Annotated in this window: 53 protein-coding genes (1 of these 53 cut by a window edge); 34 read left to right on the top strand and 19 right to left on the bottom strand. The window is 73.2% G+C overall.

Annotation, left to right across the window (positions count from 1 at the left end):
• On the top strand, positions 1–308 hold the 3' portion of the coding sequence (locus tag ADL05_RS13935) for a bifunctional 2-polyprenyl-6-hydroxyphenol methylase/3-demethylubiquinol 3-O-methyltransferase UbiG (RefSeq protein WP_053617377.1). 334 nt of this gene lie to the left of the window's left edge; only the last 308 of its 642 coding nucleotides appear in the window; its start codon lies off the left edge, out of view; it ends in the stop codon at positions 306–308.
• 50 nt (positions 309–358) lie between these two features.
• On the opposite strand, the gene ADL05_RS13930 is transcribed toward ADL05_RS13935, so the two are convergent.
• Complete coding sequence (locus tag ADL05_RS13930) at positions 359–1,156, bottom strand: class I SAM-dependent methyltransferase (RefSeq protein ID WP_053617376.1); 798 nt, start codon at positions 1,154–1,156, stop codon at positions 359–361.
• A 227-nt stretch (positions 1,157–1,383) separates the two neighbouring features.
• Here ADL05_RS13930 and ADL05_RS13925 point away from each other — a divergent pair, with 227 nt between their 5' ends.
• Entirely contained in the window at positions 1,384–1,866 is a 483-nt protein-coding gene (locus ADL05_RS13925) for a VOC family protein (protein ID WP_053617375.1), read from the top strand.
• A gap of 40 nt (positions 1,867–1,906) precedes the next feature.
• On the opposite strand, the gene ADL05_RS13920 is transcribed toward ADL05_RS13925, so the two are convergent.
• Positions 1,907–2,632: a (2Fe-2S)-binding protein gene (locus ADL05_RS13920; RefSeq protein WP_053617374.1), complete on the bottom strand. Its 726-nt coding sequence runs from the start codon at positions 2,630–2,632 to the stop codon at positions 1,907–1,909.
• Positions 2,633–2,880: 248 nt separating this feature from the next.
• On the opposite strand from ADL05_RS13920, the gene ADL05_RS13915 reads away from it, so the two are divergent.
• Genes ADL05_RS13915 through ADL05_RS13905 form a run of 3 tightly spaced genes read left to right on the top strand, consistent with a single transcriptional unit; the run spans position 2,881 to position 5,854 of the window.
• Positions 2,881–4,143 carry a sensor histidine kinase gene (locus ADL05_RS13915; protein ID WP_053617446.1) on the top strand — a complete coding sequence of 421 codons (1,263 nt, stop codon included), beginning with the start codon at positions 2,881–2,883 and terminating at the stop codon, positions 4,141–4,143.
• Positions 4,131–4,841 (top strand): response regulator transcription factor, encoded by a 711-nt coding sequence (locus tag ADL05_RS13910; protein WP_053617373.1) that lies wholly within the window; start codon positions 4,131–4,133, stop codon positions 4,839–4,841. Before ADL05_RS13915 ends, ADL05_RS13910 begins: the two co-directional genes overlap by 13 nt.
• Positions 4,842–4,885: 44 nt before the next feature.
• The gene (locus ADL05_RS13905) at positions 4,886–5,854 is read left to right on the top strand and encodes a DUF4097 family beta strand repeat-containing protein (RefSeq protein ID WP_053617372.1); all 969 of its coding nucleotides are present in this window, start codon (positions 4,886–4,888) and stop codon (positions 5,852–5,854) included.
• Positions 5,855–5,997: 143 nt separating this feature from the next.
• Here the strand turns inward: ADL05_RS13905 and ADL05_RS13900 are convergent, their stop codons facing one another.
• Positions 5,998–6,381, bottom strand: coding sequence for a hypothetical protein (locus ADL05_RS13900; protein WP_053617371.1), 384 nt, complete (start codon positions 6,379–6,381; stop codon positions 5,998–6,000).
• 125 nt (positions 6,382–6,506) lie between these two features.
• Between ADL05_RS13900 and ADL05_RS13895 the strand changes: the two genes are divergently transcribed.
• Complete coding sequence (locus ADL05_RS13895) at positions 6,507–7,523, top strand: Gfo/Idh/MocA family protein (RefSeq protein ID WP_053617370.1); 1,017 nt, start codon at positions 6,507–6,509, stop codon at positions 7,521–7,523.
• Here the strand turns inward: ADL05_RS13895 and ADL05_RS13890 are convergent.
• Positions 7,501–8,415, bottom strand: coding sequence for a GNAT family N-acetyltransferase (locus ADL05_RS13890; protein WP_053617445.1), 915 nt, complete (start codon positions 8,413–8,415; stop codon positions 7,501–7,503). The genes ADL05_RS13895 and ADL05_RS13890 overlap by 23 nt on opposite strands.
• Positions 8,416–8,560: 145 nt before the next feature.
• Here ADL05_RS13890 and ADL05_RS13885 point away from each other — a divergent pair, with 145 nt between their 5' ends.
• On the top strand, positions 8,561–9,136 hold the full coding sequence (locus tag ADL05_RS13885; RefSeq protein ID WP_053617369.1) for a Uma2 family endonuclease: 576 nt from the start codon (positions 8,561–8,563) through the stop codon (positions 9,134–9,136).
• Here the strand turns inward: ADL05_RS13885 and ADL05_RS13880 are convergent.
• Positions 9,123–10,100, bottom strand: a complete 978-nt coding sequence (locus ADL05_RS13880; protein WP_053617368.1) for a YafY family protein — start codon at positions 10,098–10,100, stop codon at positions 9,123–9,125. The two genes, ADL05_RS13885 and ADL05_RS13880, sit on opposite strands and share 14 nt — an antisense overlap.
• Before the next feature lie 40 nt (positions 10,101–10,140).
• The gene (locus tag ADL05_RS13875) at positions 10,141–11,298 is read right to left on the bottom strand and encodes an MFS transporter (protein ID WP_053617367.1); all 1,158 of its coding nucleotides are present in this window, start codon (positions 11,296–11,298) and stop codon (positions 10,141–10,143) included.
• A 57-nt stretch (positions 11,299–11,355) separates the two neighbouring features.
• On the opposite strand from ADL05_RS13875, the gene ADL05_RS13870 reads away from it, so the two are divergent.
• Positions 11,356–11,901, top strand: coding sequence for a CGNR zinc finger domain-containing protein (locus ADL05_RS13870; protein WP_053617444.1), 546 nt, complete (start codon positions 11,356–11,358; stop codon positions 11,899–11,901).
• A gap of 9 nt (positions 11,902–11,910) precedes the next feature.
• Here the strand turns inward: ADL05_RS13870 and ADL05_RS13865 are convergent, their stop codons facing one another.
• Complete coding sequence (locus ADL05_RS13865) at positions 11,911–12,312, bottom strand: RidA family protein (RefSeq protein WP_053617366.1); 402 nt, start codon at positions 12,310–12,312, stop codon at positions 11,911–11,913.
• Between the two features lie 130 nt (positions 12,313–12,442).
• Here ADL05_RS13865 and ADL05_RS13860 point away from each other — a divergent pair, with 130 nt between their 5' ends.
• The gene (locus ADL05_RS13860) at positions 12,443–12,646 is read left to right on the top strand and encodes a hypothetical protein (RefSeq protein WP_053617365.1); all 204 of its coding nucleotides are present in this window, start codon (positions 12,443–12,445) and stop codon (positions 12,644–12,646) included.
• 8 nt (positions 12,647–12,654) lie between these two features.
• Positions 12,655–13,221 (top strand): Clp protease N-terminal domain-containing protein, encoded by a 567-nt coding sequence (locus ADL05_RS32440; RefSeq protein WP_053617364.1) that lies wholly within the window; start codon positions 12,655–12,657, stop codon positions 13,219–13,221.
• A 104-nt stretch (positions 13,222–13,325) separates the two neighbouring features.
• On the opposite strand, the gene ddaH is transcribed toward ADL05_RS32440, so the two are convergent.
• Positions 13,326–14,159, bottom strand: a complete 834-nt coding sequence (gene ddaH / locus ADL05_RS13850; protein WP_053617363.1) for a dimethylargininase — start codon at positions 14,157–14,159, stop codon at positions 13,326–13,328.
• Between the two features lie 122 nt (positions 14,160–14,281).
• Between ddaH and ADL05_RS13845 the strand changes: the two genes are divergently transcribed.
• Together ADL05_RS13845 and ADL05_RS13840 are read left to right on the top strand one after the other, a co-directional pair.
• On the top strand, positions 14,282–15,421 hold the full coding sequence (locus tag ADL05_RS13845; protein WP_053617362.1) for an FAD-binding oxidoreductase: 1,140 nt from the start codon (positions 14,282–14,284) through the stop codon (positions 15,419–15,421).
• A 116-nt stretch (positions 15,422–15,537) separates the two neighbouring features.
• Positions 15,538–16,410 carry a siderophore-interacting protein gene (locus ADL05_RS13840; RefSeq protein WP_231640742.1) on the top strand — a complete coding sequence of 291 codons (873 nt, stop codon included), beginning with the start codon at positions 15,538–15,540 and terminating at the stop codon, positions 16,408–16,410.
• Between the two features lie 81 nt (positions 16,411–16,491).
• Here the strand turns inward: ADL05_RS13840 and ADL05_RS13835 are convergent, their stop codons facing one another.
• Entirely contained in the window at positions 16,492–17,031 is a 540-nt protein-coding gene (locus ADL05_RS13835; protein WP_053617361.1) for a PadR family transcriptional regulator, read from the bottom strand.
• A gap of 76 nt (positions 17,032–17,107) precedes the next feature.
• Here ADL05_RS13835 and ADL05_RS13830 point away from each other — a divergent pair, with 76 nt between their 5' ends.
• From ADL05_RS13830 to ADL05_RS13820, 3 genes are read left to right on the top strand one after another with little or no spacing between them, the layout of a single operon-like run.
• Positions 17,108–18,286 (top strand): serine hydrolase, encoded by a 1,179-nt coding sequence (locus tag ADL05_RS13830; protein ID WP_053617360.1) that lies wholly within the window; start codon positions 17,108–17,110, stop codon positions 18,284–18,286.
• Between the two features lie 42 nt (positions 18,287–18,328).
• Positions 18,329–19,534: a cation:proton antiporter gene (locus ADL05_RS13825; protein ID WP_053617359.1), complete on the top strand. Its 1,206-nt coding sequence runs from the start codon at positions 18,329–18,331 to the stop codon at positions 19,532–19,534.
• Between the two features lie 47 nt (positions 19,535–19,581).
• Positions 19,582–19,875: a YiaA/YiaB family inner membrane protein gene (locus tag ADL05_RS13820; RefSeq protein WP_053617358.1), complete on the top strand. Its 294-nt coding sequence runs from the start codon at positions 19,582–19,584 to the stop codon at positions 19,873–19,875.
• Between the two features lie 62 nt (positions 19,876–19,937).
• Here the strand turns inward: ADL05_RS13820 and bioB are convergent, their stop codons facing one another.
• Positions 19,938–20,999: a biotin synthase BioB gene (bioB, locus tag ADL05_RS13815; protein WP_053617357.1), complete on the bottom strand. Its 1,062-nt coding sequence runs from the start codon at positions 20,997–20,999 to the stop codon at positions 19,938–19,940.
• A 340-nt stretch (positions 21,000–21,339) separates the two neighbouring features.
• Between bioB and ADL05_RS13810 the strand changes: the two genes are divergently transcribed.
• Complete coding sequence (locus ADL05_RS13810) at positions 21,340–22,767, top strand: sugar porter family MFS transporter (protein ID WP_053617356.1); 1,428 nt, start codon at positions 21,340–21,342, stop codon at positions 22,765–22,767.
• A 9-nt stretch (positions 22,768–22,776) separates the two neighbouring features.
• On the opposite strand, the gene ADL05_RS13805 is transcribed toward ADL05_RS13810, so the two are convergent.
• Positions 22,777–23,022 carry a hypothetical protein gene (locus tag ADL05_RS13805; RefSeq protein ID WP_053617355.1) on the bottom strand — a complete coding sequence of 82 codons (246 nt, stop codon included), beginning with the start codon at positions 23,020–23,022 and terminating at the stop codon, positions 22,777–22,779.
• A gap of 174 nt (positions 23,023–23,196) precedes the next feature.
• Between ADL05_RS13805 and pabB the strand changes: the two genes are divergently transcribed.
• Together pabB and ADL05_RS13795 are read left to right on the top strand one after the other, a co-directional pair.
• On the top strand, positions 23,197–25,398 hold the full coding sequence (gene pabB, locus ADL05_RS13800; protein WP_053617354.1) for an aminodeoxychorismate synthase component I: 2,202 nt from the start codon (positions 23,197–23,199) through the stop codon (positions 25,396–25,398).
• Positions 25,399–25,508: 110 nt separating this feature from the next.
• Positions 25,509–26,111 carry a DUF4291 domain-containing protein gene (locus ADL05_RS13795; protein ID WP_053617353.1) on the top strand — a complete coding sequence of 201 codons (603 nt, stop codon included), beginning with the start codon at positions 25,509–25,511 and terminating at the stop codon, positions 26,109–26,111.
• 412 nt (positions 26,112–26,523) lie between these two features.
• On the opposite strand, the gene ADL05_RS13790 is transcribed toward ADL05_RS13795, so the two are convergent.
• Together ADL05_RS13790 and ADL05_RS13785 are read right to left on the bottom strand one after the other, a co-directional pair.
• Positions 26,524–28,323, bottom strand: a complete 1,800-nt coding sequence (locus ADL05_RS13790) for a bifunctional UDP-sugar hydrolase/5'-nucleotidase (protein WP_053617352.1) — start codon at positions 28,321–28,323, stop codon at positions 26,524–26,526.
• A gap of 153 nt (positions 28,324–28,476) precedes the next feature.
• Positions 28,477–31,827 carry a DNA polymerase III subunit alpha gene (locus ADL05_RS13785; protein WP_053617351.1) on the bottom strand — a complete coding sequence of 1,117 codons (3,351 nt, stop codon included), beginning with the start codon at positions 31,825–31,827 and terminating at the stop codon, positions 28,477–28,479.
• 530 nt (positions 31,828–32,357) lie between these two features.
• On the opposite strand from ADL05_RS13785, the gene ADL05_RS13780 reads away from it, so the two are divergent.
• From ADL05_RS13780 to ADL05_RS13760, 5 genes are all read left to right on the top strand, one after another.
• Positions 32,358–33,314 (top strand): ABC transporter substrate-binding protein, encoded by a 957-nt coding sequence (locus tag ADL05_RS13780; RefSeq protein ID WP_053617350.1) that lies wholly within the window; start codon positions 32,358–32,360, stop codon positions 33,312–33,314.
• A 16-nt stretch (positions 33,315–33,330) separates the two neighbouring features.
• A complete protein-coding gene (locus ADL05_RS13775; RefSeq protein WP_053617349.1) occupies positions 33,331–34,974 on the top strand; it encodes a thiamine pyrophosphate-dependent enzyme in 1,644 nt (547 codons plus the stop codon).
• Positions 34,975–35,163: 189 nt separating this feature from the next.
• A complete protein-coding gene (locus ADL05_RS13770) occupies positions 35,164–36,366 on the top strand; it encodes an RNA-guided endonuclease TnpB family protein (protein ID WP_053617442.1) in 1,203 nt (400 codons plus the stop codon).
• Positions 36,367–36,488: 122 nt separating this feature from the next.
• Complete coding sequence (locus tag ADL05_RS13765; RefSeq protein ID WP_231640741.1) at positions 36,489–36,926, top strand: hypothetical protein; 438 nt, start codon at positions 36,489–36,491, stop codon at positions 36,924–36,926.
• A 144-nt stretch (positions 36,927–37,070) separates the two neighbouring features.
• Complete coding sequence (locus ADL05_RS13760) at positions 37,071–37,769, top strand: metal-dependent transcriptional regulator (protein WP_082376376.1); 699 nt, start codon at positions 37,071–37,073, stop codon at positions 37,767–37,769.
• A 38-nt stretch (positions 37,770–37,807) separates the two neighbouring features.
• Here the strand turns inward: ADL05_RS13760 and ADL05_RS13755 are convergent, their stop codons facing one another.
• Together ADL05_RS13755 and ADL05_RS13750 are read right to left on the bottom strand one after the other, a co-directional pair.
• Positions 37,808–39,436: an alkaline phosphatase gene (locus ADL05_RS13755; RefSeq protein WP_053617347.1), complete on the bottom strand. Its 1,629-nt coding sequence runs from the start codon at positions 39,434–39,436 to the stop codon at positions 37,808–37,810.
• 269 nt (positions 39,437–39,705) lie between these two features.
• Entirely contained in the window at positions 39,706–40,272 is a 567-nt protein-coding gene (locus tag ADL05_RS13750; RefSeq protein ID WP_053617346.1) for a pyridoxamine 5'-phosphate oxidase family protein, read from the bottom strand.
• A 337-nt stretch (positions 40,273–40,609) separates the two neighbouring features.
• On the opposite strand from ADL05_RS13750, the gene ADL05_RS13745 reads away from it, so the two are divergent.
• From ADL05_RS13745 to ADL05_RS13730, 4 genes are all read left to right on the top strand, one after another.
• Positions 40,610–41,095 (top strand): MarR family winged helix-turn-helix transcriptional regulator, encoded by a 486-nt coding sequence (locus ADL05_RS13745; RefSeq protein ID WP_053617345.1) that lies wholly within the window; start codon positions 40,610–40,612, stop codon positions 41,093–41,095.
• 175 nt (positions 41,096–41,270) lie between these two features.
• Positions 41,271–42,527 (top strand): MFS transporter, encoded by a 1,257-nt coding sequence (locus ADL05_RS13740; protein ID WP_053617344.1) that lies wholly within the window; start codon positions 41,271–41,273, stop codon positions 42,525–42,527.
• A gap of 161 nt (positions 42,528–42,688) precedes the next feature.
• Complete coding sequence (locus tag ADL05_RS13735) at positions 42,689–43,231, top strand: hypothetical protein (protein WP_231640740.1); 543 nt, start codon at positions 42,689–42,691, stop codon at positions 43,229–43,231.
• Positions 43,232–43,547: 316 nt separating this feature from the next.
• Complete coding sequence (locus ADL05_RS13730; protein ID WP_053617342.1) at positions 43,548–44,402, top strand: alpha/beta fold hydrolase; 855 nt, start codon at positions 43,548–43,550, stop codon at positions 44,400–44,402.
• 37 nt (positions 44,403–44,439) lie between these two features.
• Here the strand turns inward: ADL05_RS13730 and ADL05_RS13725 are convergent, their stop codons facing one another.
• Positions 44,440–45,828 carry a dicarboxylate/amino acid:cation symporter gene (locus ADL05_RS13725; protein WP_053617341.1) on the bottom strand — a complete coding sequence of 463 codons (1,389 nt, stop codon included), beginning with the start codon at positions 45,826–45,828 and terminating at the stop codon, positions 44,440–44,442.
• A gap of 212 nt (positions 45,829–46,040) precedes the next feature.
• Positions 46,041–46,913, bottom strand: a complete 873-nt coding sequence (locus ADL05_RS13720; protein ID WP_053617340.1) for an AraC family transcriptional regulator — start codon at positions 46,911–46,913, stop codon at positions 46,041–46,043.
• A 276-nt stretch (positions 46,914–47,189) separates the two neighbouring features.
• Between ADL05_RS13720 and ADL05_RS13715 the strand changes: the two genes are divergently transcribed.
• Positions 47,190–48,320 (top strand): hypothetical protein, encoded by a 1,131-nt coding sequence (locus ADL05_RS13715; protein WP_053617339.1) that lies wholly within the window; start codon positions 47,190–47,192, stop codon positions 48,318–48,320.
• Positions 48,321–48,395: 75 nt separating this feature from the next.
• On the opposite strand, the gene ADL05_RS13710 is transcribed toward ADL05_RS13715, so the two are convergent.
• Together ADL05_RS13710 and ADL05_RS13705 are read right to left on the bottom strand one after the other, a co-directional pair.
• Positions 48,396–49,373 (bottom strand): exonuclease domain-containing protein, encoded by a 978-nt coding sequence (locus ADL05_RS13710; protein WP_053617338.1) that lies wholly within the window; start codon positions 49,371–49,373, stop codon positions 48,396–48,398.
• Positions 49,374–49,580: 207 nt separating this feature from the next.
• On the bottom strand, positions 49,581–50,525 hold the full coding sequence (locus ADL05_RS13705) for a saccharopine dehydrogenase (RefSeq protein WP_053617337.1): 945 nt from the start codon (positions 50,523–50,525) through the stop codon (positions 49,581–49,583).
• Between the two features lie 69 nt (positions 50,526–50,594).
• On the opposite strand from ADL05_RS13705, the gene ADL05_RS13700 reads away from it, so the two are divergent.
• The 6 genes from ADL05_RS13700 to ADL05_RS13675 all read left to right on the top strand — a co-directional run bounded on the left by ADL05_RS13700 (position 50,595) and on the right by ADL05_RS13675 (position 55,576).
• Entirely contained in the window at positions 50,595–51,245 is a 651-nt protein-coding gene (locus tag ADL05_RS13700; RefSeq protein ID WP_053617336.1) for a TetR/AcrR family transcriptional regulator, read from the top strand.
• A 47-nt stretch (positions 51,246–51,292) separates the two neighbouring features.
• Positions 51,293–52,069: a tyrosine-protein phosphatase gene (locus ADL05_RS13695; RefSeq protein ID WP_053617335.1), complete on the top strand. Its 777-nt coding sequence runs from the start codon at positions 51,293–51,295 to the stop codon at positions 52,067–52,069.
• Between the two features lie 207 nt (positions 52,070–52,276).
• Complete coding sequence (locus ADL05_RS13690; RefSeq protein ID WP_053617334.1) at positions 52,277–53,227, top strand: metal ABC transporter substrate-binding protein; 951 nt, start codon at positions 52,277–52,279, stop codon at positions 53,225–53,227.
• Between the two features lies 1 nt (position 53,228).
• The gene (locus tag ADL05_RS13685) at positions 53,229–53,975 is read left to right on the top strand and encodes a metal ABC transporter ATP-binding protein (RefSeq protein ID WP_053617333.1); all 747 of its coding nucleotides are present in this window, start codon (positions 53,229–53,231) and stop codon (positions 53,973–53,975) included.
• Positions 53,963–54,850, top strand: a complete 888-nt coding sequence (locus ADL05_RS13680; protein WP_053617332.1) for a metal ABC transporter permease — start codon at positions 53,963–53,965, stop codon at positions 54,848–54,850. Before ADL05_RS13685 ends, ADL05_RS13680 begins: the two co-directional genes overlap by 13 nt.
• A gap of 123 nt (positions 54,851–54,973) precedes the next feature.
• Entirely contained in the window at positions 54,974–55,576 is a 603-nt protein-coding gene (locus ADL05_RS13675) for a bifunctional 2-polyprenyl-6-hydroxyphenol methylase/3-demethylubiquinol 3-O-methyltransferase UbiG (RefSeq protein ID WP_053617331.1), read from the top strand.
• The last annotated feature ends 60 nt before the right edge of the window (positions 55,577–55,636 follow it).

Raw genomic sequence — 55,636 nt, 5'->3', positions numbered from 1 at the left:
ACCTGGTGTGCAGCCACTACGCGCACCCGCAGGGCCCGCCCCAGGAGCTGTACCGCCGCCTGGGCGAGGCGGTCGCGCCGTGCGGCACGCTCCTGGTGGTCGGCCACCACCCGTCGGACCGGCACTCGCGGGCTCCGCACGCCGGGGTGGCAGGCGCCCACGTCACGGCGGAGGAGATCGCGCGGGCCCTGGACCCGCGCGAGTGGGAGGTGGTCACCGCCGAGACCAGGTCCCGCACGGTCACCGTCGCGGACGGGCGGGAGGTCGCCATGAGCGACGCCGTCCTGCGCGCCCGCAGGCACGGCTGACCCGTGGGGCCTCCCGGGGAGCGGTTCGGCCCAGGGAGGTCCCACGACTTTCAGACCCGGCACACGATGGCGCCGCGGGGCACCGCGAACACGCCGTCGGGGTCCTCGCTCCAGGCGGTCCACCCGGCCGAGATGCGCTCCAGGTCCTCGCGGGTGGCGAAACCCTCGGCGACCGCCTGGCGGCCCATGTCCGACTCCAGGATGCGCGTGGCCCACATCCGGCCCCACCAGGCGCGGCGCTCGGGAGCGGAGTGGTTCCACACCTCCGTCGTGTAGGTCACGTCGGTGAACCCGGCCCGGCGGGCCCAGGCGACCATGCGGCGGCCGGCGTCGGGCTCGCCGCCGTTGGCGCGGGCGACCCGCTGGTACAGGTCCATCCACTCCCGGATCTCGGGCAGCAGCGGGTACCAGTACATGGCCGAGTAGTCGCTGTCGCAGGCCGCGACGATCCCGCCGGGGGCCGCGACCCTGCGCATCTCGGCCAGCGCCCGCACCGGGTCGGCCACGTGCTGCAGCACCTGGTGGGCGTGCACGATGTCGAAGGAGCCGTCGGGCAGGTCCAGATCGTGCACGTCGGCGACCCGGAAGTCGATGGCGTCGTTGCCCGCCTCGCGTGCGGTATCGCGGGCCAGTTCGACGGCCTCGGGGGAGGAGTCGACCGCCGTGACGGGGCCGGGGGCCACGCGGGCCGCCAGGTCGGCGGTGATGCTGCCGGGTCCGCAGCCCACGTCGAGCAGGGAACGGCCGGGCACCATCTCGTCCAGCACGTAGGCGGCGGAGTTCTCCGCGTTGCGCCAGCGGTAGGAGTCGGTCACCGAGCGGTGCTGGCCGTGGGTGTAGCGGGACATGGGGTCCGTCCTCGTCGTTGGGGGTCACACGTTCCGACGCCTGCGACGATACACCTTCATCTCTATTATTGAGATCTGGTTCTCATCATATGAGACGCCAATCGAGTCGGGTCAAGATGCGGTGGGCCGTCGGGAAAATCCGGGTGGCCGATGAGTTCCGGGGGTCGCGCGAGTCAGTCCGGGCGAGGAACGTGGTGGGCAGACACCTACAACCCAAGGACGAGACCATGGCCGAGTTCAGCAGGATCACGCCCTGCCTGTGGTTCGACACGAGGGCCGAGGAGGCCGCGGAGTTCTACGTCGGGGTGTTCGAGAACTCCCGCGTCCTGGAGACGACCTACTTCGGCCCCGGCGGCATGCGCCCGGCCGACATGGTGCTGACCGTGGAGTTCGAGCTGGACGGCCAGGCGTTCACCGCGCTCAACGGCGGCCCGGAGTTCACCTTCGACGAGGCGGTGTCCTTCCAGATCGCCTGCGCCGACCAGAAGGAGGTCGACTACTACTGGGAGCGGCTCACCGAGGGCGGCCAGGAGAGCCAGTGCGGGTGGCTCAAGGACCGCTTCGGCGTCTCCTGGCAGGTGGTGCCCGCCGAGGTGATGGAGATGACACGGGACACCGACCCCGAGCGGCGGCGCCGGACGACCGAGGCGCTGCTGAAGATGGGCAGGATCGACATCGACACGCTCCGCCGCGCCGCCCAGGGAAGCTGACCGGCACCGGGGCGGGGCCGCCCGCCCCGCCCCGGATCCCTCAGTCGCGCAGGGCGCAGTCGCCGCACAGGCCGCCCCCGGGCAGCCGGTAGTACAGGCAGCAGGTGCTGCGCCGGAACACCGCGAGCCCTGCGGCGTCCACACCCCGGTAGCCGCCGGTGCCCGCCAGGGCCGGCCGGGCCAGCAGGTCCCGTGCCACGGACTCGGCGGCGGCGCGCACCCCGGGGCGGTCCGCCCCCAGGGCCCGGACGGCTCCGGCCAGCGCCGCGGCCGTGTTCCCCCGCAGCAGCCCCGGCGCCACCCGTCCGGCCGCCGTCAGCGACTCCGCCACGCGGGCCGCCGCCCCCGTGACCACGGTCGCGTGGACCCAGTCCGCGACACCCGCCGTACCCCCGCGTACGCGCGGCGCCCTCCGCTGGCGGGTGACCGGCTCGACCGGGGCGCCCGGACGCCAGCCGAAGGCCCGCGCGTCCAGCAGGACGCCGTGGCACAGCCCGGCGGCCAGCACCGGGGCCAGCAGCCGGGTGGCCAGCCCCTGGTGGAACAGCGAGGCGGCCACCCGCCACTCCACCGACGCGGGGCCGCCCCCCGACGCCGCTGCCAGGCGCTCGCGCACGTGCGCCACCTGCCTGGCGGCCTCCTCGGCCGTGCAGTCGGCCACCGGGCGCAGCCCCGGCTCCCCGGCCCGCACGCCCACGCGGAAGAACGGGTTGATCCGGCCCACGTCGTCCAGGACCGGCCCCACCGGCACACCCGCCGCATCCATGTCCGTCCCCTCCCTCGTCGCCGCCCCGGTGCCCGGTAGTGCTCACACCACCACGACCTCTCGTGGTGATGACCTCGTCCCGCGGGGCCGGGAAATCCTAGATTGGACAGGTGACCGAACAGAACACCGGCGGCGGCGTGCGGAGCACGGGAGGCAGGGCCCTCCCGCGGCTCTTCTCCGCCCTGCCCCGGGTGACCGTCGATCACGGCCCCACCTGGAAGGCGCGGTCGATCGAGGTCCTGCACCTCATGACCTCCCTGGCCCTGGCCCTGTTCTACCTCGTGCCGGGTTTCATCCTCGTGGTGTCGGCGACCTGGATCGGGCTCACGATCGCCACGCCCTGGCAGGAGGCCCTGCCCATCCGGGTCTGGCACGAGCTCGTGGTGGACGTGGTCGTCTTCGTCGTCCTCATGCCGCCGGCGGCCACCCTGACCGCCAGGCTGGGCTGCGCCGTGCAGCGCAGACGGCTGGGCACGGTGTTCGGGATCGTGGAGAGCGGTGCGCCCGACCCGCTGGCCGACGACACCCCGCTGCTGCGGACCTGGCGCTTCGTGTTCGGCCGCGATGCCTGGTCGATGGTCGCCTACACCACGATCGCCGGCCTCCACGGGCTGCTGGCCGGCGGCCTGGTCGTGGTCCTGGTGGTGTGCGGCGCGGCGTCCGCGGCCGCGGCGCTGCTCGGCCTCGCCTTCGTCCTCCTCCTGGGCAGCGCGGCCGACCTGGTCGGCCCGCTCCTGCTGGTCTTGGTCGGCGCGCTCGCCGCCCTGGTGGGACTGCGGCTGACGCCGTACCTGGTCGCCACCGAGGTCCTGCTGCACCGCGTGCTGCTCTTCGACGCGCCCGAGGTCCGCGTGCGCCGCCGGCTCATGCACCTGCAGAACAGTCGGCTGCGGATGGTCGACGCCGCCGAGGCCGAGCGCACCCGGATCGAGCGCGACCTCCACGACGGAGCGCAGCAGCGCCTGCTCGCGCTGACCATGACCCTGACCCGGGCCCGCGCGCGCGTGGCCTCTGACCCCGCACAGGCGCTGGAGCTGATCACCGAGGCGCAGCGGGAGTCCAAGGAGGTCATGGACGAGCTGCGCCAGGTCGCCCGCGGCCTGCACCCCCGGGTCCTGACCGACCACGGCCTGGCCTCGGCCCTGCCGGTGGCGGCCGGTCGCGCACCCGTCCCCGTCCGGGTCGACATCGACCTGGAGGAGCGCCCCTCCCCCCGCGCCGAGGCGGTCGCCTACTACGCGGCGTGCGAGGCGCTCAACAACGTCACCAAACACGCGCGGGCCCACGAGGTCACGATCGCCGCCGAGCGGGTGCGCGGTGCCGCTCGCGGGCGCCGCGACCTCCTGCGGCTCACCGTCACCGACGACGGCGTGGGCGGCGCCGACCCCGAGTCCGGAACCGGCCTGTACGGGCTGTGGGACCGCCTGGACGCCGTCGACGGCACCCTGAGCGTGCACAGCCCCGCGGGCGGCGGAACCGTCCTGACCGCAGACATCCCATGGGAGGCATGACCGTGCACAGCGTGTCGAGCACGCAGGAGCAAGCGGCCGGGCCGCGCGTCATCATCGCCGAGGACTCGGTCCTGCTGCGCAGCGGCATGGCGCGGCTGCTGGAGGACTCGGGGGTCCGGATCGTCGACCAGGTCGGCGACGCCGAGGCCCTTCTGGCGTCCGTGGAGGAGCACCCGGACGTCGACCTGTGCCTGGTCGACATCCGGATGCCGCCCACGTTCTCCGAGGAGGGCATCCAGGCGGGCGTGCGGATCCGCCGGGAGCACCCCGAGGTGGCCGTGCTGCTGCTGTCCCAGCACGTGGTGAGCCGCTACGCCGCCGACCTGCTGGGCGGGGGGTCCACGAAGGTCGGCTACCTGCTCAAGGACCGCGTCGCCGACATCGACGAGTTCCTGGCCGTGCTCAAGCGCGTGGCCGGAGGCGGCGCCGCGATCGACCCCGAGGTGGTCACGCAGCTGCTCAGCCGCCGCCGCGACAGCGCCCTGGAGCGCCTCTCGCCCCGGGAGGCCGAGGTCCTGGGGGTCATGGCCGAGGGGTTGAACAACGCGGGCATCGCGGCGCGGCTCACCGTCACCGAGCGGGCCGTGGAGAAGCACATCCGCTCCATCTTCACCAAGCTCGACCTGGGCCAGGACGACCACGACCACCGCAGGGTGCAGGCGGTCCTGCGCTACCTGCGCGGCTCCGACCAGCCGTGACCGACGACCAGTCAGGAGGCGCGAGCCTTCGGGAGAGGAACGAAGTGACTTTCAAGGCACGGGGCCTGTACGCCTCGTCGAGCAAGGAGCCCCGCCGGTCCCGCGTGGGACTGTGGCTGCTCCTGGGGCTGGTCCTCGTGGCCGCCGTGGGAGCCGTGACCGCCGTCGCGGTCCTGGGCCGGGTCGGGCTGGACCGGGGAAGCCAGGTCGAGACCTTCGACGCGCCCACCGAGGTGGTGATCGAGAACGGGACCGACGGCGCGGTGGAGGTCACCGGCGGCAGCGGTCCGGAGATGGTCCTGGAACGGCAGATGCACGGCTCACCGCTGAAGGAGCCCGTGGACGAGGTCGAGGAGGACGAGGGGCGGGTGGACGTGGAGGCGCACTGTGAGGGCGTCCCGTTCATCGGCCAGTGCGCGGTGGACTACACGGTCGCCGTCCCCGAGGGCACGGCCGTCTCCGTCGAGACCCGCAGCGGACCGATCACCGTCAGCAACGTGGACGGCGAGCTCGAACTGTCCACCACCAGCGGAAGCGTGGACGTGGACGGCAACGCCGGGGACGTGGAGGTGGAGTCGACCGCCGGCGCGGTGGAACTGGCCGGTGTGGAGGGCTCGGCGGACGTCGAGACCACCAGCGGATCGGTCACCGCCGCGGGCGCGGGCGCGAGCCTGGACGTGTCCACGGTCTCGGGCAGCCTCGACCTGTCGGAGTTCGAGGCCGACGCGGTGGAGGCCGAGTCCACCAGCGGCAGCGTGTCCGTGGGCGGGGGGTTCACCACGGCCGAGGTGTCCACCACCTCGGGCAACATCGAGGTCGCCACCGAGGACGCCTTCGACCTGCTCTCCCTGGACTCCGTCAGCGGCAACAGCAGCGTGGAGGTCCCCGACGGCACCTACCGGGTCACCGGCGAGTCCGTCTCCGGCAGCCGTTCCGTCGACGTGGACACCTCGCCCGACGCGGAGGCGCACATCGACGCCAACACCGTCAGCGGGACGCTCACGGTGGACTGACCGGAACCGGCGCGGGGGCGTGGGCGTCCGAACCGCTGTGGGGCCGTCCGTGACCGCGGACGGCCCCACAGCCCGAGTCACGTGGCGCGGGTGACGACTGGTCGCGGGAACGGCGCCTGCACCGGCAAGGACGAGGCAGGGACTCAGCCGCGCTCGAAGCGCAGTGCCGCCCAGTCCGAGTCGATCGGCACCTGGACGGTGCCGCGCCAGCCGGCGTCCACGAGCAGGTCCCACCCCTTGTCCGCGGCCAGGTCGGTGATGATGGTGCCCCCGCGCTGGGGGTAGCAGATCCACAGGCGGGTGCGCGGGCCCATGACCTCCCACACCCGGGGTGTCTCCCGGTCGACCGTCCCCCGGTCCAGGGCGAACAGGTGGACGTCGTCGTACTCGGCGCCCTCGATGGGGCCGAGGTCGATGTGGATGTCGGGCGGCGGTTCGAGCAGCCGCAGGTAGCGTTCGGGCGCGTTGAGGATGAGCAGCCGGTCGCCGGGCTGCACTCCCATTCTCTGGGCGAGCGTGTCCGACATTCCTCCTCCTTCGGTCCCGCGCGTGCGGCTTTCGCGTCTCCCCGACACCGTACGGTCCAAGGGACGGGAAACCGAGGACCAGGTCCGCCTCGACCCCGACATGACCGTCTTTTTAGGATGCCTCCATGACACATGACAACGGTGGACCGCGCTGGGGCGTAATCGGCACCGGCGGGATCGCCCACTCCTTCCTCGAGGGCCTGCGGGCCTCCTCCTCGTCCCGCGCCACGGCGGTGGGTTCACGGACCCTGGCGCGGGCCGAGGAGTTCGCCGACGCCTGGGACGTACCCGGCCGCTTCGGCAGCTACGAGGAACTGGCGCACAGCCCCGACGTGGACGTGGTCTACATCGCCACCCCCCACCCCTGGCACCACGAGGCCGCGCTGCTGTGCCTGGAGGCCGGCAAGCACGTGCTGGTCGAGAAGCCCATGGCGATGAACGCCCTCCAGGTGTCGCAGATGGTCGAGGCCGCCCAGGAGAACGACCGCTTCCTCATGGAGGCGATGTGGACGCGCTACCTGCCGCTGTACCGCCGGGTGCGGGGGCTGGTCGCCGACGGGGCGATCGGCGAGGTGGGATGGATCTCGGCCGAGTTCGGCTTCAACGCCCCCTACGACCCCGACCACCGGCTCTTCAACGCCGCCCTCGGCGGCGGCGCGCTGCTGGACCTGGGCGTGTACCCGCTGGCCCTGGCCTCGCACTTCCTGGGCGAGCTGACCGTGGTGGGCGCCACCCGCGAGCTCTCGCCCGACCGCATGGTCGACGTCACGACCACGGTGCTCGTGCGCGGGCAGGACGGCGGCACCGCGAGCGTGTCGTGCGCCTCACGCCGGACCCTGCCCAACCGGGCCGTGCTGGCCGGGTCGCGGGGCTGGGTGGAGATGCCGACGTTCTGGGCCGGCACCGAGGCCGTCCTGCACCGCGACGGCCACGAACCCGAAGCCCTGCACGAGCCGTTCCGCGCCAACGGCTACGAGTTCGAGGCCGACGAGGTCGCCCGGTGCCTGGCCGCCGGTGAACGGCAGAGCCCGGACATGCCCTGGTCGGAGAGCCTGCACCTGGCCCGGCTGATGGACCAGGTCCGCGACGTGGGCGGCCTCGTCTACAGCGCGCCCACCGTCAAGGCCGTGCCCCTGGGTTGAGCCCGCCCGCGCCCGCACCGGTGGGCACGCTGCGCCGGACGCCGTCGCGCGTGGTGCCGCGGTGCCGCACTCCGGCCGGGGGGCGGGCCGCGGACCGCCGCGCCAGCGCCCGCCCGGCGAGGATGCGGACCAGGGCGGGCGCGCTGACCCGGGCCACCACCAGCAGGGCGTCCTTGGGTCCGATCTCGCGGGCGAAGTAGGCGTCCAGGTGCTCGTCGCCGCTCTGCGGCCGCACGCCGTAGATGTCGCCGTCGAACATGCGGTAGGCGTCGCGTACGAGGAGGGTGTCGGGGTCCAGGCGCGGGCCGTCGCCCAGCCACGCGGCCGCGTCGCCCGCCAGGCGCCGGACCCGCACGGGGAGGGGCCGCTCGCGGTGCGGGTGCACGCGGTGCCGCCCCAGCCCGTCGCGCCAGGCGGAGTAGACGGCGGGGTGGCGGGTGCGCAGCACCACGTAGGTGGCCGACAGCGGGTGTGCGAGGACCTCGCGGGTCAGGAAGTGGGCCATGAGGGCCGCGGAGAGTCCGAAGCGGCGGTGGGCGGGGACGACGCCGGCGGCGTCCAGGTACAGGGCGCGGCGGGAGGCGAAGCGGCGCCGGTGGTAGCCGCCCCATCCCACGGGGGCGCCGTCGGGGCCCAGGACGAGGGCCAGGGTGGAGATCTGGTCGAAGAACCCGTTGCTGACACGGTTGCGCCAGTAGCCGGAGTGGTCGGCGGCGAAGGCGCGGGCGGCCAGGTCGCGCAGGATGTGGTGGAGGCGGTCGCGGCAGTCGGGGGCGAGGTCGGCGGGGGAGTCCCATCGGGCCAGGCGGTACCCGGGACAGAGGTCGCCGATGACCGGTGGCGCACTGAGACGGTGCAGGTCCGGGTACTGGAGTCGGGTCGGGCTGGGCACGTGCACACCAACTAACGTCACTCTTCGGAACTGAATGACTCCCCAAAGTAGCGCCTTGGGACGTCTACGGGGCGGACTTCGCCCGAACGCGGGTACTCGGCGGCTACCATGAGCGCACTGGTTCTCCCACGATCGGTAGGCAGACATGTGCGCACAGCCCGTCCCGGACTGGCTCATTCCTCCGCCCGAAGGATTCAGAGCCGAGGACCTGGACGCCCTGCCCGACCTGCCCCCACATACCGAACTGATCGACGGGAGCCTCGTCCTCGTGAGTCCGCGGAAGGGCTTTCACAGCACCGCGATCGATCTGCTCGTGATGGGCCTGCGGCGCACGGTCCCTGACCACTACCGCGTGCGGCGCGAGATGACGGTCACCCTCGGCAGCCAGCAGCGCCCGGAGCCGGACCTCATGGTGGTCGACACCTCGGCCGTCGACGAGGAACAGACCAGTTTCGCTCCTGAGTCGGTGACCCTGGCGGCCGAGGTGGTCTCCCCGGAGTCCGTCGCCAGGGACCGCGACCGCAAGCCGGTGCTCTACGCGCGCTCGGGCATCCCGCACTACTGGCGCGTCGAGCAGGGGGACGACGGCCCGGTGGTCTACGTCTACGAACTGGATTCGGCTGGTCCCTGCTACGGCCTTACGGGGATCCACCACAAACGCCTCGCACTCGACGCGCCCTACCCCATCGACATCGACCTCACCGAAATCAGTCGACTCTGAACGGCCCGGCGCCGGACGAGGCCCTCTGGAAGCGGGCGGACAGGCGGGCCATGTGCTCGCGCAGCTCGTCGGGCTCCTCCACCTCCATGTCCAGGTCGAGCATGCCCAGGTAGCAGGCCATGTAGAACAGCGAGTCCCCGGCGCACAACAGCACGCACGAGTGCTCGTCCACCGGCTCGACGCGTCCGTAGTCCGAACCGATCCTGCGCTGCGCCTCCTCCGCGGACACCAGCAGCCGCACCCGCGCCTTGTGCGGCCACATGTGCACGTTCATCCGCTCGGCCAGGTAGGTCGCCACGCCCTGTTCGGGCGGGTCGCGGGGCGGCACGCGCGGACCGGTCAGGGCGAGGGGTTCCATCCGGTCCACGCGGAAGGTCCGCCAGTCGTCGCGGGCGGTGTCCCACGCCACCAGGTACCAGCGCCGGCCCCGCGCGACCAGCCGGTGCGGTTCCACGATCCGGCGCGAGGCGGTGCCGTCGGAGCTCTCGTAGTCGAAGCGCAGGATCTCGCTGTCCCGGCAGGCCGAGGCGACCAGGGTCAGTGTGTCGGAGTCGACCGTGGGCCCGGCGGCGGGCATGGGGACCGTGAACGAGCCCAGCGCGTCCACCCTGCGGCGCAGCCGCGAGGGCAGCACCTGCAGGAGCTTGGCCAGGGCGCGCACGGAGGTCTCCTCGATCCCCGACACCCCGCCCTGCGCTGCCGTGCGCAGGCCCACCGCGACCGCGACGGCCTCCTCGTCGTCCAGGAGCAGCGGGGGCAGTGTGGCCCCCGCGCCCAGCTGGTAGCCGCCCCCGGTCCCCATCGTGGCCTGGATGGGGTAGCCGAGTTCGCGCAGCCGCTCCACGTCGCGGCGCACGGTGCGCGGGCTGACCGCCAGGCGGTCGGAGAGCTCGGCCCCGGGCCAGTCCTTACGGGTCTGGAGCAGGGACAACAGGCGCAACAGGCGTGCTGAGGTCGCTTTCATGGACCGCAGTCTGCCAGGAGTGGAGGACAGACACTGTCCTTCACCCGCGCAGGAGTGCGGTGGCCGCGCCGACCTGCAGCACCGCGGCCACCGCGAGGCAGGCGACCGGCGCGTGCTCGGCGAGCGGGCCGGCCGCCGCGGCCCCGAGCGCGAAGGCCGAGATCTTCAGGCTGGCCCCGGTGGTGAAGACCTGGGCGCGCAGGTGCGCGGGGGACTCGCGGTGGCGCACCCGGAACAGCGCGGTCAGCTGGGGCCCCTCGGCCGCGCCGACCAGGGTGGCGGCCGCCACCAGTCCGAGGGCCGAACCGGCCAGGGCCGCGGCCCCCATGCCCGCCGCCTGCACCAGGAGGCAGACCAGCACCACCGTGTCGGGCCGCGGGGACGGCGCCGCGCGGGTGAGGAGGAGGTTGGCCGCCAGCGAGCACACCGCCATGAGGGACAGCAGCAGCGCGCCGTGCGCCTGGCCGCCCAGGAACCGGTCGCCGAGCCCGGGCAGGCAGACCACGAACATGCCCGAGCCGGCGATGGAGACGACGGTCGCCGCGGTGACCCGTCTGAGCGGAGCGTTGCCCAGGACCGCTCGCACGCCGGCGCGCAGGTCCGACGCCAGGGGAGCGCGGGCGGCGGTGGCGCTGCGCCCGGGCAGGGCCCAGGCCACGGGGACCGCCACGGCGATGAGGGCGACCGCGCCGGCGACCGCCGCGGGAGCGCCCAGCAGCGCGGCCGCCAGGCCCGCCGCGCCGGGGCCGAGGAGGCTCGCGCCGCCGAAGGTCATCGCGTCCAGCGCGCTGGCCCGGGCCAGCCGCTCGGCGGGCACCACACGCGGCAGCTGAGCCGTCCAGCCGCCCGACAGCGCGGGACCGAGCAGGCCGGTCGCCAGGGCCGCGCCCACGACGAGGGGGAGGGGCAGGCGGCCGAGCGCGGCGGCCACGACGGCCAGACCGGCGGCGTAGCCGACCAGGGCCGCCGCCAGCAGCCTCCCGGGGCGGGAGGCCCGGTCCAGGGCGGCGCCCACGAGGGGACCTCCGAGCGCGGCGGTCACGGTGATCCCGGCGAGCAGGGCCGCGCCGGTGGCGACCGATCCGGTGGACGCTGCGCCGAGCAGGAGCACGGCGGGGCCCGACATCTCGTCGCCCGTGCGCGCGGCCAGTGCCCCGGCGGTGGAGCGGAACAGGGAGTGGCGCTGACGCTGTGGCATGGCCGAGACGGTACGAGGGTAACGGGAAAGATCGGAAGAGGCGTTACAGTGGGGACCGTGCCCCCGACGAACGCCATCACCGGCCGCTCGGTCCGCGCCGTCGCCGAGCGCACCGCCGACCTGCTCAACGCCCTGGCCCGCGACGACGTCCGGCCGGAGGAGATCGCCGGGGTCCTGAGCGACCACGGTGAGCACGACCCGGTCGTGACCGTGCACGACGTCGAGTCGATGCGTGTGTCCGCCGACCTGCTCCGCGGGGTCCTGGCGGCCAACGACGCCGCCGAGGCGGCCGGGCGGATCAACGGCGTGCTGGCGCGCGTGGCCCGTCCGCCCCGGCTGACCGACCACGGCGGGACCTCCCACTGGCACGTGCACGTGGACAGCGACGACGACGCCCCGCTGGCGGAGTGGTTCCTGGCCTCCGCCGGGATGGCGCTGGCACTGCTGGTCACCGACCGCCAGCGCCCCCCGGGCGGGCTGTGCGCGTCCCGCGGGTGCGACCGCGCCTTCCTCGACGCGGGCAGCGGGAGCCCCCGCCTGTACTGCTCGCGCCGGTGCGCCACCCGCGAGCGGGTGGCCGCCCACCGGGCCGGCCGGGCGTGAGCGCGTCCGTCAGGCGGTGACGGCGACCGCCTCCACCTCGACGAGCTGGTCGTCGTAGCCCAGGACGGTGACGCCGAGCAGGGTGCTGGGCGCGTCGTGCCCGCCCATGTGGGAGCGCACCGCCTCCCACGCCTCGACCAGGTCGCTCTGCCGCGAGGAGGCGACGTAGACCGTCGTCCTGACGATGTCGCCGAGGTCGGCGCCCGCGCCCCGGAGCGCTTCGCGCAGGTTGCGCATCACCTGGTGCGCCTGGGCGGCGACGTCGCCCGGGGCGACCGTGGCGCCGTCCTCGTCGAGGGGGCAGGCCCCCGCCGCCCACACCACGCGCGAGCCGGGGTCGGCGGTGGCCGCGTAGGCGTACTCCACGTGCTGGGTCAGGGTGTCGCTGCGGATCAGGGTGACCGCGCTCATCGGGCTCCTCGCCGTTGGTCCGGGTCGCGCCCGCGCGGGCGCGCGGGCGTTCCGGTGCAGGCTTTCGCACCCGCCACGGCGCCGTCAATATATTTTGACAGCCGAAGGGTCGTCAACATATATTGACACCATGAACGAGACGCCGACCGACCCCGTCGACCCGGCCACCGGACTGAGGGCCGTCGCCGCCCTGCGCAAGCTCGCCGACCACCTGGAGGCGCTGCACGTGCGCGAAGCCCGCGCCCGGTCCTGGTCGTGGCAGGCCATCGCCGACGTCCTCGGGGTCACCCGCCAAGCGGTGCACCAGAAGCACGCCCCCCGGGCGCGACACTAGGAGGAACCATGTTCGAGCGCTTCACCAAGGACGCGCGCGACACCGTGCGCGACGCGGTCGCCCTGGTGGCGGACCGCGGAGTGGACAAGGTGGCACCGGAACACCTGCTCCTCGCCCTGGCGGCGCAGGAGCAGAGCACGGCGGCACGCCTTCTGCACGAGCACGGCGTCACCGCCGCCGACCTGGAGTCGGGCGGGGCGCAGGCCGGCCCGGCGGGACTCACCGACGAGGAGGTCGACGCGCTCAGGGCGGTGGGCGTGGACACCGACGAGGTCTTCCGCAGGATGCGCGAGTCCTTCGGCCCCGACGCCCTGCGCCCTGACCCGGCGGCCCGCAGGCCCCGCAAGCGCGGACGCCTGGGCGGGACCTTCGACGCCGACGCCAAGAAGGTGCTGGAACTGAGCCTGCGCGAGACCATCGCCCTGGAACAGCGCGGCATCGACACCGGCCACATCCTGCTGGCCCTGCTGCGCCACGGGCTGTCCGCCCCGATGGCCGCGGTGCTGACCCGCCAGGGCCTGACCTACGACGGCGTGCGCGAGCGGGTGCGCGACGCCGGGGACGAAGCCGCCTGACGGCGGCACTCCGCCGATCACGTTCCACGACGGACCGCGACCCACTGCGCGTGCGGGGGCCTCCAGTCTCCGCGCGGGGGAGGAGGCCCCCGTCGTCCCGCGCCTCAGGAGCCGTGCGCCGTGGCGGACGACACCTCCGGCACGTCCGTCCCCCGGTCGCCGAGGTCGGGGACCAGCACGCTCAGGCAGGTCACGCACGCCTCCAGCTTCTCGAACTCGGAGATGTCCACCGGCAGCACGCGCCACCGCTCGGCGGTCAGTTCGTGGATGGTCGCGGGCGCGGACGCGCTGACCAGGACGTCCCGTCCGCCCAGCGGGAGCACGTGGGCGCCGGGTTCCTCCGGCGCCCGCCGCAGCGGCGGCAGCGCGCCGCTGTCCACCAGCTCCGGCAGGCCGATCAGGGTTCCGTCGGGCAGCGCGGTCACGGCCGACTTCAGGTGCAGCACCTCGCGCAGGGCGACGCGCTCCACCTTGCGGCCCAGCGGCGCCAGGAGCGCTTCGAGCTGGTCGGCGCCCGCGGCGTTGGTGCGCCCGCCGAGGCCCACGTACACGGACGCGCCCGCCTGGAGCACGTCGCCGCCCTCCAGGGTGCCCGGTGCGGTGATGTGCTCCACGCGCAGGCCCAGGGCGCGGGCCGCGGCCTCCGCTCCGGCGACCTCCCCGCGCCGCTCGGTTGCTCCGGGCCGGGTCACGACGGCCAGGCCCTCGCACACCACCAGGGTGTCCTCCACGAACACCGAGTCGGGGTGGTCGGGCGCCGGATCCACCTCGTACACCCGCCAGCCGGCCGAGGCGACCGTCTCCTGGAAGATCGCGTACTGGCGCGCGGCCAGTACGGGATCGACCGGGGACCGGGGGATGTGGGTCACGATGCCCTGGTCCAGCGCGGGGCCGGGCCGGCGCATCAGCGCGACCCCGTAGTAGGTGTATCCGTCCACGCGACCTCCAGGGGCGGGGTTGGGGAAGTGCACAACGTATCGCCACTCCTTACCCGGTTCCCGGTTGCGGCACGCGGGTCGTCCGGCTTGTTCCCCGAGCCGGGCCGGGGCAGGGTGGTGGCATGGACGTGATCGTGGTCGGCGGCGGGATCGTAGGGGTGAGCGCGGCGTTCCACCTGACGCGCAGGGGCGTGTCCACGGCGCTGGTGGACGCGGCGCACACCGGACAGGCCACCGGGGCGGGGACGGGGATCGTCTTCCCCTGGCCCTTCCCGTGGGACGCCCCGGCCGTGTGGGACTTCAAGGCGCGCGCGGCCGAGCACTACCCGCGCCTGATGGCCGAGCTCGCCGAGGACGGCCAGGCCACCGGCTACGAGGTGGTCGGCGGGATGTCGGTGGACCGCGAGGGCGACGACGCCGGATACGACCTGATGAGCACGCTGGCGCAGCGGCCGGAGTTCGCGTCGATGGGCCGGGTGGAGCGCCTGGCGCCGGGGGAGCCGCGCGTGCGCTTCCCGCTGGTTCCGGAGCCCTACGGCGGTGTGTACATCGAGGGGATGGCCCGCCTGAACGGCCGCGCGGCCCGGGCCGCCCTGTTCAACGCCGCCGAGGAACGCGGTCTGCGCTACTACAAGGGCGACGCGCGCCTGGCGTGGAACGGGCACCGTGTGACGGGCGTGCACGTGGGGGCGGAGGAGTTGGAGGCGCCGGTGGTCATCGTGGCCGCGGGCGCCTGGTCGGCGGGCCTGGTGGCCGTGGCGGGGGTGAGGCTGCCGGTGTTCCCCGTGCGCGGGCAGATGACGCACTTCGCCCTGCCCGGGAGGGACACCCGGGGCTGGCCGGTGGTGCGCTTCGGTGAACGCGGCTACTTCGTGTCGGCGTTCGGACCGGACCGGGTCGTCACCGGCGGCACGGTGGAGCCGGACGCGGGGTTCGACCGACGGGTGACCGCGTCGGGACTGCTGCACAACCTGGCGACCGCGGTGGAGGTGCTGCCGGGCCTGGGCGAGGCCACCGTGGTCGAGACGCGGGTGGGCTTTCGTCCGGGCACGCACGACGGGCAGCAGCTGCTGGGCGCCGTCGACCGCCTGCCGGGTGTGGTGGTGGCGACCGGGCTGGGGTCGGAGGGGCTGACGTTCGGGCCCTACCAGGGGCTCGTGGCGGCACGGCTGGCGCTGGGGGAGGACGTGGGACTGGACCTGGCGCCGTTCCGCCCGGACCGGCCGGGGCGGGAAGCCGCCCTCACCCGGGAGGAAAAGTGATGCGGATCACCCCCAAAACCGGCTGATCCGATTTGACATTTTCGCGATTCCGCTTGCTAGAACTCTAGTTCTGCCCTTGAGGACAAGCGGCAGGACTTCTATACTGAGGAGTTTTGGTGAGCCAGGAACTGCCGGTCCGCCATCTTCGCGTCGCCTCGTCGCGCCGGATCACACCGCGCATGGTGCGGGTGACCTTCACCGGAGACGGCCTGGCCGGAGCCGCCCTGTCGGGACCCGACCGCCAGGTGAAGCTCTACTTCCCCCGACCGGGCCAGGAGCGCCCGGTCCTGCCCCGCCCCGACGGCGACGTCATGCGCTGGTACGAGGCCTACAACGCGATCCCCGAGGACGAGCGCCCCTGGATGCGCAGTTTCACCGTCCGCGGCCACGACCCGGCGCGGGGCACGCTCGACATCGACTTCGTCGTACACGGTGACTCCGGCCCCGCCACCCGGTGGGCCCGGCACGTGCGCCCCGGCGCGGTCCTGGGCATGTTCGGCCCCTCGGACCTGTTCGCCGTCCCCTTCGACCTGGCAGGGCCCGACCACGTGGTCCTGCTCGGCGACGAGAGCGCGCTCCCGGCCATCGGCACCCTGCTGGAGGCCCTGCCCGATGACACCGCCGCGACCGCCGTCGTCGAGGTCGCCGACGCGGCCGAGGAACAGCCCCTGCCCGAACCCGAGCGCGTCACCCTGCACTGGGTGCACCGCGAGGTCGTGCCGCACGGACAGCGGCTGGTGGAACGGGTCCGCGCCGCGGACCTGCCGACGGAGCGCGTGGCCGTGTGGATCGGCGGCGAGGCGGGCACGGTCCGCACCCTGCGCCGCCACCTGGTCGGGGACCGGGGCATCGGCAAGGCCGTCATCGACTTCACGGGTTACTGGCGCCGGGCGCTGACCCAGGACGACGCGCCCACCTCCGAGGACATGGCCGACGCCCGGGAACTGCTCGCCCGCGCCCGGGCCGACGGCGGTGCCTGGCAGGGGTAGGGCCCACGGGTCCGCACACGGCGGCGGGCCGCTCGCGGGCCGGGGCGTGTCCGGGCGCGTGGCCGGGGCGGAGGCCGGGCCTCAGGGCGCGGGCGACCCGTGCTGGTCGAGGTGCTCGCGGAACCAGTCGATCATGAAGCGCTGAGCGGCGATCCCGTAGTCGAGTGTCGCGCGCTGGTGGACGAAGACGTCGCGGTGCTCCTCGGGGACGTCCACGGTCTCCAGATGGGCGTCGAGCGCCGAGAGCGTGGCGAGGTCGGCCTCCGCGCGCGCCGTGATGCGGCGGAGTACCGGCCCGCGTTCGTCCGGCTCCAACAGGCCGAGGAAGTAGAGCCGGGACAGCGCCGCGGTCTCCAGGTCGGGCCCGGTCGGCTCCTGCGTCATCCACGCGTGCCACTCGGCGCGCCCGGCCCCGGTCACGCGGTACACCTTGCGCCCCCGGCCGCCGGGTTCGACGCTGGCGACCTCGATCGAACCCCGCGCCAGGAGGGTGTCGAGCGCGCGTTTGATGCTGCCCGAGCTGGCGCTGTAGAAGAGCGCGACGCCCTTCTCGAACCCCTTGATGAGGTCGTAGAAGCTCTGCGGGGCGATCAGGAGGAGTCCGAGGATGACGTGGGCCATGGGAGGAGTCTAGCCCCTTGATATCTCGTAGACATGTCTAGTAGACATATAGCTATCGAGGCAAGGAGGCGTTCCCGTGACACCGCCACCGCCCACCAGGACCCGGGCACCCGACAACCGCGTTCCCGACGGCGTCGACGCACGCCTGATGCGTCTGACGGAGAACTTCGTCGCCCGGAACGGCTTCCACCACGCCAACGTCGCCCTGGCCGGCGGTGACGGCACACGGCGCTGGTCCGGTGCCGTCACCGCCGGCACCGGCGACGAGCCGTTGCGCCCCGACACCCCCTTCTTCGTCGCGAGCATCACCAAGCGCTTCATCGTCACGCTGGTCCTGCAGGCGCACGAGCGCGGCGAACTCGACCTCGCGGCGCCGGTCGGCCGCTACCTGTCGCCGGAGACCCTGGCCGGACTCCACGTACTGGGCGGGGTCGACCGGACGCCGGCGATCACGGTGCGCCACCTCGCGAGCCACACCTCCGGCCTGCCGGACCACCTGGACCGGCGCCGCGGCGAACCCGGCCCGATCCGGCTCCTGGCCGCCGGCCGCGACCTCGCCTGGACCTTCGAGGACACGCTGCGCACGACGCGTGAGCGACAGCGCCCGCACTTCGTGCCGCAGGACCCCGCCTCCACCCGGCAGAAGGCCCGCTACTCCGACACCGGCTTCCAACTGCTCATCCGGATCGTGGAGGCGGTCACCGGCCGCACCTACGCCGACCTGCTGACCGAGCGGATCCTCGACCCGCTCGGTCTGGCGCACACCTGGCTGCCGGGAGAGCGGCCCACCGACCCGGCGACTCCGCCGCCCTCCCCTCTGCACGCGAAGCGGCGCCGGGTGGAGGTGCCCGCGCTCATCGAATCCAGCAACGACCTGTTCAGCACCACCGGAGACCTCCTCACCTTCCAGCGGGCGCTGCTGGGCGGCGCGCTCTTCGCCCACGCCCGCACCGTCGGGCTGCTCACCGAACGGCGCAACAGGCTGCGCAACGTTCCGGTCCTGCGCTACGGGCTGGGCACGATGTCCTTCACGGTCGGCCGCCTCGCGACGGCCGGGCGCCGCCCCGTCACGCTCGTCGGCCACTCCGGAGCCACCGGGACCTGGCTCTTCCACTGCCCGGAGCTCGACCTGCACCTGTGCGGCACGATCGACCAGACCAGGGGGCAGGCCCCTCCCTTCCGGCTCATGGCCGGGTGCGTGCACGTGTGGCGCACGGGCGAGGCTCCACCGGCCCGACCCGCCCATCGGTCATGATCGCCATGGGCGGCAGGGGGCCGCTGAGAAGGGCGGAGACGGGTGGAGCACGAGTTCTCGGCGAGTCTGACCACACTGCTGCTGGTGCTCGTGGCCGCGGTGGTGGCGCCGCTGATCGCGGACGTGGCGGCGCGCTGGGTGATCCTGCCGGGCGTGGTGCTGGAGATCGGCCTGGGCATCGTGCTGGGCCCCTCCGGCACCGGACTGGTCCAGGAGAACGACATCATCACCGCGACGTCGAGTATGGGCCTGGCCCTGCTGATGTTCATGGCCGGGTACGAGATCGACCCGGCGCGCGTGACGGGTGGGCCGCTCAAACGGGCGTCCGGCGCATGGCTGTGCTCGCTGGTGCTGGCACTGGCGGTGGCCTGGCTGGTGGTCGACGGGGCGCAGACGGTCCTGTTGATCGGTCTGGCCATGACCACGACCGCTCTGGGGACCGTCCTGCCGATCCTGCGCGACTCCGGCGTGCTGGGCACGCGTTTGGGCGACCGGGTCCTGACCGCCGGGACCGTCGGCGAGTTCGCGCCCATCGTGGTGATCGCGCTGCTGCTCAGCGGGTACCGGCCGCTGACCGGCTCGCTCCTGCTGCTGGCGTTCTTCGCGGTCGCCGGATTCGCCGCCTGGCGGATGGGGACGCGCACCTACCCGCGGCTGCAGCGGCTGGTCAGCGCCACGCTGGGCACCAGCGCCCAGGTGGCGGTGCGCCTGTGCCTGCTGGTGGTGGTCTTCATGCTCTGGGTGGCGTCGAGCCTGGGCCTGGACACGGTCCTGGGGGCCTTCGCCGCGGGGATGATCGTGCGCCTGATGCTGGCCAACAACCACCCGGGGGAGGCCGAGGAGGTCGAGAAGCGGCTGACGGCGGTGTCCTACGGGTTCTTCATCCCGGTGTTCTTCGTGGTCACCGGGGTGCGCTTCGACCTGGGCGCGCTGCTGTCCGAGGTGGGGGCGATCCTGACCGTTCCGCTGTTCCTCGCGCTGTTCCTGATCGTGCGCGGCCTGCCGGTCTGGCTGTTCTCACGCGACGGCCTCACCGCCCGCCAGGGTTCGGCGCTCGCGCTGTTCTCCTCCACTGCGCTGCCGATCCTGGTGGTGCTCACCACCATCGGCACCCAGGCCGGGGATATGGACAGCGCGCACGCCGCGGCCCTGGTCGGCGCCGGCATGCTCTCGGTCCTGATCTTCCCGCAGGCGGCCCTGGTACTGGTGGGACGCGAACGGAGCCAGGTGGGCTCCACGGGAGGGTGAGTAGGTGTACTCATGCGTACGGTGCCGGGGCGGGTGAGGATGGATCCATGAGCATCCCCACTCCCCAGACCCGGACCACGGCGCAGTACTTCCTGCAGTCGATCATCGCCTTCGCCGTCTCGACCGTCGGCGTCGCGGTGGGCATCGTCTACCTGCCCGTCGACCTGTGGATCCGCGCCTTCCTCGGAATGAGCGTGCTGTTCGTGATCACGGCGACCTTCACCCTGGCCAAGTGCGTGCGCGACCGCCAGGAGGACGCGCTGGCCGCAGAACAGGCCCAGTACTACCAGCAGCAGCCGATCTGGAACGGCGCGGACCAGCAGTCCGCGCATCCCGCGTGAGGGGGTGCCGCCGCGCGTGCCACGCGGCGGCACCCCCTCACGCACAGGAGGCGTGCCGGCGGTCAGGCGTTGGGCGGAAGAGCGGTTCCAGCGCCCCGCCGGCGCGCCTTGAGCAGGTCGTGGCGCTCCCTGGGGAGCGTGGGCTCGCCGGCGCTCTGGATCTCGAACCCGGCGTCCTCGATCATCTCCCGGTCGGCGCTGCCCTCCTGCCCCTCACTGGTGAGGTAGTCGCCGAGGAAGAGCGAGTTGACCAGGTGCAGGGCCAGGGGCTGTAGCGAGCGCAGGTGGATCTCTCGGCCGCCCGCCAGGCGCACCTCCACGTCGGGGAAGACCAGCCGGGTGGCGGCCAGGATCCGCAGGCAGCGCTGCGGGGTCAGTTCCCAGGTGCCCTCCAGCGGTGTGCCGTCGAAGGGCATCAGGAAGTTGACGGGCACCGAGTCCGGCTCCAGCTCGCGCAGCGCGAACAGGGCGTCCACGAGGTCGTCGTCGCTCTCCCTCATCCCCGCGATCAGGCCCGAGCAGGGGGACAGCCCGGCGTGCTTGGCCTGCTCGACGGTGTCCACCCGGTCGGCGAACTCGTGCGTGGTGCAGATGTCGGCGTAGCGCTCCTCGGAGGTGTTGAGGTTGTGGTTGTAGGCGTCGGCGCCCGCCTCGCGCAGCCGGTCGGCCTGGCCCTGGGAGAGCAGTCCCAGACAGGCGCACACCTCCACGCCCGGGTGCTGCTGCTTGATGCCGGAGATGGTGGGGGCGAGCCGGTCCACGTCGCGGTCGGTGGGGCCGCGGCCGCTGGCCACCAGGCACACGCGCGAGGCGCCCGCCTCGACGCCCGCGGACACGGCCCTGGCCGTCTCGTCGGGCTTGAGCCAGGTGTACTTGACGATCTCCGCTTCGGAGCCCAGGCGCTGTGAGCAGTAGAAGCAGTCCTCCGGGCAGAGCCCGCTCTTCATGTTCACGAGGTAGTTGAGTTTCACCCGGCGGCCGAAGTAGCGCAGCCGGACCCTGAACACGGCGGCGACCAGGTCCATGAGGTCGTCGTCCGAGCTGGAGAGGACCGCGAGGAGTTCGGCGCGGGTGGGGAGCTGACGTCGCAGGGCCTTCTCGGCCAGGGGCTGGAATGTCGTCACGGGGACGATCCTGTCGACAGACCCGGCCGAGCACAGCCCTCGAACCCGCCAAAAAACGCGGCCCGAGTCTTGTACGGGCCCGTGGCCGCGGCGTCCACTCCGTCGGTGCGGCGGCCCCGTCCTCGGCCGGGCGGTGCGAAGGGGCCGTACCCGGTGGTCGTGCGGACGGCCCGGCGGGCCCGAGAACGGACCCGGCCCGCCCCACGGGTCCCAGCGGCGGGTCAACGATGGTTCCGAAATCGCCCCCGAAGGCGTTGCGCGAGCGGCCTCCGGCGCGCTTGTCCCGCACCCTGGAGCCGTGGCGCGCCCATCGGCGCGTGCCCGGGAAGGAGGCTGCAAGGTGAGCGACGCAGGCAGGAAGGCGACCGGGTCCTCCGTCGAGGGTGAGGTCAACATCGTCCACGTGACGCTGATCGCCGCCGCCGCGGCGATGGGCGGATTCCTCTTCGGCTACGACAGCGCGGTCATCAACGGCGCCGTGGACGCCATCCAGCAGAGGTTCGACGTGGGTCCGGCCACACTCGGCTTCACGGTCGCCGCGGCCCTGCTGGGCAGTGCTCTGGGCGCCGCCACCGCCGGGTCCCTGGCCGACCGGTTCGGCCGCATCCGTGTCATGCAGATCGCGGGCCTGCTGTTCGCGGTGAGTGCCGTGGGCTCGGCGCTGCCCTTCTCGGTGTGGGACCTGACCGCCTGGCGGGTCGTGGGCGGTGTGGCCATCGGCATGGCGTCGGTGATCGCGCCGACCTACATCGCCGAGGTCTCACCGGCGGCCTTCCGCGGTCGGCTGGCCGCACTGCAACAGCTCGCGATCGTCCTGGGCATCGCCATGTCGCAGCTGGTCAACTACACCGTGGCACAGAGCGCGGGCGGCAGCGCCCAGAACGACATCGGGCCGTTGCAGGCCTGGCAGTGGATGCTCGGCATCGAGGTGCTGCCCGCGCTGCTCTACATCGGACTCAGCCTGACCATCCCCGAATCGCCCCGGTTCCTGGTCCGGGAGGGGCGCGTGGCCCAGGCCCGCCGCGTCCTGGCCGAGGTGGAGGGCGGCGACCGTGTCCAGGTGGACCGGCGGATCGGGGAGATCCACGAGGCCCTGGGCGCGGAGCGGCGCCCTCGGCTGAGCGACCTGACGGGCCGCTACGGCCTGCTGCCCATCGTGTGGATCGGCATGGCGATCTCCGCCTTCCAGCAACTGGTGGGCATCAACGTGATCTTCTACTACTCCAGCTCGCTGTGGCAGTCCGTCGGCGTGGCCGAGAGCGACTCCCTGTTGCTGAGCCTGTTCACCTCCGTGGTCAACATCGTGGGCACGGTCATCGCGATCGCCCTGGTGGACCGCATCGGCCGCAAGCCCCTGCTGTTGGTCGGGTCGGCCGGCATGACCGTGGCCCTGGGGCTGACCGCCTACGCGTTCAGCAACGCGGAGGTCGTGGGCGAGGAGGCCTCCCTGTCCTTCGGCTGGGGCGTGCTGGCGCTGGTCTCCGCCAGCTCGTTCGTGCTGTTCTTCGCCCTGTCGTGGGGTGTGGTGGTCTGGGTGCTGCTGGGCGAGATGTTCCCGCTGCGGATCCGTGCCGCGGCCATGGGCGTGGCCACCGCCACCCAGTGGATCACCAACTGGCTGATCACGGTGAGCTTCCCCAGCCTGCGCGACTGGAACCTGAGCGGCACGTACACCCTGTACGCGCTGTTCGCCCTGTTGTCGTTCTTCTTCGTGTGGCGGTTCGTGCGCGAGACGCGCGGCAAGACCCTGGAGGAGATGCGGGGCTGAACGCCCGGCTCAGCGCTCCAGATCGATCTTGCGCTGGAGGAACTCCTCGCGGTCGACTTCGCCGCGGGCGTATCTGAGCCGCAGCTCCTCTTCCGCCGCGTCCAGGCCCTGCCTGGGCGCGGCGTCGTGTTCTTCGGGGAAGGGACGCGGGCGGTCCGGTCCCGGCAGGCGGGACGCGGAGCCCGCCGCCAGGACGAGGAACAACGCCATCGTCACCATGAGGACCATCACGAAAGCGCCCATCGCCAAGGCCATGACCCACTCCTGGTTCGGTGAAGGTGGAGTGCTTCTCCCTCTAGTTGTACCCACGCGGCGGTCCCGCCGCCAGGGTGCGGACGGGGCCTGTGGACAGCGCCGCCCCTCGGCCGATCCGTCCCCGTCACGGGCCCCGTAACCTGGAGTGTCGCGACCGGGAGGGAAGGGGGTGAAATGCGCGTTCTGCTCGTGGACAACCACGACTCCTACACGTACAACCTCTTCCAGCTCATCGCGCGCGTGCTGGGCCGGACGCCCGAGGTCCTCACCAACGACGACGCGCGCTGGGACGGGTTCGACACGTCCGACGTGGACGCCGTCGTGGTCTCGCCCGGGCCCGGCCGCCCGCACAACCCCCGCGACCTCGGCCGGGTGCCCGACCTCCTCGCGCACACCGGCGTGCCCGTGCTGGGCGTGTGCCTGGGCCACCAGGCCATCGCCCTCCTGGCCGGTGCCGACGTGGCCTCGGCCCCCGAGCCCCGCCACGGCCACCTGTCCCGTGTCCGCCACACCGGTCGCGGCCTGTTCGCGGGCCTGCCGCAGGACTTCACGGCCGTGCGCTACCACTCGCTGGCCGTCCGCGGACCGCTGCCGCCGACGCTGACGGCGACCGCCTGGGCCGAGGACGGCGTGGTCATGGGCCTGGAGCACCGCGACCTGCCCCGGTGGGGCGTGCAGTTCCACCCCGAGTCCGTCGCCGGAGACTTCGGTGCCGAGCTGGTCGGCGCCTTCCTCGACCTGGCCCGGGCGCACAACAGCGGACAGCGGCCGGCCGGGCCCGACCGCCCCCCGGCCGAGTCCGGACCGCGCCAGCTCTCCTTCGGACCACGCGACTCCGCACCGCACGAGTCCACCCCAGGGCCACTCGCATCCGGGCCTGCGCTGCACGATCCCGTCTCCGGGCCGCACGAGTCCGCAGCCGGACGACACGGTCCCGCCTCCGCGCGGGGGGCCGCGGCCGAGTCGGTCGATCCGGCCCCGAACGGCCGGAGCGGGCTCCGGGCACCCGTCCCGCGCACACTGGAACTGCCGGTCGCCGTGGACGCCGAAGCCGCCTTCGCCCGCCTGTACGGCGACGCCGAGTACGCGTTCTGGCTGGACAGCTCCCGCCCCCAGGGACCCGCCCGCTTCTCCTACCTCGGCCGCGCCACCGGCGAGGTGCTCACCTACCGGGTGGGCGAACCGGGCGTGCGCGTCCGCTCCGCCGACGGCACCGAGCACCAGGAGGCGGGCAGCGTCTTCGACGCCCTCGAACGGCGCACGCCACCGCCCGCCCCCAGCGCCCTGCCCTTCGACTTCACCGGCGGCTACGTCGGCTACTTCGGCTACGAGCTCAAGGCCGACTGCGGCGGCGCCGCCGTCCACACCGCGCCGACCCCCGACGCGGTGTGGATGCGCTGTGACCGCTTCGTCGCCGTCGACCACCGGCTCGGCCGCACCCACATCGTGTGCGCCGACGACGCCCCGGACGGCGACGCCTGGCTGCGGCGCACCCGCGATGCGCTCATCGGCCTGGCGCCCCTGCCCGGCCCCGCGCCCGCCTCGCCCCGCGCCGATCTGGCCGGGCTGCTGGAGCGCCCCCGCCAGGCCTACGTCGACGACGTCAAGGAGTGCCTGGGCCACCTCACAGCCGGCGAGAGCTACGAGATCTGCCTGACCAACCGGGTCCGCCTGCCCGACCCCGACGGCGACGACCTGGACTTCTACCGCCGCATGCGCGCCGTGAGCCCCGCGCCCTACGCCGCGCTGCTGCGGCTGGGCGGGGTGAGCGTGCTGAGCGCCTCACCCGAGCGCTTCCTGCGCGTGGACGGCGACGGGGTGGCCGAGAGCCGACCCATCAAGGGGACCGCGCCCCGCCACGGCGACCCCGACGCCGACGCCCGGGCCGCCGAGGAGCTGCGCACCGGCGCCAAGACCCGCGCGGAGAACCTCATGATCGTGGACCTGCTCCGCAACGACCTGGGGCGGGTGTGCGAGATCGGCACCGTCGAGGTTCCCGCGTTCATGTACACCGAGTCCTACGCCACCGTCCACCAGCTCGTCTCGACCGTCCGGGGCCGCCTGCGCGCGGACGTGTCCGCGGTCGGGGCGGTGCGCGCCTGCTTCCCCGGCGGGTCGATGACCGGGGCCCCCAAACTGCGCACCATGGAGATCATCGACCGGCTGGAGTCCTCCGCGCGCGGGATCTACTCCGGTGCGCTGGGCTACCTCTCGCACTCGGGGACGGCCGACCTGAGCATCGTCATCCGCACCGCCGTGCGCGCGGGCGGGGAGCTGTCGATCGGCGCGGGCGGCGCGATCGTGCTGGACTCCGACCCCGAGGAGGAGTACGCGGAGATGCTCCTCAAGGCCGAGGTCCCGGCCCGCGGCCGGTGACGAGTCCCCTCCGGCTCCCGTCCGACGTCCGCGCCGGCCGGCCGCGCGGTGCCGGTGGGACCGGAAAAAGGGCTTGCCCCCGCGCTCGGCAGGCTCGAAGCTGGTCGCCCATGGAGATCCCTCGACACCAGATCCGCGCCCGGTTCACCGATGACACGGTCACCGTGTACCAGGCCTACCACCCGACCATCGGCGGTCCCGCCGTCCGCGACGGCCGCTTCCCGCCCTCGTGGAAGCGCGAGCGGATGACGTGGATCAAGCCGTCCTTCCTGTGGATGATGTACAGGTGCGGCTGGGGGCGGAAGCCGAACCAGGAGACGGTTTTGGCCGTCGAGATCACCCGTGGGGGCTTCGAGTGGGCGCTGCGCCACGCGTGCCTGTCGCACTTCACCTCCGGCGTGCACGCCGACCACGGGGACTGGAAGCGCCGGTTGCGCGAGAACCCCGCCCGCGTGCAGTGGGATCCCGAACGCGACCTGCTCCTGCGGCCCCTGGGCCACCGCTCCCTGCAACTGGGGCTGGCCGGGGAGGCCACGCGCCGCTACGCCGACGAGTGGGCGGTCTCCTTCACCGACGTGACCCCGCTGGCCCACGAGGTCCACGCCCTGGTCGGGGCGGGCGACCTGGAGGGTGCGACGCGCCTGCTGCCCCGCGAGCGCCCCTACCCGGTCGGGGAGGGGGCCCTGGACCACCTGCGCCCGGCACCGGCGTGAGCGGCGGGCGCCGTCAGCCGCGCGACGGCGGTGGCGCACGCGGCTCGTGGTGTGGCCGGTGCGCCTGTGGCGGGCACCGGCCCCGGACACAGCGAAGGTCCCACCGATGTGCTCGGTGGGACCTTCGACGTGCGAGACCGGTACGGCGGTCGCCTCTCGGCTTGGGGCACAACACGGTTCCTGCCGCCCGGTCACCCGTGAGGGAGCCGGACGCGGTATTCCGTGAAGGCGGTGTGTGAGCCCGGGGGACACTTTCTACCGCACTGGCCTGCGAAGGGTGTAACCCGAAGGGGCCGCCGGGTATTCCAGGGCCCGGATCCGGTTTCGGCCCGTCTTCGGGTGACGGCCCCGGACCGCGTTCACGCAGCCTCCACCCGGCGGTCGAGGGCTCTCGCCCCCGGGCGCCGGGCCCTCACCCGAAGACGGGCTCGCCCTCGCGGACCAGGCGCCAGTTGGGGGTGTGGAAGTCGGCCGGGTCGATCGTGCCGGTCGCCGTGGCGTGGTCGATCAGGGCCTGGCGCACCTCGACCTGCCGGTTGTAGACCACCGGGGCGTCGGCGATGTGCGGGAAGCCGCCGCCACCGGACTGGCGGTAGTTGTTCACCGCCATCACGAAGCGCTGGCCGTCGGCCACCTCCGCGCCGTCCAGGGTCAGCGAGGTGATGCGCTGCCCCGCGGGCCGGGAGATGTCGATCTCGTACTCCAGTCCCGCGATCTGGTCGAAGTTGTAGTCCGGGGTGCCGCCCGCGTTGGTGATCTGCTCGGGGTCCACCGCCGCCCCCGGGGCGACCCGCTCGAAGTAGCGTGCGGAGAACTCCAGGTACGCCCGCACCTGGGCGCCGGTGAGCTCGCTGGCCAGCAGTGTGTTGTCGAACACGTACAGACCGGCCATGTCGCGGATGCTGACGTCACCGGCGGGGAAGGAGGCCGAACGGCTGAAGGGCGCCGCGATGGAGATGACCGGCAGGTCCGCCTCCGGGGTCCCCTCCAGAGCCGCGCGGACCGTCTGGATCTGCACGTGCTGGATGTAGTCCAGGATCGGGGTGTCCGTCCAGCACGCCTCGGCCGCGCTCAGCTCCTCGGTGGAGGTCGCGATCACCTGGTTGACGTAGTCCACGGCGGTGGCGTGCTGGCCCTCGACCGCCGCCACGACGTCCGGGTCCTCCTCCACGGTGTTGGCGTTGAGGGCGACCGCGCTCTTGGACACCACCCGCCACCGGCCGCGCTCACGGCGCAGCGCCAGGTCCATGACCGACAGGCGGCGCCCCCAGTAGGAGGGCATCGACATCAGGACGTCCTCACCCGTCACGCGGTTGGTCACGAACCGCTCCGGCACGTCCCGGTGGGCGTGCCCGAACAGGATCGCGTCGATGCCGGGGACCTCCTCGGCGACCATGGCCGAGGCGTTCTCCACCGGCAGCCCCTCGCCGTAGGAGGAGGTGCCGCTGTCCCCGGAGTGGGCGCTGACGATGACGATGTCGGCGCCCTCGGCGCGCATGATCGGCACCCAGTGGGCGGCCGTCTCCACCAGGTCGCGGAACTCCAGCTCGCCCTCGACGTGGCGGCGGTCCCAGATGATGGAGCCGGGGTTGGTCAGCCCCAGCACCCCGACCACCAGTGGCTGCCGGCCGGGCTTGTTCGTACAGGTCACCCGCATGCGCTTGAGGACGTAGGGCTTGTAGGCGGGATCGTCGGTGCCGTGGTGGACGGCGTTGGCGCCCAGGACGGGGGCGTCCATCTGCTCGATCCAGGCGTCCAGGTGCGCGAGGCCGTAGTTGAACTCGTGGTTGCCCAGGGCCACGGCGTCGTAGCCGACGGCGTTCATCGCCCGCGCCATCGGGTGGGTCTCACCGGTCTCGGTGAAGGGCTCCACGGTGTTGTAGTACGTGGCCAGGGAGGAGCCCTGGATGGTGTCCCCGGAGTCGAATAGCAGGGTGTTGTCCGTGCCCCGCTCGGCCCGCACCTGCTTGATCAGGCTGGCGGCCTTGGCGATGCCGATGTGGTCGCCGTCGCCGTTCTCGTACTCGGCGTTCTTGAAGTAGTCCCAGTTCAGGCAGTAGCCGTGGAGGTCGGACGTGCCCATGACGGTGATGAGGGCGTCGCGGGCGGAGGACGCGGCGGCGGTGCCGGGCCACCCGGCCAGGGCCAGTGCTCCGGCGGCGGTGAGTCCGCCGATCGCACCGCGTCGGGAGAGGGGGGAGTCCGCGGCCATGGTGGTTCTACCTCCGGGGGTTCGGGGAAGCGGGAGCGCTTCAGGTTAGTGAGACGCGCCGGGGGACGGAAGGGCACCGGTGTTAACAATCGGTGCACCTTCCGCGCCTGTCGGGTGCACGGTGTCCGATTGCCCGGCCGTGCCCGTGGACCGTCACGGGCCGGAGCTGCCGGGGCTGGCGTGCCACAGTCCGCGCGGGGCCGCGGTGACCGAGGGCAGGTCGGCGTAGGGGGAGACGCGGAACCCGCTGGAGTAGCGGATCCGGCGCCCGCCCACGCCCCGGGAGGGCCGGACGGGGCCCTGGGGACGTAGAGCGTCGGCCAGGCCCCCGGCTCCGGACTCCTCCCACGCCGCGCCGAGCTCGGCCAGGTCGTAGGCGTGGGTGGCGGTCACCGTGGCCATCCCCGACCCGGACCGGCGGATCCGGCCGCGTACGGCCAGCAGCCAGGACCCGAACACGGTGGCCGCGCACCGGTCCTGCACGGACTCGAAGAAGGTCAGGTCCACCAGCCCGGTCGCGTCGTCCAGGGTGGTGAAGATGATCCGCTGCCCCGACCGCACCGCGGGGGTCTGGGTGGCCACCTTCACCCCCGCCACCAGCACCTCCTGCCCGTTGGGGACCAGGTGCAGGTCGCGGGCGGTGACCAGGCGGTGCCCGGCGGCCAGGGCGGCCAGCAGTTCGGCGTGGCCGTCCAGCAGGTGCCGGTCCACCTCGTAGCCCAGCACCTCCAGTTCGGCGCGGACGCGTTCGTCCTCGCTCATCTCCGGCAGCGCCCCCTGCGCCGGGGCGGCCCCCGCCATCGGCAGCGGGATCTGGCCGCCGTCGGTCCTGGTGCGGCCGGCGCGTTCCAGAGCGCTGACCTGGAGGAGGAGGTCGCGCCGGTGGGGTGCGGCCGGGTCGGAGCCGATCCGGTACAGCGCGTCGAAGGCGCCCACCCTGACGAGGTTCTCCAGCACGTCGCGGGACAGGCGGGCCCGGTTGGCGGCGTCGGGCAGCGAGTGGAAGGGGCGCTCGGCCAGGACCCGGCCGATCTCGGCCGCGGTGATCCCCCGGACGTCGGCCAGGGATGCGCGCACGCCCCAGGTGCCGTCCACCTCCTCCACCCGCCACTGGTCCTGGGAGCGGTCGATGTCCACGCCCAGGACGGGGACGCCGAAGCGGCGGGCGTCGTCGATGATGGCGCGGCGCGGGTACATGCCGGGGTCGTGGGTGAGGACCCCGGCGTAGAAGGCGGCGGGGTGGTGGCGTTTGAGCCAGGCCGACTGGTAGGTGGGCAGCGCGAACGCGGCCGCGTGGGCCTTGCAGAAGCCGAAGGAGCCGAAGGAGGACAGGATCTCCCAGACCCGTTCGACGATCCGCGGGTCGTGCCCGCACTCGTCGGCCATGGTGGTGAAGGTCTGCCGCACCTGGGCCCGGCCCTCCTCGGTACCGAGCCGGCGGCGCATCGACTCGGCCTGGTCGAGGCCGCAGCCGGTCATGGCGTGCAGGGTCCCGATGACCTGTTCGTGGAAGATCACGACCCCGCCGGTCGGGGCGAGCAGGTCGGTCAGGACGGGGGAGGGGTGGATCGGCGGGCTCAGGCCGTCGCGGGCGGCCAGGTAGGGGGTGATCATGTCGCTGCCGACGGGGCCCGGCCGGAACAGGGAGATGTCGCAGATCAGGTCGTCCATGCCGGCGGGGCGCAGGCGGCTGACGAGTTCGCGCTGGCCGGGCGACTCGATCTGGAAGCAGCCCAGGGTGGCCGAGGAGGAGATCATCCGGTACGTGGACTCGTCCTGGGGCAGGGTGTCCAGGTCCAGGTGTTCGCCGGTGGTGCGCGCCACCTCGTGGCGGGCGTGGGACATGGCCGACTGCATGCGCACGCCGATGACGTCGAGTTTGATCAGCCCCATCTCCTCCACGTCCTCCTTGTCGAACTGGACCATGGGGTAGCCGGCGCGGCTGGGTTCCAGGGGTGTGCGCTCGCGCAGGGTGGAGCCGGAGACGACCAGGCCGCAGGGGTGCATGGCGATGTGGCGGGGCAGGCCGTCCAGGCTCTCCGCGAGCCGGAAGAGGGTCTGGGCGGCGGCCGATCCCAGGCCGGTGCCCTGGAAGCCGCGCAGCTCGGGCAGGTCCTGGGCGGCGGAGCGGATACGGCGGGCGCGCACGTGGGGGAAGGCCTTGGCCAGGGCGTCGATCTCGTGCGGGGGGATCCCCATCGCGGCGCCGACGTCGCGGATGGCGCTGCGGGCGCGGTAGGTCTCCATCATGGACACGCAGGCGGTGTCGGGGTAGGCGGCGAAGACCGCGTCGTAGGCCTCCAGCCTCCGGGCGGACTCCACGTCCAGGTCGATGTCGGGCAGGCCGCTGCGGCTGCGGCTGAGGAAGCGCTCCATGAGCAGCCCGTGGTCCAGGGGGTTGATCGCGGAGATGCCCAGCAGGTGGTTGACCAGGCTGCCGGTGCCCGATCCGCGGATGGAGCACCGGATGCCCTTGTCGCGGATGCGTGCGGCGGCGTCGGCGACCGTGAGGAAGTAGGCCGACAGGCCCTTGTGCTCGATGACCTCCAGTTCAGCGGCCAGGCGGTGCACGGCGCCGGGGTCGCGGTGCAGGCCGAGCCGGTGCAGGCCGTCGTCGCAGTCGCGCCAGAGGCGGTCGCGGAGGTCGTGGACGTCGGGCAGGTGGGCGCGGTCCATGCCCAGGTCGGCGTCGGGGTCCATGGCACAGGAGGCGGCCAGGGCGTTGGTGTGCGCGATCAGGCGGCGGGCCGCGGTGTCGTCTCCGCACAGGCGCCGGGCGACCTCCAGCATCTGCGCGCCGCTCTTGAGGTGGGCCTGGGCGGTGGCGGGTCCTGGGCGGGTGCCGCCGGGCAGCCAGCGGCGGGCCTCGTCCAGGACGTGGGCGACCTCGGCGTCGGTGGAGCCGGGGTAGCGGACGGCGTTGGTGAGCACGGCCAGGGTACGGGTCCGGGCGGCCAGGTCGAGGAGGGCCTGGGCGGTGCGCCGGTGGCCGGGGGTGTAGTGGTCGACGAGTTCGATCACCGTCTCGGCGGTGGCGCGCCAGCGGTCCAGGAGGCGCTGGGCGAGGCCGGGGCGGCCCTGGGCCAGGGCGGTGCCGACGTCGGACTCGGGGCCGAGCAGGACGACGAGGCCGTCGGCGTGCTCGGCCAGGGAGTGGAGGGACAGGGCGGGGGTGTCGGCCGCGGTGTCGTGGGCCCGGGTGACCAGGCGGCACAGGGAGGCCCAGCCGCGCCGGCCGCGGGCCAGGAGGGTGACGCGGCCGCCGTCGGGCGCGGCCACGGCCAGGTTGCAGCCCAGGACGGGGCGCAGGCCCGCCTTCTGGCAGGCGCGTACGTGTTTGACCATGCCGTAGACGCCGTCGCGGTCGGTGAGGGCGAGCAGGCCCATGTCGAGTTCCGCGGCGCGTTCGACGAGTCGCTCGGGCGGTGTGGTGCCGTAGCGGGCCGAGGCCGAGGAGACGACGTTCAGGTGCGCGAAGTCCGCGTGCCCGTGGGCCTGCGGCATGTGGTTCCTCCCCTGGGGTGGTGCACCGGGTTCGGCACGGGTGCTGGCGTGACCCATGGGGAAGAAGTGCCGAAATCGAACTTATGTACGAATCATAGCTCGGATCACCGCGAACACAAACCCCTGACCTGCCCAAACGCGAATTCGGGTGGCCCCGCGGACGTCGCCTGACGCAGGATGGCCGACAGGACAGGGGTTCCCGTCGCCTGGCAGATCCTCTGTCGCAGGGCACGTCCGCGGAGGGGGTCGGGTGAGACCGGGAGGCCGCCGCCCCGCCGCGAGGGAGGACGCCCGCGCGGCCGCACAGGTGAGACACCCCACGAGCACCCGGAGGGCCGCGGCCGGGCTGGCGCGGATTCGTCCTTCCCCGCACCTCTTGACCGGAGTGAGCTGCATCACTTACGTTCGCTCTCGGAACACTCGTTCGCAAAACGTACACCTTTGGGTCGTCGTGGAAGCGCGCGCCACCCCCGCCGGTCCCCGGCCGCGGGCGCGACACCCCCGACCGCCGACCGACTCAGGAGCGACACATGCGTCCACACGTGAGCGCCCTCGGCGCCGCCACCGTCCTGCTCCTCGCCACGGCCTGCGGCGGTGCGGGCCAGGACGGGACCGGCGACGGCGAACTGCGCGAGGTCACCGCCGGAGCCATCCCCATCGTCGACGTCGCACCCCTGCACCTGGGGGTGGAGCAGGGGTTCTTCGCCGAACGCGGCATCGACCTGGCCATCGAGCCCGGCTCGGGCGGCGCCGCCGCCATCCCCGGCGTGATCAGCGGCAACTTCGAGTTCGCCTTCGGCAACGTCGTCTCCCTGATGGTCGCCCGCGACCAGGGCCTTCCCCTGAAGGTCTTCTCCAACGGCGTGGCCACCAACGGAGAGCAGGGCGCCGACTTCAGCGGCGTGTTCGTCCTCGACGACAGCCCCGTGGAGACCGCCGCCGACCTGGAGGGCCTCACCGTCGCCGCCAACAACCTGCTCAACATCGGCGACACCACCGTCCGCGAGTCCGTGCGCCAGGCCGGCGGCGACCCCTCCACCGTCGAGTTCGTCGAGATGGCCCTGCCCGACATGGCCCCCGCCCTGGAGAACGAGCAGGTCGACGCCGTCTGGCTGGTCGAGCCGTTCACCACCATGGCCATCGAGGCCGGCCACCGCGAGATCGCCTCCAACTTCGTGGACACCCACCCCGAACTGACCGTGGCGACCTACTTCACCTCCGAGCAGATGATCGCCGAGGAACCCGAACTCATCGACGACCTGGACGCCGCCCTGCGCGAGTCCCTCGCCTACGCCGAGGCCAACCCCGACGAGGTCCGACGGATCGTCACCACCTACACCGAGATCGACGAGGAACTCCTGGGCGAGGTCCGGATGCCCCGCTGGCCCGCCGAGGTCAACGAGGAGTCCATCGGCGTCCTGGCCGACCTCATGGTCGAGGACGGGATCGTCGACTCCGAGCCCGACCTGGCCGCCCTGTACCGCTGACCCCGGGAGCCACCACGTGCCCGACCACCACCGGTCCCCCGAGACGGTCCGCGACCACACCCTGCGGCTCCTGCGCGAACTCGGCCTGACCACGGTCTTCGCCAACCCCGGATCCACCGAGGTCCCCTTCCTGGTGGACCTGCCCGACGACATCGACTTCGTCCTCGGCCTGCACGAGGGCTCCGTCGTGGGCATGGCCACCGGCTGGGCGCTGGCCCGCGAGCGCCCCGCTCTCGTCCAGCTGCACACCACCGCCGGGCTCGGCAACGCGGTCGGCGCACTGGCCACCGCCCGCGTCAACCGCGCCCCGCTCGTGGTCCTGGTCGGCCAGCAGGACCGGCGCCACCTCGCCCACGAGCCCTTCCTGGCCGGACGCCTGGAGGGCCTGGCCGGGGACTACCCGGTCGCCGTCCACCAGCCGGTGCGCGCCCAGGACGTGCCCGGGGCCGTGGCCCGCGCCCACCACGAGGCGGTCCAGGGCCGCGGACCCGTGCTCGTCGTGGTGTGCATGGACGACTGGGACCGGCCGATGGACCCCGACCAGCCCCGCGCGGCCCCCGCCCGGGTGGCGCGCCCGCTGCACGTGGCCCCCGACGACGCGGCCGCCACCGAGATCGCCGCCTTCCTGGACGGGGCGCGCTCCCCGGCGCTGGTCGTGGGCGCCGGAGCCGACAGCGCGCCCGCCTGGCGGGCCCTGACCGGCCTCGCCGAACGGCTGCGCGCACCGGTCTTCCAGGAGAGCTTCGGAGCCCGCGCCGGCTTCCCCCAGGACCACCCCCTCTTCGCCGGCCACCTTCCGGCCGAGCGCTCCAGGCTGCGCGCGGCCCTGCGCGGGCACGACGCCGTCCTGGTGGTCGGCGCCCCCGCGCTGCGCCAGTACATCTACGCCGAGGGGCCCCTCCTCGACCCCGGAACCCAGTTGGCCATGGTCGGTGAGGATCCCGGCGAGGCCCACCGCGCTGCGGCCGACCTCGCCGTCATCGCTCCCGTGGCCCCCTTCACGGCCGCGGTGGCCGCCCTGGTGGAGGAGCGTCCCGACGCTCCCGCGCCGATCCGCACCGCCCCGGCGGCGGACCCGGAGGTACCGGCTCCGCCCGCCGAGGGAGAACCCCTGCGCGCGGCACACGTCCTGGCGGCGCTGGCCGAACGGATCGCGGCGGACACCGCCGTGGTCGAGGAGACCCCCTCCAGCCGGCCGCGGCTGCACCGCCTGCTGCCCGCCCGGGCGCCCCTGGGATTCCTGTCGGCGGCCATGGGCGGCCTGGGCTTCGCCCTGCCCGCGGCGACCGGCCTGCGCATGGCCGACCCGGCCCGCCCGGTGGTGGCGGTGGTCGGCGACGGTTCGGCGCTCTACCAGGTCCAAGCCCTGTGGAGCGCCGCCCGCTACCGCGTCGGTGTGCTCTTCGTCGTGCTCTCCAACGGCCGCTACGCCGTGATGGACCGCCTGGCCGAGCACGGCGGCGGCAAGGCGCCCTGGCCCGGCTTCCCCGAGGTGTCCCTGGCCGCGCTGGCCCGCGGACTGGGCTGCCCGGCCGTGGAGGTCGCCACGCACGCCGAGCTGTGCCGGGCGCTGGACGAGGCCACCGCCGGCCTGGCCCAGCGCGACACCCCGCTGCTCCTGGACGTCACGGTCGCCCCCGATCCCGACTTCGCCCCCTGAACGGGGCCCGGGGAGTCGGCCACCGCCACCACGAAGGGAAAGAGAACGCATGCCACCCATGTCACTGCCGCCCTTTCGCGCCGACCACGTCGGCAGCCTCCTGCGCCCCGTTCATGGGATTTGAACTCGCGCCAGCCCGTCCAGGCGAGCGGTCCCGGTCTGTCGTAGGCGGGTGCGATGGTGCGGAACGTGCAGCTCCGATACCAGTACCGCCTCTACCCGGACGGGGACCAGCGCGCCGCGCTGACCCGGTTGTTCGGGTGTGTGCGGGTGGTGTTCAACGACGCTTTGGAGCGGACCGCTCCGGTCAAGGCGTCCAACAAGCTGCTCGGATCCCCGAAGGCGAGGACCGCTGAGGGCCCCTACCAGCGAGTGCCCAAGAACACCGAGTTGTCCAAGGCCCTGATCACCCAGGCGAAGCAGACCCCCGAACGCACGTGGCTCTCGCAGGTGTCGGCGATCCCGCTCCAGCAGGCGTTGCGGGACCTGGACAGGGCGTGGGCGGCCCACGAGGACTCCAAGACCGGAACACGCAAAGGACCGAAGGTGGGTGCACCCCGGTTCAAGTCCCGCCGCGACAACCGCCAGTCGGCCCGGTTCACCGCCAACGCCCGGTGGAGGATCACCCCAGCGGGGAAGCTGTCCCTGCCCAGGGTCGGGGACGTGAAGGTGAGGTGGTCGCGGAACCTTCCCTCGGCACCGACCTCGGTCACCGTGATCAAGGACGCCGCCGACCGGTACTTCGCCTCTTTCGTGGTGGAGACGACCGCCGACGAGATGCTGCCCGAGACGACGCCCGAGGTCGGGATCGACCTGGGTCTGACCCACTTCGCGGTCCTGTCGGACGGGACCACAGTCACCAACCCGAGGTTTCTGCGCCGCGCTGAACGCAAGCTCAGGAAGGCCCAGCGGGACCTGTCCCGCAAGGCCAAGGGGTCCAACAACAAGGAGAAGGCCCGCCACAGGGTCGCCCGCGCGCACGCCGGGGTGGCCGACGCGCGTAAGGACTTCCACCACAAGCTGTCCACCACGCTGGTACGCGAGAACCAAGCAATCCACGTGGAGGACCTGTCGGTGAAGGCCTTGGGGCGCACCCGTATGGCCAAGAGTGTGCACGACGCCGGATGGTCGGCGTTCGTGAACATGCTGGAGTACAAATCCTTCCGGTACGGGCGCGTCTTTTCGAAGGTGGGCCGTTGGCTGCCCTCCTCGCAGACCTGTTCGGAGTGCTGGGCCGTCGACGGGCCCAAACCGTTGCACGTGCGCGAATGGACCTGTAAAGCGTGCAAGACCATCCACGACCGGGACGTGAATGCGGCCCGTATCGTCCTGGCGGCCGGACGGGCCGACAGGAAGAACGCCTGCGGAGGGACCGTAGGACCAGCCGCGTGACGGCTAGCGGGACCCGGCGAAACAGGAACCAGCGAACGCCGTGAGGCGCGAGCACCACCTGCCTGCGAGGGCGGGTGGCAATCCCCATCGATCACGACGGGGGAGGACGTCAAATCCGACAGATGAACGCGGCGCTGGCCGACCGCCCCGAGGGGATGCGGGTCACCACCCACATGTGCCGGGGCAACTTCCGCTCCTCCTGGGTGGCGCGCGGCGGCTACGACCACGTCGCCGAGGAGCTGTTCAACGAGCTGGCGGTCGACGGGTTCTTCCTGGAGTTCGACGACGAGCGCTCGGGCGGGTTCGAGCCGCTGCGCTTCGTCCCCGAGGGCAAGTTCGTCGTCCTGGGCCTGGTCACCACCAAGCGGGGCGAGCTGGAGAGCAAGGACGAGCTCAAGCGCCGGATCGAGGAGGCCGCCCGCCACGTGCCGCTGGAGCAGCTGTGCCTGTCGCCCCAGTGCGGGTTCTCCTCCACCTTCGAGGGCAACGACCTCACCTACGACGAGCAGGTCGCCAAGCTGCGGCTGATCGTGGAGACCGCCGAGGAGGTCTGGGGGTAGGTAGGACGCTCCCGATGGCGCGGACCCTCTCGCGCCGACGTCCGGTCCCGGACGCGCCGCGCGAGGGGATCCGCGTCTGAGACCGTCCACAGGCTGCGGAACGGCCATGTTCGACCTGCGACGGCACGCGATACGGTAACGGACATGGGAGACACACCGACACGACCGTCCACGTCGGCGGAGGACTACGTGAAGGTCATCTACGACCTCCAGGAGCGCGGCACCGGCCCGGTGACGATCTCCGGGATGGCCGAACGGCTGTCGGTGTCCAACTCCTCGGTCTCGGGCATGCTCCGCAAGTTGAGCGACATGGGCCTGGTGGAGCACCAGCGCTACGGCGCGGTCAGCCTCACCGAGTCCGGCACCCGGGCCGCGCTCGCGGTCCTGCGTCGGCACCGGCTGCTGGAGACCTACCTCGTCGCCGAACTCGGCTACTCCTGGGACGAGGTGCACGACGAGGCCGAGATCCTCGAACACGTGGTGTCGGACAAGTTCGTCGACCGGATCGCCGCTCACCTGGGCGACCCGGTCGTGGACCCGCACGGCGACCCCATCCCCACCCGCGAGGGCGACATCGTCGAGCGCGAGTCCTTCCTGCTGGCGGAGGCCGAGCAGGGCACCCGCGGCGTGATCGTACGGGTCAACGACACCGACCCCGACCTCCTGCGCTACCTCGCCGACATCGACATCGGCATCGGCATGACCGTGGAGGTCCTCAAGCGCCAGACCTTCGCCGGATCGCTGCAGATCGCCGTGCGCCCCGGCGAGGGCGCGCCCGAGCGGCCACAGGACCTGGGGCTCGTCGCCGCCGAGGCCCTGTGGATCAGCCCGGACGCCAAGTAGGACCCCCGCCGCGGCCGCTCGGCGGGTCCGGCCGGCGGTCAGCCGCGCGGTCGCACGCCGGGGACGCCCTCGTCGATGACGAACCGCGCCAGGTCGCCGATCGGTGCCCCGGGCTCGCTCACGTAGTCCACGACCCGGTAGTCGGCGGTCCACTCGGTGGGCGTGACCACGTTGCGCACGTAGCCGCGCCGGCGGTTGAGGTAGTGGATGTGCGGGTTCTCCCTGAGCTGGACGGCGTCCGTGGGGCGCTGGTCGAGTCCGTCGCCGCCGCTGGTGAAGGACGTGCCCACCAGCTCGGTGGCCACGGTGGCCGAGTCCGGGTCGTCGAAGTCGGCCTTGACGTCGCAGACGTAGTTGGCGTGGACGTCACCGGTGACCACGACCGGGTTGGCGGAGCGGGCGAGCCGGTCGCGGACGCTGTCTCGCTCCACCCGGTAGTTGTCCCAGGCGTCGTCGCTGAAGGCGGTCTCCCCGCCGCCGGCGAAGTCGCGCTGGGAGAAGAAGACCTGCTGCGCCAGCACGTTCCAGCGCGCCCGCGAGCGCGCCAGTCCGTCGAAGAGCCACTCGCGCTGCCGCCGTCCGAGCAGCGTCCGGTCGGGGTCGTCGCGCTCGCCGTCCTCGACCTGGGCGCTGCGGTACTGGCGGGTGTCGAGCAGGTGCAGGTCGACGAGGTCGCCGTGGGAGAGCCGGCGGAACAGCCGCTGGTCCGGCCCGTCCGGGCGCTGGGACGAGCGCAGCGGCATGTGCTCGTAGTAGGCCTGGAAGGCGCGGGCGCGCCGGCGCAGGAACTCCCTCGGGTCCACGTCCGCCTCGTAGGAGGTGTCGTCCGCCCAGTTGTTCTCGACCTCGTGGTCGTCGAAGACCACCGCCCAGGGGAAGGCGGCGTGCGCAGCCCGCAGGCCCTCGTCGGTCTTGTACTGGGCGTGCCTGATCCGGTAGTCGGCGAGCGAGGTGGTCTCGTGGGCGGGGAGGTGGCCGCGCCCGATGGTGCCCTGGCCGCCGCCCTCGTAGATGTAGTCGCCGAGGAAGGCCACCAGGTCCAGGTCCTCCCGCGCCAGGTGGGCTTGGGCGGTGTAGTGGCCCTGGGTGTAGTTCTGGCAGCTGGCGAACGCGAAGGAGAACCGGTCGGGGGAGGAGCCCGGCGCCGGGGCGGTCCTGGTCCGGCCGACCGGGCTGATCTCGCCGCCCGTGCGGAACCGGTAGAAGTAGGTCGCCGCGGGGCGCAGGCCGTTGACCTCCACGTGGACCGAGTGCGCCGCCTCGGGGCCGGTCTCGACCTGCCCGGAGGCGGCGATCCTGCGGAAGTCCTCGTTCTCGGACACCTGCCAGAGCACCCGGACCGGCCGGTCGGGCATGCCGCCCCGGCCGTCCTCGGCCAGGGGGTCGGGGGCCAGGCGGGTCCAGAGCACGACGCCGTCGGGGAGCGGGTCGCCGGAGGCGACCCCGAGGGTGAAGGGGTCGGACACGCGTGAGCGCGCCCGGGGCGCGGTGCCCGCGTGCGCGGCGGGCGCGGCGGCGCCGACCAGGGCGGCGGCGCCCAGGCCGACGGCTCCGCCCACCAGGACCTGGCGGCGGGTCGCGGCGGGCGCGCGGACGGACGCGGTGCGGGCGGAGGGCACGGGGGTCGGGACGGGGGAGCCGTGGGGGGAGGCGACGGTACCGGGCATGCGCGGTCTCCTGAGGTTCGGCGAGGGTCCCGCCCCTCGGCCGGTGGCGAGCGGGACCGTGCTCCATCCGGCCACGGAAGGCGGAACGTCCCAACTACGGCGCGGTGAACGTTTCGACCCGTTGCGTGACGACAAGGTTACAGAAAGTCGCTATTGCCGGACGTGGCGGCACGCGGAACCGCGCGGAGTCGCGCTGTGTCAGCGGGAGGGCACAGCACGCGCCCGGACGGAGTCACCCGCGGGAGCGGCCCGGCGCCCCGCGGCGTCCGTCAGCCCACGGGCTCCGGAGGAACGCCGGGCAGGCCGTCGATGCTGGCGGCGTTGCGGGTGCGCCAGTAGCCGGGGAAGTGGTCGGGGCCCTGGCGCTCGTGGTGGCGGTCCAGCAGGTCGCGTTCCCCGCGCAGGTCCATCAGGGGCACGGAGAAGCCGCAGGAATCGGAGATGCGCTCGACGTCGACCACGATCACCGAGCGCTGGCCGGTCGTGCGCTCCTTGGGGAAGTGCGCCCGCAGGTCGCCGAACTCGGGGTCGGAGGGCAGGACGACCCGGCCGCGGCCGTGCAGGCGCACGATGTCGGGCGGCCCGTCGAAGGCACAGAACATCAGCACGATGCGGCCGTTCTCCCGCAGGTGGGCGATGGTCTCGGTGCCCGATCCCGTGTAGTCGAGGTAGGCCGCCCTGCGCTCGCCCAGGACGGCGAAGGTCCCGCTCATTCCCTTGGGGGAGACGTTGACGTGGCCGTCGCCGGCCAGCGGCGCGGTCCCCACGAAGAACACCGGCTGGGCGAGGAGGAACCGCGCCATCCGGTCGGTGATGGTGTCGAATGTCTTGGCCATGGCCCAGAGTCTTCCACCGTGCACCTCGCGAATGTCAGGCGGGTGTCGGCCGGTCCCCGCGCCATCACCGGCGCGGAGCCGAGGTGCCGCACGCCAAGTCGGCCGGAGAGGCCCGCGACCGGCCACCGCGCGCCGGGGCGGCGCGTGGGGCGGCGACCGCGATCGGCGCGGCCTGCCGGGGGAGCGGACGGTCGGGTGGTGCGGGCGTCCCCGCGGCACCGCTTCGTGCGGCGCCGGCTCCGGGAGCACGGCATGGCCGCCCTGCCCGTCCTGTACCGGCCGGTCTGAGAACCCCGGTTCGACCTGCGCCGATCCCCGGGACCGATACCATCGGCCCATGAACGGGGATGCCGACGACGGCGCGCGTGTACCCGACCGTGAGCTGGTCGAGGGGGCGCTGCGGTACGTCCCCCTGTTGGAGACCTACTACCGGCGCGCGCACACCGAGATGCCCGACGAGCTGCGGCGGCTCTTCCAGGACCACCACCTGACCGCCCGGCACGGCGCCGTGCTGGTCCAGCTCACCCACGACCAGCAGCCCAGTGTGGGAGAGCTCTCGGCCCGCCTCGGGGTGGGGCTGTCCACGGTCAGCGAGATGGTCGGCGACCTGTCCCGGGTGGGCCTGGTCGTGCGCCACCGCGACCCCGAGAACGGGCGTCGGGTGCTGGTGGCGCTCGCCGACGACCACAAGGACACCATGCGCGCGTTCATGGCCAGCCGCGCCGGTCCCCTGCTGCGCGTGTTCGACCGGCTGACCCCGAGCGAGCGCGAGGGGTTCGCCGCGGGGCTGCGGGCCTGGGCCGAGGAGGTCCACCGCGGCTGAGCGCGCGCCGGTGCGCGGGTGCGGCCGTATCCCCTCGCGCCGTCCGGTGCCGGGCGCGTATCCTGACGGCATGCGTCGACGACATTGATCCTCCACACGGTCCGCGGTCCGGGCACGAGGCCCGCCGGGTGCACACCCGCCCCGGTGTCCTCGTCCGCCCGACCGAAAGACCTCCATGCCATCGCTGCCGCCGCGTGCCCCTCGCACGCGTCTGTCCCGCCTGACCCGGCCCGTCTACGCCTACGCCGCGTTCGAGGAGTTCATCCTCCTCTACCCGCTCTACGCCCTGCTCTTCCACGACACGGGCCTGAGCGTGGCCCAGATCAGCTCCCTGTTCGTCATCTGGGCCCTGAGCGGCGTCGTGGTCGCCGTGCCCGCGGGCGCCTGGGCCGACGTGGTCCCGCGCCGCCACCTGCTCGCCGCGGCGCCCCTGCTCGCCGCCGCCGGCTTCACCCTGTGGCTGCTGCTGCCCTCCTACACCGCTTTCGCGCTCGGGTTCGCCCTGTGGGGCGTGGGCGGCGCGCTGTCCTCGGGAGCCTTCGAAGCACTCGTCCACGGCGAGCTCGACCGTCGCGGCGCGGCCGACCGCTACGCGCGCGTGATGGGCACCGCGCGCGCCCTGGGCGTGGCGGCGGTGGGTGCGGCCACCCTGCTCGCCGTGCCCGTCATGGCCGTGGGCGGATATCCCGCGATCGGGGCCGCCAGTGTCGCCGCGTGCGCGCTGTGCTGCGCGGCCGCGCTCGCCCTGCCCGAACACCGCGCCCCTGACACCCGCCCGGAGGGGCCGCGCACCGCGACCGCCCGCTACGCCGCGGCCCTGCGCGGCGGGCTGGCCGAGGCGGCGTCGAGCCGCCCGCTGCGCCGCGCGATCGCGCTGGTCGTGGTGATCACCGCGCTGTGGGGCGTGCTGGACGAGTACGTGCCGCTGCTGGCCGACGAGGCCGGTGTGCCCGCCCGGACCGTCCCCCTGGTCGTGCTCGCGGTATGGACGCTGGTCACCCTCGGGGGCCTGCTCGCGGGCGCCGCCGACCGCCTGCCGCCGATCGGCCTGGCCGTCCTCGCGGCCCTGGCCGCCGTGGCGGTGGGCACCGGCGCCCTGCTCGGATCGCCCGCGGGCTGGGTCCTGCTGGGCCTGGGGTTCGGCGCCTGCCAGACGCTGAGCGTGGTCGCCGACGCCCGGCTGCAGGCACGCATCACCGGCCCCGCGCGGGCCACGGTCACCTCACTGGCGGGCCTGGGCACCGACATCCTCACCGTCTCCGTCTACGGCCTCTACGCCGGCGTGTACGCACTCGTGGGGCACGCGGTGGCCTTCGCCCTGGTCGCGGTCCCCTACCTGCTGGTCGCCCTGTCCCTGGCCCGGGTCCGGCCCCGCGATGACGATGAGGGGGCCGTACCGGGCGGCTCCGGCGCGGCCCGGGTGACCGACTAGGGCGGTGGCCGAGGAGGGCTCGGCCGGGCGGGACCGGCGGTCGTCGAAACGTGTCGCGAACCGTTGGTCCTGCCCGACCATGAGGTTGCTCAAACTTGGTGTTGTCTTTCCCACCCGTTCCATCTGCGGCAAAAAGGCAGGTCATCACGTACGTTGCACGTATGAACTTTATCGGATCGATACCCAAGTCGATGTTTGCGGTGACCTCCGGCGTGCTCCTCACGGGAGGACTTCTCCTGGCCGGCACGGGCCCCGCCGCCGCCGCGTCCGCCAACCAGGCCGCCGCCAACGCCCTCAACGACTCGCTGAACTCCGACATGGCCGGCTACATGACCATCGACCACGTCGCCAACGCCCGTGAGGTCATCGAGGTCGCCAAGGACCGCGACCTGGGCGAGGAGGCGGCCACCATCGCGATCGCCACCGTCATCGTCGAGACCCACCTGGACAACCTGCCCGGCGGCGACCGCGACAGCGTCGGCCTGTTCCAGCAGCGCGACCACTACGGCTCGCACGAGGACCGGCTCGACCCCACCTGGGCGGCCGACGCCTTCTATGACGAGATGGAGTTCGTCTACCCCGACGGCAGCTGGGCCGACGAGCCGATCGGTGACGTGGCCCAGGGCGTGCAGCGCTCCGCCTACCCCGACCGGTACCAGTACCAGGCCGACGACGCCGAGATCATCGTGGACCGCCTCTGGTAGGGGTCCCTCCCAGGACCGTCAGTACGCGTGCGGACCCCGCTCACGCACGCTCGACCATACCCAGCCAAGCCCTGTGGCGGCGCCGAACCCCGGCGCCGCCACAGGCGTCCACACCTGTAGTCGGGCGCTCTCGCGCTCCGACCCACCGCGGCGGGCACGCGCCCGCCGCGCGCTCCGTGCCCGAGGACGGCGGGTCACGGCGCACGACGGGCCGTAGGCGTCGAGGGACCGCCTGCGGCCCGATCGCCGTGTCGGCCCCTTTCCCGGCCCCCGACGGCTGTCGCGCACCTTGCCCGGGTGACTAGCATCGGTTCTTGTGGCACACCAGACGAGGAACACCGCGAACGGTGACGGCCCGCGCACGGCCTCAGTGCGCGGGATCAGCGTCAGTTACACCGACCGTGGAACCGGATACCCCCTCCTGTTCATCCACGGCCACCCCTTCGACCACACCATGTGGGAACCACAGGTCCGAGCGCTGGCCGGCCGCGGCTACCGGGTGATCGCGCCCGACCTGCGCGGCTACGGCCGCAGCACCGTCGTCCCGGGCACCACCACCCTGGACACCTTCGCCCGCGACCTGGCCGCCCTGTTGAACCACCTGGGGCTGGACGTGGTCGGCGTGGTGGGGCTGTCGATGGGCGGCCAGATCGCCCTGGAGCTGTACCGGCTCTTCCCGGACCGCGTCGACGCGCTGGTCCTGGCGGCCACCAACCCGCACGCCGAGACCGAGAAGGGCCGCCGCGCCCGGGCCGAGACCGCCGAGCGGCTGCGCACCGAGGGCATGGGCGGCTACACCGACGACATGCTGGTCGGGATGATGAGCGCCGCCAACGTGCGCGACCTGCCCGCCGTCGCCGACCACGTGCGCGCCATGATGTACGCCGCCCCGCCCGAGGGGGCGGCCGCGGCCCTGCTGGGCCGGGCCCAGCGCCCCGACTACATCCCGCTGCTCAAGAGGATCTCCGCGCCCACGCTGCTGGTGGTCGGCCGGGAGGACGAGTTCACCCCGCCCGACTTCACCGAGTCCATGCACGTGCTGGTCCCCGACTCGTCCGTGGAGATCATCGAGGGCGCCGGCCACCTGCCCAACCTGGAGCGCCCCGACCGGTTCAACGAACTCCTGCGCCGTTTCATGGAGGCCGGACGCCGACGCGTCGCGGGCGGGTGAGCGGACCCGCCCGCCCGCGGTCGTCGCAGCCGGCGGTTCAGGACTCGCCGGGGCCGGCTCCCGTCGGCGGAGCCCCGGCCCGGTCCTGCTCGGGAGCACCGGATGCGTCCGCGCCACCCGCACCGCTGGTGTCGCCGGGAGCGTCCGCGTCCCCGGAGCCGCCCGGGGTCCGCAGCATCCCCTTCTCCGTGGCGGCGACCACACGGGTCACCGTCAGGTCGCCGGTGACGTTGCACATGGTCCGGCCCATGTCGAGGATCGCGTCGATCCCCGCGACCAGGGCCACCGGCCCCATGGGGAGCCCGACCGAGGTGGTGGCCATGGACAGCATCAACAGTCCCGCCCCGGGGACCCCGGCCGTACCGACCGAGGCCAGCACGCCCACGACCACGACCGTGCCCAGCTGGGCCAGGGTGAGTTCGACACCGGCGACGTTGGCGACGAAGACCGTGGCCGCGCCCACGTAGATCGCGGTGCCGTCCATGTTGATGGTGGCGCCCAGCGGCAGGCTGAACCCGTACACGCCCTCGCGGACCCCCATGCGCTCGGCCGCCCGTGAGGTCACCGGCAGCGTCCCGCTGCTGGATCGGGTGACGAAGGCGGTCAGCATGGGGTCCTTGGCCGCGGCGAAGAACCGGCCCACGCCCGCGCCGAACAGCAGGAGAAGGAGCACGTACACGACGATCTGCACCAGGATCGCCAGGTAGACCGCGCCCGTCAGCTCCAGCAGCGGGCGGACGGCGTCAAGCCCGGTCTCGGCCAGCACGAGCGCGATCAGCCCGAACACGCCCACGGGCGCGTACTCCAGGACGCCGCGGATGACCCTGAAGACCAGCTCCACCGCGCCGTCGACCCCGCGCCGCAGGAACACGCCCAGGTCACGGGTCCGCTCGTCGGCGCTGTTGAGCATGAACGTCAGGGCCAGCCCGAAGACGACGGCACCGAACATCACCGCCAGGACGTTGCCCTCGACCAGGGCCTGGAACGGGTTGGCGGGGATGATGCCGAGGAAGGTCTCGCTGACGGCCGGGACCTCGGCCGCCTCCTCGGCCTCACCGGGCATGCGCAACCCGGTGCCGGGCGAGATCGCCAGCGCCAGCAGCAGCCCCGCCATGATCGCGAACGCGGAGGTGAGCAGGTAGAGGGCGAAGACCTTGGCGCCGATCCGGCCCAGCCGCTGGGGCGAGACGGCCGCCACGCCCGCGATGAGCGTGGTGACGATGAGCGGGAGCACGAGCATCTGGAGCAGCCGCAGGAACACCTGTCCCAGGACGTCCAGGACCGGCAGGGCCCAGGCCGCGCCGCCCGACAGGTCGATCGCCAGACCGACGACGACGCCCGCGACCAGGGCGACGGCCAGCTTCCAGATGAGGGGGATGTCGAGATAGCGCCGCCAGAGCGAACGCGGTGCAGCGGTGGAGTCCATGGACCTCGTCGTCCTTCGTCCTCGGGGGAGTGAATGGTCGGTTTATACCGAAGGCCCGGCCGTTGACACGTCACGATCGTGTTGCCGTCCGTGACCACCACCGCCCACACGGCGCCGGGGCTGCCCCGCCGCGCGCGACAGGGCCGCCGGTCCCGGGCCGATTCGCCCGGGACCGGCGGCCCCACCGCCTCCGGCGCCCCGGACCCGCGGTGCTACACGCGCTCGACGGGCAGCCACAGCTCGGCCCGGGCGGCCGAGGGGTCGGCGCCGTCGTCCACGCGCAGGATCGAGGGGCCCTCGACCATGCGGTACCCGGGGTGGGCGGGGAACCACTGGGCGAACGCGTCCGCCCACAGGCGCTGCAGGGACTCCGGGTAGGTCCGCGGCCCCTCATCGGAGGGGAAGACCGCCCAGGTCCCGGCGGCCACCTCCAGGCCGTCCATCCCCTCGGGCACGGCCGCGCAGGTGGCGGCCGCCCGGTAGTAGTCCAGCTCACTGCCCTCGCGGCGCTGGGCGTCGACGTCGTCGGTCACCGACACGACCCCGCGCGGCTCCTGGTCGGACAGCCGCCCGATCTCCTCGTTGGTCGCGGGGTCGATCGCCCGGACGAACGCGGTGATGGCCGCGTTCTCCCCCTCGTACACCAGCGGAACCCGGGCCCGGACTCCGACGAGCCGGAACGCCTCCTTCTCCACGATGCGGTAGCGCACGGCGGAACTCCCTTCGATGGTCAGACGAAACGTCATCCTCGGCTGGGAGGTGAGCACCGCGCCGGTCCGGCGGGCCTGGCCGGGGCCGACGCCGTGCATGGCGCGAAAGGCCCGGGCGAAGGCCTCGGTGGACCCGTAGCCGTAGCGCACCGCGACGTCGAGCAGGCCGTCGTCGCCGTCCACCACCTCCGCGCCCGCCAGGGTCAGCCGCCTGCGCCGCACGTACTCCGACAGCGGCATCCCGGCGAGGGCGGAGAACAGCCGGCGGAAGTGGTACTCCGAGGTCAGCGCGGCCCGCGCCAACTCCGCCACGTCCACCGGCGCGCCGAGGTCCTCCTCGATCATCTCCAGAGCCCGGTTCAACCGGTCCAGCATGGCCCTCTCCTCCCTTGGTCACCACCGACGGTAGAAACGCGTACCCCGCCCGCACCCGACAGTTCGCGACCAGCTCCGATCGGCCACCGCGGGTCACATCCAAGCAGCCCCGGGTCACCGCAGGCCGGTTTCCGGGCAAGTCAGGGACATCCTTGGGCAAGGAGCGTGTCTGGGGCGACGTGGCGTGGGTACCGAAGGCACCATCAGGCCCAGGATGGCCCCCAGGCCGACCCCGAAAAGGAGGTGGCGGGGCGGGGGAGACGCGCCCCGCGGATCATGGACCTTGGTTTTCTGCGACCTCTGTACGAGAGCGACAGCCTGGTCGCCTCGGTGCACCTGGACACCAGCCGCGACACCACCGACGCCGACAGGGCGATCGAGCTGCGCTGGCGGCACCTGCGGGACGAGCTCGCGGAACTGGGCACCGACGAGGCCACACTCGACGCCCTGGCGGAGGCCGTGGTCGAACGCACCTCGCGGGCGTTCGGCAGTCACGGGCAGGCGCTGTTCGCCTCGGAAGGTCAGCTCCTGGACGCGCACACCCTCGCGGTCCCTCCCCAGCGCGACAGTGCGACGTGGATGCCCGTACCGGACGTCCTGCCCCTGGTGGTCGACCGCGACCGCCGGGTCCCCTACGTCCTGGTGGCGCTGGACCGGGTGCACGCGAAGGTGTTCGGCTACCCGGCCCACCCCACGCACGGAGCCGTGTCCGAGGACGAGCTCACCGGTGAGGACACGCGCGGACTGGACGTGGAGACGCGCAGCGGCCCCGGCAACCGCAGCGGCTACAACGGCCGCTTCGCCAACAAGTACGTGCAGCAGGAGCTCTGGCGTGAGAACACCGCCGCGGTGGCCGAGCGCATCAGGGAGGCCGTGGCCCAGGTCGGCGCCGAGGTGATCCTGGTCGGCGGCGACGACGAGGCCATCGCCTACCTGCGCGAGAACCTCGGCGAACGGCGCCTGACCATCCCGGTGCGGCACATTGCGGGGGGCCGGGGCGGCACCGACGCCGAGGACCGGCTGCACGAGGCGGCCGAGCAGGCCCTGCGCGAGTTCGTGGTGGAGAAGCACGACGCCTTCCTGGCCGACTACCAGGAGAAGCTCGCCCACGACCAGGCCGTGAAGGGCACCTACGAGACACTGCCGATGCTGTCGGAGAAGCGTGTGGAGACCCTCGTCCTGGGCGCCGACCGGTCCCAGGAGCCCCATCTGTGGGGTTCGGTCGACGAGCCGAGCATGGTGACGTCCAACCCGTCCAAGCTGGGCGGGCCGGACTCGGTGTTCAAGGCCCCGGCCAGCGCGGTGATGCTGCGCTCGGCGGTGATGGGCCACGCCGCGTTCACCGAGATGCTCGACCACGGGGAGCCCAGCGGTGAGAGCGGGGCGACCCTGCGCTTCCCCAAGTAGCGGCCGGCAGCGCCGCGGTGGCCCCGCCCCGGACGCGGGGCCACCGCGCCCGCGGGCCTCGCGCCCGGCGGGTCCTCAGGAGGCGGCGGTCATGCCCAGGAGTGTGAGCAGCTCCGGCTCGGTGACGAAGTCGATGCGCTGGCCCCGCTCCCGGTAGGTCTCGGCCTGGCGGTGCTTGGCGGTCTTGCCCCCGCCGGCGTTGCCGCCGACCACGAGGACGTCGGTCTTCCTGGTGACGTTCTTGGCCGGATGGCCGCCCGCCTCGGCGACGCGTCGCCACACCTCGGGCTTGTCCATCGACTCCAGGTCACCGGAGACGCACACCGTGCGCCCGTACAGCGGCCCGGCGGGGTCGGCGTCGGGGGAGGCCTGGGGCAGCGGTGTGCGCGAGACCCGCTGGTAGTGGGAGAAGCGGTCCTCGCCCGCGGGCGCCGCGGCGGGAACCGACACGGGCGGCGGCGCGGCGGACGCGTCGACCCGCACGCTCTCCAGCCGGCGCAGCCGCACCCCGGATGCCCGCGCGAGCTCGGGCAGGGACGCGGTGCCGTGCCGCTGCATGGCGGCGATCATGATGTGCGCGGCGGCCTCGGCGTCGGCGTCGGCGCGGTGGTGCCGGGTGATGGTGTGCCCCACGTGGGCGCTCACGGTCGGCAGCCGGTGGTCGGGCAGCTCGCCCCAGGTGCGGCGGGACAGCACCAGCGTGCACGCGTAGTCCCAGGCCGGGTGGGAGAGCCCGCTGATCTCGCTGGCCTGGCGCAGCACGCCCATGTCGAAGGCGGCGTTGTGCGCCACCAGTGGCCCGCCCTCGCTGAACTCGACGATGCGCTCCAGCACCTCTGGCCAACCGGGGGCGCCGACGACGTCGGCCGCGGTGATGCCGTGCACGGCGGTGTTGTGCCGCGAGAAGAAGTCGACCGGGCCCGGCGGGCGGATCAGCGTGGTGAGGCGGTCCACGACCACGCCGCCGCGGACCCGGACCAGGCCGACCGCGCAGGCGCTCGCGCGGTCCTGGTTGGCCGTCTCGAAGTCGATCGCGGTCCAGGCGTCGCCCACCGCTCACCTCCTGATGCTGGGAACCGTGTCGACAGTACCGTCGCGCGGCCCCCGCCGTGACCGGTATCGGATCTCCGGGGAAGGGGCCCGCTCTCATGGCAGGGCCGGTCGTCGCGGGCGGGCCCGCGAGGGGACGAGCGATGCGTGAGGCCACTGGTGTAGGCGAGCGCACACGCGCGGTGCCGCTGGACGGGTCCCGCCACTCGGTCAGCCGGTGCGGTCCGCGCCGCCCACGGTCAGGGGCAGGTCCTCGGGCAGGTCGTCCAGGCGTGCCGTCTCGTGCAGGTGGTGGACGCCGGCGTCCAGGCCCTCCACCAGTGCCGCCGCCCACGCCGTGATGTGCGCGGTGGCCCGCGACTGGCCGTGCCCGTGCGCCCAGCGGCGGGCACGGCCGGCCTGTGCGAGGACGACCCAGGCGTCGGTGCCCAGCGCGTGGATGCCGGTGGCCGCGCGGGAGGCGCCGGGGACGCGCGTGAGCAGGGCGAGCCCGGCGGTGAGCATGCGCGAGTCCAGACCGAACCGGGTGCGCACCGGTCGGCCGAGGTCGCGGGTCAGAGTGTGCTGGTCGCTGAAGTCGGCCCGGTACAGGCGGCGCCGTCCCAGTCCGGGCAGGTCGAAGGCGCGTCCCCGGGTGAGGTTGCGCACCGGCGCTCCCGTGGCGGGGTCGGGGAAGGTGCGGCCGAGCAGCCCCAGGGACCAGGCGGTGGCGGCCTCGCCGTGCTCCTCACCTGCGCCCAGGACCACGGCGAGGTCGAGCGGGTCCCCGCCGGGGGAGTGGTCGTGCACGGCGGCGGCCAGGAGGTTGGTCAGCCCCGGCGCCAGGCCGACACTGAGCAGGACCGGTGAGCGGGGCCGCAGCTCCTCCAGGGCGCGCACGTAGTCCGTGGTGGCGGTGGCGTCGACGAACGCGCAGCCCCGATCCGTTGCCGCCGACACCAGGGCCGGGTCCTCGGCCCCGGAGGCGTTGACGACCACGTCCACGCCGTCGAGCGCGTCGCGGTAGCCGCGCAGGCCGGTCTCGGCCAGATCGCAGGGGCGGTCGGCGCGGCGCGGGTCGCGTCCGGCCGTCGACACGGTGTGGCCCGCCTCACGAAGGGCCGCCGTGGTGAGGGCTCCCACCGCGCCGTAGCCGCCCAGGACGAGTGCGTGCATGTCGCCTCCAAAGTATTTGTAGTATTACTACTATAAATTACTAGCTCCCGACACTTCGGAGGCCCAGCGATGGACGCACCCGCCACCGACGGCCGGGCCGCCCGGTCCCGTGCCACCCGCGCCCGGGTGGCCGCCGCCGCGACCCGGCTGTTCACCGCGCACGGCTACGCCGCGACCAGCATCCAGGCCGTGGCTGGGGAGGCCGGGGTGGCGACGCAGACGGTGTACTACGCCTTCGGCAACAAGGCGGCCGTCCTGAAGGAGGCACTCGACCAGGCCGTGGCCGGGGACGCCGCGCCGGTGGCCACGCTGGACCGGCCCTGGGTGCGCGCGGCGCTGAACGCCCCCGACGCCGGTGAACAGGTCCGCCTGCAGGTGGAGGGGACCAGGGTGGTCATGGAGCGGGTGGCACCGCTGGCCGAGGTCGTGCGTGGAGCGGCCGGCTCCGATCCGGAGCTGGCGGAGCTGTGGCGGACCAACGTCGAACACCGACGCCAGGTGCAGGCGGTATTCGCCGGGGCCTTGGCCGACCGCGGAGCGCTGCGTCCGGGCCTGGGGGTGTCCGAGGCCGCCGACGCCGCGCTGGCACTGCTCAGTCCCGAGGTGTTCACCCTGTTCACGGTGCACAGCGGCTGGACGGCCGAGCGGTGGTGCGCCTGGGCCCGTGACGCCCTGCTGCGCCAGCTCACCGACGTGGCGGACGCTCAGCCCCGCCGGTGACCAGGTGTGCTTGGCGCCCGCCGCGCGAGGCGGTACACCTGACGGTCATGGGCGACGGCAGACAGATCACCTGGGACGGCTTCGTCAACACCCGCGACCTCGGCGGGCTCCCCACCCGTCACGGCGTCACCACCAGACCTGGAGCCTTCCTCCGTTCCGCCGACCCGCGTTTCGTGACGGCCGAGGGATGGCGGGCCGCCCACGCGGCGGGGGTGCGCACCGTCGTCGACCTGCGCAATCCCGACGAGATCCGGCCGGTCACGGGCGATGGCCCCACACGCCCGGTCGGCGCCGCCCAGTTCCCCGCGTCGGCGGCCACCGCGCCGCTGCCACCGGGTCTCGTGCGCGTGGAAGTGCCGTTGGACGACGTCGGGGACGTCGGGTTCTGGCAGGAGATCGACCGCCGAGGGCTGCACGGGACCCCGCTGTACTTCCGTCCCTTCCTCGACCGCAAACCAGAACGGTGCGCGGCGGCGGTCACCGCGCTGGCACGGTCCGGGCCCGGCGGCGTCCTCTTCCACTGCGGGGCGGGGCGCGACCGCACGGGGATTGTCGCCCTGCTGCTGCTCGCCCTCGCCGGGGTCGAGCCCGAGGCGATCGCCGACGACTACGCGTGGTCCGCCGGCGCGCTCGCGCCGCTGTTCGCCGCGCTGGGGCAGCCCGACCAGGGGCCGGTGATCGAGTCCCGCCTGGCCGAGCGCGGTCTGACACCGCGCGGCTGTGTACTCGATGTCCTGCGGGACCTGGACGCACGGTCCTACCTCCTGGCGGCGGGTGTCGCCGAACGCGACCTCGCCCGGCTGCGGGCGCGTCTGCTGGGCTGAGCCGCGCCCGCGGGCGTCAGGCGGGGGGGGCGGGGTCCGCAGGGGGGCGCCAGCAGCGGCGTCCCCTTCCCCGTGCTGCTCGACCGGCAGGGCGGGCGGGAACGCCCGGTGGGGCGGTGGGGCTCCGTCTAGCGTTTCCACATGATCGATCGCGTCAGGACACGCCTGCGATGTGTAAGTTTGGGCCGCTTGTGGTAAAAGTTAGGCGTGCCGAACTTTAGTGATGGTTCCCCTTCAAAACCTTGGTCGGCCACGCTCGCCGCCACCGCCGCGCTCACCCTGGCCGGCACCGCCTGCTCCGCCGCCGCCGGCTCGGACCCGGCCGACGACGGGCGGCCCACGGTCCTGACCACGTTCACCGTGATCGCCGACATGGCCGAGAACGTCGGCGGCGACCGCGTCGAGGTCGCCTCGCTCACCCGGCCCGGCTCCGAGATCCACGGCTACGAGCCCACCCCCGACGACCTCGTCCGAGGCCAGGACGCCGACCTCATCCTGGAGAACGGCCTGGGCCTGGAGGCCTGGTTCGAGCAGTTCACCGCGCGCGTGGACGCCCCCACCGCGCTGCTGACCGAGGGCATCGAGACCATCCCCATCGCTTCGGGAGAGTACGAGGGCGAACCCAACCCCCACGCGTGGATGTCACCCGACAACGCCCTGGTCTACGTCGACAACATCCGCGACGCCCTGACCGAACTCGACCCCGAGGGCCGCGACCACTACGCCGAGGCCGCCGAGGCCTACAAGGACGAGATCGGCGAGGTCGGCGCCTACCTGGAGTCCGAACTGGCCGCGGTCCCCGAGTCCCGCCGCGCCCTGGTCACCTGCGAGGGCGCCTTCCCCTACCTGGCCCGCGACGCCGGACTCACCGAGCGCTACCTGTGGCCGGTCAACGCCGAGACCGAGCCCACCCCCCAGCAGATCGCCGCGGTGACCGAGTTCGTCCGCGACAACGACGTACCGGCCCTGTTCTGCGAGAGCACCGTCAACGACGGCACCCAGCAGGCCGTGGCCCGCGAGACCGGCGCCGCCATGGGCCAGACCCTCTACGTCGACTCCCTGTCCGAGGGCGGCGGCCCCGTCCCCACCTACCTCGACCTGCTCCGGTACGACGCCGAGGCGATCGTCGCCGGGCTGACCGAGAGCACGGGAGGCTGAGATGACCGCGGCCATCGAGGTCACCGGCGCCACCGTCCGCTACGGTGACGTCCTGGCCCTGGACGACGTCGGCCTCACCGTCGCCCCCGGCCGCGTCTGCGGACTGCTGGGCACCAACGGCTCCGGCAAGTCCACCCTGTTCAAGACCATCCTCGGCCTGGTTCCCGCCGAGAGCGGGCGGGTCCGCATCCTCGGGCACACCGGCACGGCCGCCCGGCGCCGCGGACTGCTCGGCTACGTCCCCCAGGCCGAACAGGTCGACTGGGCCTTCCCCGTGCGCGTGCGCGACGTGGTGATGATGGGCCGCTACGGACACGTGGGGCCGCGCCGCCGGTCCCGCCCCGCCGACACCCGGGCCGTCGAGCACGCCTTGGCCCGCACCCACCTCACCGACCTGGCCGACCGCCAGATCGGCGCGCTCTCCGGCGGTCAGCGCAAACGCGCCTTCGTGGCCCGCGCCATCGCCCAGGAGGCGGACGTCCTGCTCCTGGACGAGCCCTTCGCCGGGGTCGACAAGCGCTCGGAGGCCACCATCACCGAACTGCTGCTCCAGCTGCGCGACGGCGGCCGCACCCTGCTGGTGTCCACCCACGACCTGGCCCAGGTGCCCGCCCTGTGCGACGAGGCGGTCCTGCTCCAGCGCCACGTCATCGCGCGCGGCAGCCCCGAGGAGGTCCTGCGCCCCGAGACCCTCATGGCCGCCTTCGGCGTCCGGGCCCAGGAGGAGGGATCGCCGTGGACACCCTGATCACCGGCGTCGTGGACTGGTTCACGGTGCCCCTGCAGTTCGAGTTCGTCCAGCGCGCGCTGCTGGTCGCCGTCGTCGCGGGCGTGGTGTGCGCGGTGCTCTCGTGCTGGATGACCCTGGTGGGCTGGTCGCTGATGGGCGACGCCGTCTCCCACGCCGTCCTGCCGGGTGTCGTGCTGTCCTTCCTGTTCGGCCTGCCCTTCGCCGTGGGAGCCCTGGTCTTCGGCGCCGGGTCGGTGGCCCTGATCGGCGTGGTCAACCGCACCTCGCGGGTCAAGGAGGACGCCGTCATCGGGGTGGTGTTCACGACGATGTTCGCCCTGGGGCTGGTCCTGGTCTCGCGCGTGCCCAGCCAGACCGACCTGGGCCACATCCTCTTCGGCAACGTCCTGGGCGTCTCCGACGCCGACATCTGGCAGGTCCTGGTCCTGGCCGCCGTGGTCCTGGCGGTGGTGTGGTTCAAGCACCGCGACCTGACCCTGTACGCCTTCGACCCCGTCCACGCCCACGCCGTGGGCATCAACCCGCGCCTGCTGGAGACACTGCTGCTCGGCCTGCTGTCGGTGACCGTGGTCGTGGCCCTGCAGGCGGTGGGCATCATCCTGGTGGTGGCCATGGTCATCATCCCCGGCGCCACCGCCTACCTGCTCACCGACCGGTTCGAGCGGATGCTGGCCATCGCCGCCGCCGTGGCCGCGCTGGCGGCCGTGACCGGGGTGTACGCCAGCTTCCACCTCAACGTGTCCACGGGCGGGTCGATCGTTTTGGCCCAGGCCTCGGCGTTCACGCTGGCCTACCTGTTCTCGCCCCGCCAGGGCGTGCTCCGGCGCCGCCGGATCCGTCGCCCGCGGCCCCGGGCGGCCACGGCGTCCTAGGCCACGGGCCTCGCACCTCTTTGCTGTTGTGGCAAAGAAGTGTGCCAGAGGGGGGCGGTCGCGGCAGATTGGCAGGCGAGGCGGTCACGCGGCCGCATCGAACCGCCACGGAGGACGAGGACCATGGACGCCCGGTACTGGGACGAGAAGTACGGCCAGCGCGAACAGCTCTTCAGCGGCGACCCCAACGGCGTGCTCGTGAGCGAGGCCGCCGATCTCGAACCCGGGCAGGCCCTCGACGCGGGCTGTGGTGAAGGCGCCGACGCCCTCTGGCTGGCCCGTCGAGGATGGCTGGTCACCGCGGTCGACATCTCCCTGGTCGCCCTGCGCCGCGCCGCCGAGGCGAGCGCGGACCTGGCCGACCGGGTGGCGTGGACGCGGGCCGACCTGGCCGCCGTGCCGCCGCCGGCCGGCGCGTTCGACCTGGTCTCGGTCCAGTACGTCCCGTTGCGCAAGCAGCCGGACCACACCGGGCTGCGCGGCCTGCTGGCCTCCGTCGCCCCCGGCGGCACGCTGCTCGTGGCCGGCCACGACCTCACCGACCTGCCGCCGCACCACGAGAACGGCTTCGACCCCGCCGCCTTCTACGAGCCCTCCGACATCGCCGAGCACCTGGGCGGGGACTGGACGGTCCTGGTCGAGGAGACCCGTGCGCGCACCGCGCCCGCACCGGCGGGCACGCACCACACCCACGACACCGTCCTGCGCGCCCGGCGCGAGCGCTAGGCCGGGACGGGTCCTCCGGTGTCCGTGCCGCGCGTCACCGGCCGCGCAGGGGCCCACGCG

The organism is Nocardiopsis sp. NRRL B-16309, assembly GCF_001279585.1.
Taxonomy (GTDB): domain Bacteria; phylum Actinomycetota; class Actinomycetes; order Streptosporangiales; family Streptosporangiaceae; genus Nocardiopsis.
This window is presented reverse-complemented; position numbering and strand designations above follow the sequence as displayed.

Bases quoted from the DNA above. Each gene is read 5' to 3' on its own strand.
- ADL05_RS13860 (WP_053617365.1), top strand. From the start codon at position 12,443: ATGAACGAGACGCCGACCGACCCCGTCGACCCGGCCACCGGACTGAGG.
- ADL05_RS13755 (WP_053617347.1), bottom strand. From the start codon at position 39,436: ATGCCCGGTACCGTCGCCTCCCCCCACGGCTCCCCCGTCCCGACCCCC.
- ADL05_RS13725 (WP_053617341.1), bottom strand. From the start codon at position 45,828: ATGGACTCCACCGCTGCACCGCGTTCGCTCTGGCGGCGCTATCTCGAC.
- ADL05_RS13795 (WP_053617353.1), top strand. From the start codon at position 25,509: ATGGAGATCCCTCGACACCAGATCCGCGCCCGGTTCACCGATGACACG.
- ADL05_RS13895 (WP_053617370.1), top strand. From the start codon at position 6,507: ATGACACATGACAACGGTGGACCGCGCTGGGGCGTAATCGGCACCGGC.
- ADL05_RS13765 (WP_231640741.1), top strand. From the start codon at position 36,489: ATGAACGCGGCGCTGGCCGACCGCCCCGAGGGGATGCGGGTCACCACC.
- ADL05_RS13705 (WP_053617337.1), bottom strand. From the start codon at position 50,525: ATGCACGCACTCGTCCTGGGCGGCTACGGCGCGGTGGGAGCCCTCACC.
- ADL05_RS13805 (WP_053617355.1), bottom strand. From the start codon at position 23,022: ATGGCCTTGGCGATGGGCGCTTTCGTGATGGTCCTCATGGTGACGATG.
- ADL05_RS13695 (WP_053617335.1), top strand. From the start codon at position 51,293: ATGGGCGACGGCAGACAGATCACCTGGGACGGCTTCGTCAACACCCGC.
- ADL05_RS13760 (WP_082376376.1), top strand. From the start codon at position 37,071: ATGGGAGACACACCGACACGACCGTCCACGTCGGCGGAGGACTACGTG.
- ADL05_RS13750 (WP_053617346.1), bottom strand. From the start codon at position 40,272: ATGGCCAAGACATTCGACACCATCACCGACCGGATGGCGCGGTTCCTC.
- ADL05_RS13820 (WP_053617358.1), top strand. From the start codon at position 19,582: ATGAGCATCCCCACTCCCCAGACCCGGACCACGGCGCAGTACTTCCTG.
- ADL05_RS13845 (WP_053617362.1), top strand. From the start codon at position 14,282: ATGGACGTGATCGTGGTCGGCGGCGGGATCGTAGGGGTGAGCGCGGCG.
- ADL05_RS13700 (WP_053617336.1), top strand. From the start codon at position 50,595: ATGGACGCACCCGCCACCGACGGCCGGGCCGCCCGGTCCCGTGCCACC.
- ADL05_RS13910 (WP_053617373.1), top strand. From the start codon at position 4,131: ATGGGAGGCATGACCGTGCACAGCGTGTCGAGCACGCAGGAGCAAGCG.
- pabB (WP_053617354.1), top strand. From the start codon at position 23,197: ATGCGCGTTCTGCTCGTGGACAACCACGACTCCTACACGTACAACCTC.
- ADL05_RS13785 (WP_053617351.1), bottom strand. From the start codon at position 31,827: ATGCCGCAGGCCCACGGGCACGCGGACTTCGCGCACCTGAACGTCGTC.
- ADL05_RS13930 (WP_053617376.1), bottom strand. From the start codon at position 1,156: ATGTCCCGCTACACCCACGGCCAGCACCGCTCGGTGACCGACTCCTAC.
- ADL05_RS13735 (WP_231640740.1), top strand. From the start codon at position 42,689: ATGAACTTTATCGGATCGATACCCAAGTCGATGTTTGCGGTGACCTCC.
- ADL05_RS13875 (WP_053617367.1), bottom strand. From the start codon at position 11,298: ATGCCACAGCGTCAGCGCCACTCCCTGTTCCGCTCCACCGCCGGGGCA.
- ADL05_RS13780 (WP_053617350.1), top strand. From the start codon at position 32,358: ATGCGTCCACACGTGAGCGCCCTCGGCGCCGCCACCGTCCTGCTCCTC.
- ADL05_RS13865 (WP_053617366.1), bottom strand. From the start codon at position 12,312: ATGAGCGCGGTCACCCTGATCCGCAGCGACACCCTGACCCAGCACGTG.
- ADL05_RS13720 (WP_053617340.1), bottom strand. From the start codon at position 46,913: ATGCTGGACCGGTTGAACCGGGCTCTGGAGATGATCGAGGAGGACCTC.
- ADL05_RS13675 (WP_053617331.1), top strand. From the start codon at position 54,974: ATGGACGCCCGGTACTGGGACGAGAAGTACGGCCAGCGCGAACAGCTC.
- ADL05_RS13915 (WP_053617446.1), top strand. From the start codon at position 2,881: ATGACCTCCCTGGCCCTGGCCCTGTTCTACCTCGTGCCGGGTTTCATC.
- ADL05_RS13715 (WP_053617339.1), top strand. From the start codon at position 47,190: ATGGACCTTGGTTTTCTGCGACCTCTGTACGAGAGCGACAGCCTGGTC.
- ADL05_RS13900 (WP_053617371.1), bottom strand. From the start codon at position 6,381: ATGTCGGACACGCTCGCCCAGAGAATGGGAGTGCAGCCCGGCGACCGG.
- ADL05_RS13790 (WP_053617352.1), bottom strand. From the start codon at position 28,323: ATGGCCGCGGACTCCCCCCTCTCCCGACGCGGTGCGATCGGCGGACTC.
- ADL05_RS13740 (WP_053617344.1), top strand. From the start codon at position 41,271: ATGCCATCGCTGCCGCCGCGTGCCCCTCGCACGCGTCTGTCCCGCCTG.
- ADL05_RS13925 (WP_053617375.1), top strand. From the start codon at position 1,384: ATGGCCGAGTTCAGCAGGATCACGCCCTGCCTGTGGTTCGACACGAGG.
- ADL05_RS13685 (WP_053617333.1), top strand. From the start codon at position 53,229: ATGACCGCGGCCATCGAGGTCACCGGCGCCACCGTCCGCTACGGTGAC.
- ADL05_RS13920 (WP_053617374.1), bottom strand. From the start codon at position 2,632: ATGGATGCGGCGGGTGTGCCGGTGGGGCCGGTCCTGGACGACGTGGGC.
- ADL05_RS32440 (WP_053617364.1), top strand. From the start codon at position 12,655: ATGTTCGAGCGCTTCACCAAGGACGCGCGCGACACCGTGCGCGACGCG.
- ADL05_RS13880 (WP_053617368.1), bottom strand. From the start codon at position 10,100: ATGAAAGCGACCTCAGCACGCCTGTTGCGCCTGTTGTCCCTGCTCCAG.
- ADL05_RS13745 (WP_053617345.1), top strand. From the start codon at position 40,610: ATGAACGGGGATGCCGACGACGGCGCGCGTGTACCCGACCGTGAGCTG.
- ADL05_RS13835 (WP_053617361.1), bottom strand. From the start codon at position 17,031: ATGGCCCACGTCATCCTCGGACTCCTCCTGATCGCCCCGCAGAGCTTC.
- ADL05_RS13885 (WP_053617369.1), top strand. From the start codon at position 8,561: ATGTGCGCACAGCCCGTCCCGGACTGGCTCATTCCTCCGCCCGAAGGA.